Origin of the sequence: Micromonospora matsumotoense, from assembly GCF_900091525.1 — a bacterium.
GTDB lineage: Bacteria > Actinomycetota > Actinomycetes > Mycobacteriales > Micromonosporaceae > Micromonospora > Micromonospora matsumotoensis.
On the sequence record NZ_FMCU01000002.1, the window covers coordinates 570,099 to 626,596 of the forward strand.

At 73.0% G+C, this 56,498-nt stretch carries 51 protein-coding genes, 2 pseudogenes and 1 riboswitch (2 of these 54 cut by a window edge); of the genes and pseudogenes, 31 read left to right on the forward strand and 22 right to left on the reverse strand.

The window, feature by feature from the left end; all coding sequences use genetic code 11:
- A protein-coding gene (locus tag GA0070216_RS06160) for a molybdopterin-containing oxidoreductase family protein (protein WP_091240234.1) crosses the window boundary here: on the forward strand, window positions 1–1,371 show its 3' portion. It extends 759 nt beyond the left edge of the window; the window shows 1,371 of its 2,130 coding nt (coding positions 760–2,130); its start codon lies off the left edge, out of view; the stop codon is at window positions 1,369–1,371.
- On the opposite strand, the gene GA0070216_RS06165 is transcribed toward GA0070216_RS06160, so the two are convergent.
- Window positions 1,359–2,519: a hypothetical protein gene (locus GA0070216_RS06165; protein WP_091240239.1), complete on the reverse strand. Its 1,161-nt coding sequence runs from the start codon at window positions 2,517–2,519 to the stop codon at window positions 1,359–1,361. The genes GA0070216_RS06160 and GA0070216_RS06165 overlap by 13 nt on opposite strands.
- Before the next feature lie 12 nt (window positions 2,520–2,531).
- Entirely contained in the window at window positions 2,532–3,896 is a 1,365-nt protein-coding gene (locus GA0070216_RS06170; RefSeq protein ID WP_091240241.1) for an MFS transporter, read from the reverse strand.
- A gap of 58 nt (window positions 3,897–3,954) precedes the next feature.
- On the opposite strand from GA0070216_RS06170, the gene GA0070216_RS06175 reads away from it, so the two are divergent.
- Genes GA0070216_RS06175 through GA0070216_RS06190 form a run of 4 tightly spaced genes read left to right on the forward strand, consistent with a single transcriptional unit; the run spans window position 3,955 to window position 7,349 of the window.
- Window positions 3,955–4,605 (forward strand): TetR/AcrR family transcriptional regulator, encoded by a 651-nt coding sequence (locus tag GA0070216_RS06175; protein WP_176738852.1) that lies wholly within the window; start codon window positions 3,955–3,957, stop codon window positions 4,603–4,605.
- A 57-nt stretch (window positions 4,606–4,662) separates the two neighbouring features.
- On the forward strand, window positions 4,663–6,015 hold the full coding sequence (locus GA0070216_RS06180; RefSeq protein WP_091241003.1) for a flavin-containing monooxygenase: 1,353 nt from the start codon (window positions 4,663–4,665) through the stop codon (window positions 6,013–6,015).
- Window positions 6,012–6,830 (forward strand): SDR family NAD(P)-dependent oxidoreductase, encoded by an 819-nt coding sequence (locus GA0070216_RS06185; protein ID WP_091240244.1) that lies wholly within the window; start codon window positions 6,012–6,014, stop codon window positions 6,828–6,830. Before GA0070216_RS06180 ends, GA0070216_RS06185 begins: the two co-directional genes overlap by 4 nt.
- A 9-nt stretch (window positions 6,831–6,839) precedes the next feature.
- A complete protein-coding gene (locus tag GA0070216_RS06190; protein ID WP_091240248.1) occupies window positions 6,840–7,349 on the forward strand; it encodes an NUDIX hydrolase in 510 nt (169 codons plus the stop codon).
- Between the two features lie 176 nt (window positions 7,350–7,525).
- Here the strand turns inward: GA0070216_RS06190 and GA0070216_RS06195 are convergent, their stop codons facing one another.
- The 4 genes from GA0070216_RS06195 to GA0070216_RS06210 all read right to left on the reverse strand — a co-directional run bounded on the left by GA0070216_RS06195 (window position 7,526) and on the right by GA0070216_RS06210 (window position 15,054).
- Window positions 7,526–8,584, reverse strand: coding sequence for a LacI family DNA-binding transcriptional regulator (locus tag GA0070216_RS06195; protein ID WP_091240252.1), 1,059 nt, complete (start codon window positions 8,582–8,584; stop codon window positions 7,526–7,528).
- Entirely contained in the window at window positions 8,581–11,046 is a 2,466-nt protein-coding gene (locus tag GA0070216_RS06200; RefSeq protein ID WP_091240255.1) for a beta-glucosidase family protein, read from the reverse strand. Before GA0070216_RS06200 ends, GA0070216_RS06195 begins: the two co-directional genes overlap by 4 nt.
- 232 nt (window positions 11,047–11,278) lie before the next feature.
- Window positions 11,279–12,499 (reverse strand): ROK family transcriptional regulator, encoded by a 1,221-nt coding sequence (locus GA0070216_RS06205; RefSeq protein ID WP_091240257.1) that lies wholly within the window; start codon window positions 12,497–12,499, stop codon window positions 11,279–11,281.
- 218 nt (window positions 12,500–12,717) lie between these two features.
- Window positions 12,718–15,054, reverse strand: coding sequence for a TIM-barrel domain-containing protein (locus GA0070216_RS06210; RefSeq protein ID WP_091240260.1), 2,337 nt, complete (start codon window positions 15,052–15,054; stop codon window positions 12,718–12,720).
- Between the two features lie 155 nt (window positions 15,055–15,209).
- Between GA0070216_RS06210 and GA0070216_RS06215 the strand changes: the two genes are divergently transcribed.
- Together GA0070216_RS06215 and GA0070216_RS06220 are read left to right on the forward strand one after the other, a co-directional pair.
- The gene (locus tag GA0070216_RS06215) at window positions 15,210–17,258 is read left to right on the forward strand and encodes a beta-galactosidase (protein WP_091240263.1); all 2,049 of its coding nucleotides are present in this window, start codon (window positions 15,210–15,212) and stop codon (window positions 17,256–17,258) included.
- Between the two features lie 99 nt (window positions 17,259–17,357).
- Window positions 17,358–18,644 carry an O-antigen ligase family protein gene (locus GA0070216_RS06220; RefSeq protein WP_245722332.1) on the forward strand — a complete coding sequence of 429 codons (1,287 nt, stop codon included), beginning with the start codon at window positions 17,358–17,360 and terminating at the stop codon, window positions 18,642–18,644.
- A 5-nt stretch (window positions 18,645–18,649) separates the two neighbouring features.
- Here the strand turns inward: GA0070216_RS06220 and GA0070216_RS06225 are convergent, their stop codons facing one another.
- Window positions 18,650–19,300: a LysE family translocator gene (locus GA0070216_RS06225; protein WP_091240265.1), complete on the reverse strand. Its 651-nt coding sequence runs from the start codon at window positions 19,298–19,300 to the stop codon at window positions 18,650–18,652.
- A gap of 177 nt (window positions 19,301–19,477) precedes the next feature.
- On the opposite strand from GA0070216_RS06225, the gene GA0070216_RS06230 reads away from it, so the two are divergent.
- Entirely contained in the window at window positions 19,478–20,026 is a 549-nt protein-coding gene (locus GA0070216_RS06230) for a GNAT family N-acetyltransferase (protein ID WP_091240268.1), read from the forward strand.
- A 94-nt stretch (window positions 20,027–20,120) separates the two neighbouring features.
- Window positions 20,121–20,597: a DnaJ family domain-containing protein gene (locus GA0070216_RS36015; protein ID WP_091240271.1), complete on the forward strand. Its 477-nt coding sequence runs from the start codon at window positions 20,121–20,123 to the stop codon at window positions 20,595–20,597.
- Between the two features lie 61 nt (window positions 20,598–20,658).
- Here the strand turns inward: GA0070216_RS36015 and GA0070216_RS06240 are convergent, their stop codons facing one another.
- Window positions 20,659–21,243, reverse strand: coding sequence for a maleylpyruvate isomerase N-terminal domain-containing protein (locus GA0070216_RS06240; protein WP_091240274.1), 585 nt, complete (start codon window positions 21,241–21,243; stop codon window positions 20,659–20,661).
- Between the two features lie 69 nt (window positions 21,244–21,312).
- Window positions 21,313–22,185 carry an NAD(P)H-binding protein gene (locus GA0070216_RS06245; RefSeq protein ID WP_091240277.1) on the reverse strand — a complete coding sequence of 291 codons (873 nt, stop codon included), beginning with the start codon at window positions 22,183–22,185 and terminating at the stop codon, window positions 21,313–21,315.
- An 88-nt stretch (window positions 22,186–22,273) separates the two neighbouring features.
- Here GA0070216_RS06245 and GA0070216_RS06250 point away from each other — a divergent pair, with 88 nt between their 5' ends.
- The 3 genes from GA0070216_RS06250 to GA0070216_RS06260 are packed head-to-tail and all read left to right on the forward strand — an operon-like array spanning window position 22,274 to window position 24,154.
- Entirely contained in the window at window positions 22,274–22,993 is a 720-nt protein-coding gene (locus GA0070216_RS06250) for a TetR/AcrR family transcriptional regulator (RefSeq protein ID WP_091240280.1), read from the forward strand.
- Between the two features lie 46 nt (window positions 22,994–23,039).
- Complete coding sequence (locus tag GA0070216_RS06255) at window positions 23,040–23,369, forward strand: ArsR/SmtB family transcription factor (protein WP_091240283.1); 330 nt, start codon at window positions 23,040–23,042, stop codon at window positions 23,367–23,369.
- Complete coding sequence (locus GA0070216_RS06260; protein WP_091240286.1) at window positions 23,369–24,154, forward strand: cation efflux transmembrane domain-containing protein; 786 nt, start codon at window positions 23,369–23,371, stop codon at window positions 24,152–24,154. Before GA0070216_RS06255 ends, GA0070216_RS06260 begins: the two co-directional genes overlap by 1 nt.
- 95 nt (window positions 24,155–24,249) lie before the next feature.
- Here the strand turns inward: GA0070216_RS06260 and GA0070216_RS06265 are convergent, their stop codons facing one another.
- Complete coding sequence (locus GA0070216_RS06265) at window positions 24,250–24,822, reverse strand: DUF1062 domain-containing protein (protein ID WP_218108138.1); 573 nt, start codon at window positions 24,820–24,822, stop codon at window positions 24,250–24,252.
- Window positions 24,823–25,263: 441 nt separating this feature from the next.
- Between GA0070216_RS06265 and GA0070216_RS06270 the strand changes: the two genes are divergently transcribed.
- Entirely contained in the window at window positions 25,264–26,040 is a 777-nt protein-coding gene (locus tag GA0070216_RS06270; RefSeq protein WP_091240292.1) for a maleylpyruvate isomerase family mycothiol-dependent enzyme, read from the forward strand.
- A 15-nt stretch (window positions 26,041–26,055) separates the two neighbouring features.
- Here GA0070216_RS06270 and GA0070216_RS06275 read toward each other — a convergent pair whose 3' ends face one another.
- A complete protein-coding gene (locus GA0070216_RS06275; protein WP_218108139.1) occupies window positions 26,056–26,583 on the reverse strand; it encodes a TetR/AcrR family transcriptional regulator in 528 nt (175 codons plus the stop codon).
- Window positions 26,584–26,646: 63 nt separating this feature from the next.
- Between GA0070216_RS06275 and GA0070216_RS06280 the strand changes: the two genes are divergently transcribed.
- Window positions 26,647–27,627: a Vgb family protein gene (locus GA0070216_RS06280; RefSeq protein ID WP_245722333.1), complete on the forward strand. Its 981-nt coding sequence runs from the start codon at window positions 26,647–26,649 to the stop codon at window positions 27,625–27,627.
- Between the two features lie 544 nt (window positions 27,628–28,171).
- Here GA0070216_RS06280 and GA0070216_RS06285 read toward each other — a convergent pair.
- Entirely contained in the window at window positions 28,172–29,410 is a 1,239-nt protein-coding gene (locus GA0070216_RS06285) for an MFS transporter (RefSeq protein WP_091241009.1), read from the reverse strand.
- A gap of 712 nt (window positions 29,411–30,122) precedes the next feature.
- Here GA0070216_RS06285 and GA0070216_RS36360 point away from each other — a divergent pair.
- Window positions 30,123–30,945: pseudogene (locus GA0070216_RS36360) on the forward strand (DUF4158 domain-containing protein); the annotation flags it as partial.
- 226 nt (window positions 30,946–31,171) lie between these two features.
- Here GA0070216_RS36360 and GA0070216_RS06295 read toward each other — a convergent pair.
- A complete protein-coding gene (locus tag GA0070216_RS06295; RefSeq protein ID WP_091240302.1) occupies window positions 31,172–32,854 on the reverse strand; it encodes an ABC-F family ATP-binding cassette domain-containing protein in 1,683 nt (560 codons plus the stop codon).
- 376 nt (window positions 32,855–33,230) lie between these two features.
- On the opposite strand from GA0070216_RS06295, the gene GA0070216_RS34400 reads away from it, so the two are divergent.
- Window positions 33,231–33,695, forward strand: a complete 465-nt coding sequence (locus tag GA0070216_RS34400; RefSeq protein WP_176738853.1) for a hypothetical protein — start codon at window positions 33,231–33,233, stop codon at window positions 33,693–33,695.
- Window positions 33,650–33,994 (forward strand): hypothetical protein, encoded by a 345-nt coding sequence (locus GA0070216_RS06305; RefSeq protein ID WP_245722335.1) that lies wholly within the window; start codon window positions 33,650–33,652, stop codon window positions 33,992–33,994. Before GA0070216_RS34400 ends, GA0070216_RS06305 begins: the two co-directional genes overlap by 46 nt.
- Before the next feature lie 207 nt (window positions 33,995–34,201).
- On the opposite strand, the gene GA0070216_RS06310 is transcribed toward GA0070216_RS06305, so the two are convergent.
- On the reverse strand, window positions 34,202–34,600 hold the full coding sequence (locus GA0070216_RS06310) for a VOC family protein (RefSeq protein ID WP_091240308.1): 399 nt from the start codon (window positions 34,598–34,600) through the stop codon (window positions 34,202–34,204).
- 121 nt (window positions 34,601–34,721) lie between these two features.
- Between GA0070216_RS06310 and GA0070216_RS06315 the strand changes: the two genes are divergently transcribed.
- The 7 genes from GA0070216_RS06315 to GA0070216_RS06345 all read left to right on the forward strand — a co-directional run bounded on the left by GA0070216_RS06315 (window position 34,722) and on the right by GA0070216_RS06345 (window position 40,111).
- Window positions 34,722–35,675 (forward strand): helix-turn-helix transcriptional regulator, encoded by a 954-nt coding sequence (locus GA0070216_RS06315; protein WP_281190399.1) that lies wholly within the window; start codon window positions 34,722–34,724, stop codon window positions 35,673–35,675.
- 160 nt (window positions 35,676–35,835) lie between these two features.
- Window positions 35,836–36,663 carry a phosphotransferase family protein gene (locus GA0070216_RS06320; RefSeq protein ID WP_091241013.1) on the forward strand — a complete coding sequence of 276 codons (828 nt, stop codon included), beginning with the start codon at window positions 35,836–35,838 and terminating at the stop codon, window positions 36,661–36,663.
- Between the two features lie 161 nt (window positions 36,664–36,824).
- Window positions 36,825–37,310 (forward strand): GNAT family N-acetyltransferase, encoded by a 486-nt coding sequence (locus GA0070216_RS06325; RefSeq protein WP_091240316.1) that lies wholly within the window; start codon window positions 36,825–36,827, stop codon window positions 37,308–37,310.
- A gap of 43 nt (window positions 37,311–37,353) precedes the next feature.
- Window positions 37,354–37,743: a cupin domain-containing protein gene (locus GA0070216_RS06330; protein WP_091240320.1), complete on the forward strand. Its 390-nt coding sequence runs from the start codon at window positions 37,354–37,356 to the stop codon at window positions 37,741–37,743.
- 201 nt (window positions 37,744–37,944) lie between these two features.
- Entirely contained in the window at window positions 37,945–38,367 is a 423-nt protein-coding gene (locus GA0070216_RS06335; RefSeq protein ID WP_091240323.1) for an Hsp20/alpha crystallin family protein, read from the forward strand.
- 106 nt (window positions 38,368–38,473) lie between these two features.
- The gene (locus GA0070216_RS06340; RefSeq protein WP_091240326.1) at window positions 38,474–39,472 is read left to right on the forward strand and encodes a tyrosine-type recombinase/integrase; all 999 of its coding nucleotides are present in this window, start codon (window positions 38,474–38,476) and stop codon (window positions 39,470–39,472) included.
- Window positions 39,473–39,517: 45 nt separating this feature from the next.
- A complete protein-coding gene (locus GA0070216_RS06345; protein ID WP_218108140.1) occupies window positions 39,518–40,111 on the forward strand; it encodes a TetR/AcrR family transcriptional regulator in 594 nt (197 codons plus the stop codon).
- A gap of 33 nt (window positions 40,112–40,144) precedes the next feature.
- Here the strand turns inward: GA0070216_RS06345 and GA0070216_RS06350 are convergent, their stop codons facing one another.
- Window positions 40,145–41,851 (reverse strand): acyl-CoA dehydrogenase family protein, encoded by a 1,707-nt coding sequence (locus tag GA0070216_RS06350; protein ID WP_091240332.1) that lies wholly within the window; start codon window positions 41,849–41,851, stop codon window positions 40,145–40,147.
- A gap of 109 nt (window positions 41,852–41,960) precedes the next feature.
- Between GA0070216_RS06350 and GA0070216_RS06355 the strand changes: the two genes are divergently transcribed.
- A complete protein-coding gene (locus GA0070216_RS06355) occupies window positions 41,961–42,419 on the forward strand; it encodes an Rv0361 family membrane protein (protein ID WP_091240334.1) in 459 nt (152 codons plus the stop codon).
- A 33-nt stretch (window positions 42,420–42,452) separates the two neighbouring features.
- Here the strand turns inward: GA0070216_RS06355 and GA0070216_RS06360 are convergent, their stop codons facing one another.
- From GA0070216_RS06360 to GA0070216_RS06375, 4 genes are all read right to left on the reverse strand, one after another.
- Window positions 42,453–43,169: a thymidine kinase gene (locus GA0070216_RS06360; protein WP_091240337.1), complete on the reverse strand. Its 717-nt coding sequence runs from the start codon at window positions 43,167–43,169 to the stop codon at window positions 42,453–42,455.
- A gap of 45 nt (window positions 43,170–43,214) precedes the next feature.
- The gene (locus tag GA0070216_RS06365) at window positions 43,215–44,606 is read right to left on the reverse strand and encodes an MFS transporter (protein ID WP_091240340.1); all 1,392 of its coding nucleotides are present in this window, start codon (window positions 44,604–44,606) and stop codon (window positions 43,215–43,217) included.
- A 15-nt stretch (window positions 44,607–44,621) separates the two neighbouring features.
- Window positions 44,622–45,389 (reverse strand): glycerophosphodiester phosphodiesterase family protein, encoded by a 768-nt coding sequence (locus GA0070216_RS06370; protein WP_091240343.1) that lies wholly within the window; start codon window positions 45,387–45,389, stop codon window positions 44,622–44,624.
- Between the two features lie 67 nt (window positions 45,390–45,456).
- A complete protein-coding gene (locus tag GA0070216_RS06375; RefSeq protein ID WP_091240346.1) occupies window positions 45,457–46,233 on the reverse strand; it encodes a lysophospholipid acyltransferase family protein in 777 nt (258 codons plus the stop codon).
- Window positions 46,234–46,405: 172 nt separating this feature from the next.
- Between GA0070216_RS06375 and GA0070216_RS06380 the strand changes: the two genes are divergently transcribed.
- The 3 genes from GA0070216_RS06380 (at window position 46,406) to GA0070216_RS36025 (ending at window position 50,149) form a co-directional block, all read left to right on the forward strand.
- Window positions 46,406–47,812, forward strand: a complete 1,407-nt coding sequence (locus GA0070216_RS06380; protein WP_091240349.1) for a cytochrome ubiquinol oxidase subunit I — start codon at window positions 46,406–46,408, stop codon at window positions 47,810–47,812.
- Window positions 47,813–47,827: 15 nt separating this feature from the next.
- Window positions 47,828–48,826 (forward strand): cytochrome d ubiquinol oxidase subunit II, encoded by a 999-nt coding sequence (gene cydB, locus GA0070216_RS06385; RefSeq protein WP_091240353.1) that lies wholly within the window; start codon window positions 47,828–47,830, stop codon window positions 48,824–48,826.
- Window positions 48,827–48,943: 117 nt separating this feature from the next.
- Window positions 48,944–50,149: a GNAT family N-acetyltransferase gene (locus GA0070216_RS36025; RefSeq protein WP_091240357.1), complete on the forward strand. Its 1,206-nt coding sequence runs from the start codon at window positions 48,944–48,946 to the stop codon at window positions 50,147–50,149.
- A 143-nt stretch (window positions 50,150–50,292) separates the two neighbouring features.
- Here GA0070216_RS36025 and GA0070216_RS06395 read toward each other — a convergent pair whose 3' ends face one another.
- Both GA0070216_RS06395 and GA0070216_RS06400 read right to left on the reverse strand, forming a co-directional pair.
- Window positions 50,293–50,997: a hypothetical protein gene (locus GA0070216_RS06395; protein ID WP_091240360.1), complete on the reverse strand. Its 705-nt coding sequence runs from the start codon at window positions 50,995–50,997 to the stop codon at window positions 50,293–50,295.
- A 67-nt stretch (window positions 50,998–51,064) separates the two neighbouring features.
- A complete protein-coding gene (locus GA0070216_RS06400) occupies window positions 51,065–51,526 on the reverse strand; it encodes a peroxiredoxin (protein ID WP_091240364.1) in 462 nt (153 codons plus the stop codon).
- A 157-nt stretch (window positions 51,527–51,683) separates the two neighbouring features.
- On the opposite strand from GA0070216_RS06400, the gene GA0070216_RS06405 reads away from it, so the two are divergent.
- A complete protein-coding gene (locus GA0070216_RS06405) occupies window positions 51,684–52,412 on the forward strand; it encodes an SDR family NAD(P)-dependent oxidoreductase (protein WP_091240367.1) in 729 nt (242 codons plus the stop codon).
- On the opposite strand, the gene GA0070216_RS06410 is transcribed toward GA0070216_RS06405, so the two are convergent.
- Window positions 52,350–53,126 carry a MerR family transcriptional regulator gene (locus GA0070216_RS06410; RefSeq protein ID WP_091240370.1) on the reverse strand — a complete coding sequence of 259 codons (777 nt, stop codon included), beginning with the start codon at window positions 53,124–53,126 and terminating at the stop codon, window positions 52,350–52,352. The two genes, GA0070216_RS06405 and GA0070216_RS06410, sit on opposite strands and share 63 nt — an antisense overlap.
- A gap of 83 nt (window positions 53,127–53,209) precedes the next feature.
- On the opposite strand from GA0070216_RS06410, the pseudogene GA0070216_RS06415 reads away from it, so the two are divergent.
- Both GA0070216_RS06415 and GA0070216_RS06420 read left to right on the forward strand, forming a co-directional pair.
- Window positions 53,210–54,794: pseudogene (locus tag GA0070216_RS06415) on the forward strand (DUF6194 family protein).
- Between the two features lie 558 nt (window positions 54,795–55,352).
- Complete coding sequence (locus GA0070216_RS06420; RefSeq protein ID WP_091240372.1) at window positions 55,353–56,357, forward strand: tyrosine-type recombinase/integrase; 1,005 nt, start codon at window positions 55,353–55,355, stop codon at window positions 56,355–56,357.
- 77 nt (window positions 56,358–56,434) lie between these two features.
- Window positions 56,435–56,498: riboswitch (ZMP/ZTP riboswitch) on the forward strand; it runs 13 nt beyond the window's last position.

A 56,498-nucleotide genomic window follows, 5' to 3' on the forward strand; every position in this document is an offset into this window, starting at 1 on the left:
GAGCGGCTGGAGGCCCGCCTGGACGAGTGGCCGGTGGACCGCGCCGCCGCCGAGTGCGGCCTCGACGTCGACGTGGTACGCCGCCTCGGCGAGCGGATCGCCACCACCCGGCCCACCGCCATCCGGATCGGGCTCGGCCTGCAACGGCACGCCGGGGCCGGGCAGGCGGTCCGGGCCATCGCGTCGATCCCCCTGGTCACCGGCGATTTCCGGTATCCCGGTGGTGGGGCGTTGGCCACCACCAGCGGGCACCACCGCATCGACTCCGACCGGGTGGCCCGGCCCGCCGGGATGCCCGCCCCACCGGCCCGGTCGATCAACATGAGTCGGCTCGCCGCCGCGCTCACCGGGGAGGCGGACCCGCCGGTCACCGCGTTGGTGGTCTTCGACACCAACCCCGTCGCCACCGTGCCCGACCAGAACCGGCTGCGTCAGGGACTCACCCGCGCCGACCTGTTCACCGTGGTGCTGGAGCAACGCTGGACCGACACCTGCGACTTCGCCGACGTGGTGCTGCCGGCCACCATGCAGCCCGAACACCTCGACCTGCACACCTCCTACGGTCACCACTACACCACCCTGAATCTGCCGGTGCTCGACCCGCCGGGGCAGGCGCTGCCCAACACCGAGATCTTCCGGCGGATCGCCGCCGCCCTCGGGCTGGACCATCCCCGGCTACGCGACAGCGACGAGGAGTTGACCCGGCAACTGCTCGACGGCACCGGGATCAGCTACGAGGAGTTGACCCGTCGCACGTACGCGCGGGCCACCGGGGTGGCGGTGGGTTCCGCCCCGTACGCGCAGGGCGGGTTCCCCAGCCTCGACGGGCGGGCCCGGTTCCACGACCCGCGGCTGACCGCGCAGGGCGTCGACCCGTTGGTCGGCTACACCCCGCCGGTCGAGGTGGGGGACGCGACGTTGGCCCGCCGGTTCCCCCTGGCGTTGATCTCCCCGGCGGGCCGGTTCTTCCTCAACTCGACGTTCGCGTCGCTGCCCTGGCACCGGGGCCGCACCGGCCCGCCCCGCATCCACCTGCATCCCGTCGACGCCGCCGCCCGGGGCCTGGCCGACGGTGACCCGGCGCGGGTGCACAACGACCGGGGGGAGTTCCTGGCCGCCGTCGCCGTGGACGACGCCACCCGCCCCGGGCTGGCGTTCACCTACAAGGCGTACTGGGCGCGGTTGAGTCCCGGCGGCAGCACCGTCAACGCGGTCACCGGGGTCCGCGACACCGACCTCGGTGGTGGGCCGACGTTCCACGACACCCGGGTCGAGGTGCAGGCCGCCCCGGCGGACCTGCTGCCGGCGGACGACGCGGGGCGACCGGCGCCGACCCCCACCGCGCCGCCGGGGTCGCCTCAGCCCGGCTGACCGGTGCCACTGAGCCGGGCCAGCGCGGTGGCCAGGTCGCTGACCTGGTCGGCGAGCTGACCGGCCCGTCGGTGGGCGGCGTCGCGGTCGGCCTGCGCCGCCGGCAGCAGCTGGTCCAGTTCGGCCAGCCGGGCCCGGTCGGCGGCGGCCGCCCGGTGCGCCTGCGTCACCTCGTCCTGGGTGCGGGTCAGTTCGGCGGTCAGCGCGTCCACCCGGGCCAGGGCCGCGGCCACGTCCTCGGCGGCGCGGGCGGTCGACGCGGCGGTCTCCTGCCGGGCGGCATCGGCGGCGTCCCGCGCGGCGGCGGCATCCCGCTGGGCCGCCTCGGCGGTCGCCTCGGCCCGCCGGGCCTGCTGCGCGGCGCTGTCGGCCCCGGTGCGGGCGGCCGCCGCGTCGGCGCGGGCCTGTCGGGTCTCCTCCCGGGCGGCGGTGGCGTCGGCGGCGGCCCGCTGCGCGTCGGCCTGCTGCCGGGCGGCGTCGGCGCGGGCGGCGTCGCGTTCGGCGGTCAGGTCGGCGGCGCGCTGCCGCTCGGTGTCGCGTTCGCCGCGCAGGGTCCGCAGTTCGTGGCGGGCGGCGTCGCGGTCCCGTTCGGCCTGCACCCGTAGCGCCTGCGCGGCGCTGGCGTCGCGGCGGGCCGCGTCGGCGGCCGTGTCGGCCTGACCGGCCCGTTCCTGCGCGGCGGCGGCGTCGGCGTCGGCCTGCGCCGCGCGGGCCTGCGCCGCGTCGGCGGCGGCGGTCGCGGCCCGGGTCTCCTGCCGGGCCCGGGCGGTTTCGGCGGCGGCCGTCTCGGCGGCCTCGCGGGCCTCGTCGCGGGCGGTGTGGGCCTGGGCGATCTCGGTGGCGGCGTCGGCGCGGGCCTGGGCGAGCTGCCGTTCCACGCCGACCGGGGACAACTCGGCGTGCAGCGCCTCGGTGAGAGTCTCCACCACATGGTCGAGCCGGTCGACGGCCTCCCAGGTGCGGGCCACCTGGCCGGGCAGCCCGGGGGCGTTGCGGTGGCGCATCCGGGAGTTGCGCGACGCGCGCTGGCAGGCGCCGTCGTTGTCCCGGCAGTAGCGGAACGGGCGTCCCGCGCCGGCACGTTGCGGCACGTCACGTCCACAGTGCGCGCAGGGACGCAGGTCGGTGGGGGAGGGCTGCGGGTCCATCGACGGGGAAGTCTAGAGGCTGCCCGGATGTGCCGGCGGTCCGCCCACCCGGGCCACCCGGTCCAGGGTGTAGCGGCGTTGCCGCAGCAGCGCGCCGAGCATCAGCACCGCCGGCAGCAGACCGAAGCCGTACCGGACGGCGGCCAGTGCGCTGTCGGACTGGAGCACGGTCTGCCCGGCGGTGGAGGCGACGAACCCGCCGCCGGCCAGGCAGAGGGAGTAGGCCCACGGGCCGAGCGCCCCACCGAGGGCCTCGGTGGCCGTCCACACCCCGGTGTAGGTGCCGGCGGCGCCGGCACCGGCACGGATCACGTCGGGCAGCATCGCGAACGGCAGCAGTTGCATCCCGGCGAACGCCACCCCGAGCACCACCACCGCGGTCACCAGCACCGGCAGTCCGGCGGCCGCGCCGACGGCCAGGACCAGTGACCCGACGGCGAACGCGGCCTGCGCGGCCAGCAGCGCCCGCTGCTTGCCGATCCGGCGGGCCACCGCCGACCAGCCGGGGGTGACCAGCAGCGCCGGGGCGACGAACGCGGCCACCAGCACGGTGGTCAGCTGCGGGCGGCCCAGTTCGTACTCGGCGTAGTAGGGGGCCGCGGCCAGCACCAGGTGGGTGCTGGTGGACATGGCCAGGTAGGCGGTGACGAGCCGGCGGAACTGCGGGTCCCGCAGGGTGGCGACCAGGGCCCGTCGGCCACCTCCGGGCGCGACCGGGGGTGCGGCGGCCACCCGCCGCAGCCGGGTGATGCCGGTGACGCCGATCAGCAGGGCGGCGAACATTCCCACCGCCAGCAGCAGACCCATCCGGCGGTAGCCGCCCCGGGTGGCGTCGTCCCCGCCGGTCAGCAGTGGCGCGAGCAACCCGGAGGCGAGGATGCCGACGGTCAGCGCCACCATCCGGAAGGCCATCAGCCGGGTCCGCTCGTGGTAGCCGATCCGCAGGTCGGCGGGGGTGGCCAGGTAGGGAACCTGGTAGGTGGCGAAGAGCAGGTTCGCGGCGACGAACACCACCGCCACCCAGGCGGCGGCCGGCCCGCCGGTCCACCCGGCGGGCACCGCGAACAACGCGGCGAACCCGGCCGGCAGCGCGCAGCCGAGCAGCAGCAACCGACGGCGGTCGCCCCGGCGGGTCTGGGCCACGTCGCAGCGGTGCCCCACCCACGGGTGCAGCAGCACGTCGGCGACCTTCGGCAACAGCAGGGCCAGCCCGGCCAGCCACGGGGTGACGGCCAGGACGTCGGTGAGGAAGTAGAGCAGCAGCAGCCCGGGGACGGTCACCCAGACGCCCATGCCGACGGAGCCGGCCGCGAAGCCCAGCAGCGGCCCCCGGGGCAGTGCGGTGGTGTCGTCGGTCAGCGGGTCCGGCCCGTGCATCGCCGTCCCCTCCCTGCCAATCCCACAGTCGTCGGATTGTAGGGGCAGAATGGCGGCCATGACCATCGCCCGTCGCCGTCCGGGTCGGCCCCGGCGGGACCAGAGCCGGCCGACCCGTGAGGTGGTGCTCGCCGCCGCGACCGAGTTGTTCGCCCAGCGGGGCTTCGACGCCGTCGGGTTGCGGGAGGTCGCCGCCGCCGCCGGGGTCGACGTGGCCACGGTCGCCCACCACACCGGCACGAAGGCGCAGCTCTACGACGCCTGTTTCGCCCGGGTCTTCGCCGCCGAGCAGGAGGTGCTGCAGGCCGCCGCCGAGTCGGCCCGGTCGGCGTTGACCGCCGGGCCGCAGGCCGCCCGGCAGGCCCTGCACGACCTGGTGGACGTGTTCGTGGACTTCTCCGAGGACCGGCCGGAGACCACCGCGCTGTGGCTGCGGCGCTGGTTGGAGCCGCACCGGCACGCCGACCTCGACGCCCGCTACGCGGTGCCGCTGTACCGGTTGGTCACCGACCTGCTCGTCGCCGCCGCGCAGGTCGGGGCGCTGGTCGAGCCGATCCCGCACACGACGGTGCGCAGCCTGGTCTGGGCGGTGCACGGGCACGTGGTGGCGTTGGCGACCGCCGACGGGTCGCCGGCCCGGGAACGCCGGGAGTTCCGGGTGTTCGTGCACCGGTTCCTCGACGCCCTGTACGGCCCGGCCGGGTCTTGACGGGCCGTCCCGCCCCGGCCATTATCCGACAGTCGTTGGATTGAGGGGCGGGTGGTGATGGCGGAGCGACCCACGGTGGCGGTGATCGGGGCGGGTCCGGCCGGCCTGGCCACCCTCAAGGCGCTCGCCGACGCGCAGGTGCCGGCCGTCTGTTTCGACTCCGGCGACCGGGTCGGCGGCCTGTGGGTGTACGGGGCGCCCGGTTCGCCCGCGTACCGCACCTTGCACCTGAACACCAGTAAGGCGCGTACCCAGTTCGCGGACCACCCGATGCCCGCCGACTGGCCCGACTATCCCGACCACGGCCGCGTCGCCGGCTGGCTGGCCGACTACGCCGACCGGTTCGCCCTGACCCGGGCGGTGCGGCTGCGGCACACCGTCGACCGGGTGGTGCCCGAACGCGGCGACCGGTGGACCGTACACGCCGACGGTCCGGCCGGCCCGACCTCGGTCACCGTCGACGCGGTGGTCGTCGCGAACGGCCACAACCGGGTGCCCCGGGCGCCCGACCCGGTCGCCGGCACGAGCACCGCGAAGCAGATGCACAGCCACGCCTACCGCAGCCCGGAACAGCTCGCCGGGCGGCGGGTCCTCGTCGTCGGCGGCGGCAACTCGGCGATGGACATCGCCGTCGACGCCTCGTACGCCGCGGAACGGACCCTGTTGTCGCTGCGCCGGGGGGTCTGGGTGGTGCCCAAGCACCTGCTGGGACGCCCGTCGGACACCCTCAACGGGGCGCTGGCCCGGCGGTTGCCGTGGCGGCTGCGCCAGCGGATCAGCCAGGGCATGATCACCGCTGCCGTCGGCAGCCCCACCCGCTACGGGCTGCCCGCCCCCGCCCACGGGTTCCTCCAGGACCATCCCACCCTCTCCGACGGCCTGCTGTCCCGACTGTCGCACGGGGAGATCCACCCCCGCCCCGGGGTCGCGGCCCTCGACGGCGACCGGGTCACCTTCACCGACGGCCGCACCGACGAGGTCGACCTGATCATCTGGTGCACCGGCTACCGGGTGGAGATCCCGTTCCTCGACCCGGCGCTGCTCGGCGACGGCGCGGACGCCCTGCCGCTGTACCGGCACGTCTTCCACCCCGACGTGCCCGGCCTCACCTTCGTCGGGTTGGTGCAGTCCACCGGGGCGGCGTTCCCCCTGCTGGAGGCGCAGGCCCGACTGGTCGCCGCACACCTCGCCGGCCGGTACGCGCTGCCCGACCCGGCCCGGCAGCACGCCGACATCCGGGCCGAGTGGCGGGCCGCGGCCCAGCGGTGGGGGCAGCGGCGGCCCGCCATGCGGGTCGACTTCGACCTCTACCTGCGCCAGCTCGGCCGGGAGCTGACCGCCGGGTCCCGGCGCGCCGCCCGCGACGAGGGCCGGGGCGTCGCGGCGGCCCCCGCCGGGAGGGACGGGTGACCGGCCTGGCCGGACGGCGGGTGATCGTCACCGGCGCCCGGGGCACCTTCGGCCGGCAGCTCTGCGCCACCCTGCACGCCGCCGGGGCCCGGGTGGTGGGCCTGGACCGCTGTCCGGGCACCACCGCCGGGGTGGTGGTGCTGGGCTGTGACCTGACCGACGCCCCGGCGGTGCCGGTCGCGGTACGCGCCGCCGTGGACCGGCTCGGCGGGCTCGACCTGCTGATCAACAACGCCGGTGTCGGTGGTCCCGCTCCGGCCGAGTTGCCGCCCGACGACACCGTGCGCCAGCAACTGGAGGTGAACCTGCTCGCCGCGTGGCGGACCACCGCCGCCGCCCTGCCCGACCTGATCGCGGCCCGGGGGCGGGTGGTCTTCGTGGCCAGCCGGATGGCGGTGCTGCCACTGCCGTTGGCCGCCGCGTACGGGGTCAGCAAACGCGCCCTCGTCGGGTACGCCGACGCGCTGCGCCACGAGGTCGGCACCCACGTCGGTGTCAGTGTGATCTACCCCAGCATGGTGGCCTCGCCGATCCACGACAGCACCGCCGCCGCCGGCCTGTCGCTGCGCGGGGTGTCCCGGCCGGAGCCCGTGCGGGGCGTCGTCGCGGCCGTGCTGCGGGCCGCCACCGCCCGCCGGGCGCCCCGCGACGTCGCCACCACCCGCCGTGGCCGGCTGGAGTTGGCGCTGGCCCGACACGCCCCCGGCGTCGCCGACCGGCTGGTCCGGCGGGCCGTCGCCGCCCGGATCGCCGCCGGGGACCTCGACGCCGCCCCGCTGGCCGCCGGGATGGTCCACCGGCACCGCGACCGTTAACGTGGGCCGGTGGCCGTCTCCCCGTACATCGTCAAGCTCCGCGCCCACGTCGGGCACGACCTGTTGCTGCTGCCCGGGGTGACCGGGGTGGTCCGCGACGACGCCGGCCGGGTGCTGCTGGCCCGCCGGGGCGACAACGGCCGCTGGTCGCTGCCCGCCGGGGTGGTCGACCCGGGTGAGCAACCCGCCGAGGCCGTCGTGCGGGAGGTGTGGGAGGAGACCGGGGTACGGGTCGTCGTCGACCGGATCGCCGGTGTCGCCACCCACCCGGTGGTCTACCCCAACGGCGACGCCTGCGAGTACCTCAACGTGTGGTTCCGGTGCCGGCCGGTCGGCGGGCACCCCCGCGCCGACGGTGACGAGTCCACCGAGGTGGCCTGGTTCACCCCCGACGCGCTGCCGGAGCTGGACGAGTGGGCGCGGCTGCGGCTGGACACGGCCGCCGCCCCCGACGACACCCCCTGGTACGCCCGGCCCGGCGAGCACCACCCCGCCCTGTGCCGGCCCGACGCGCTGTGACCGGCCGGCCGGCCGGGCGCCGGTAGTCGCGCACCGGGGCGGGCGTGGCGTCGACCGTCAACGCCAACCCCGGGTGGTATGGCTGTGCCCACGCGAGCGGCCCGCCGCCCGGTGCGCAAGGCGTCCGGCCAGTCGACGGCGGGGGCGTCGTCGCGGAGCGGGTGCGCTGCCGCCGGTCACCGCCGGACCTGCACGGTCGGCGCGGCGGTGCTGTCCCGGATGGTCAGCCGGGGCGGTAGCAGGGTCACCTCCGGCACCGGCTCGTCGTGCAGCTTGCGCATCAGCAACGCCACCGCCTGCCGGCCGATCTCCTCGGCGGGCACCGGCACCGAGGTGAGCCGGGGTGCGGCCTGCTCGGCGAACTGGTCGGGACAGATCGCCACCACCGACATGTCCTGCGGCACCCGCCGGCCGAGGGTGGGCAGGCAGGCCAGCACCGGCCCGACGGCCGCCTCGTTCTGCACCACCAACGCGGACAGGTCGGGGTGCCGGTCGAGCAGGGCGGCGAGTTCCTGACGGATCGACGCGGGTCCCTCCTCGAAGGGTTGGGTGACGACGGTGACGCCGTGCCGGTCGGCGGCGGCGGCCACCCCGGCGCGGGTGCGGTGGGCGAAGCCGGTGCCCCGGTCGTAGACGGCGGCCGGGGCACCGAGCAGCGCCACCCGGCGGTGCCCCAACCGGGCCAGGTGTTCCACGCACACCTGGCCGGCGCGGTGGAAGTCCAGGTCCACACAGGTCAGCCCGGTCGGGTCGGCGGGGACACCGATCAGCACGCTGGGCCGGGTCAGGTCCCGCAGCAGCGGCACCCGGGAGTCGTCCAGCTCGACGTCCATCACCAGCATCCCGTCGACCATGGCGCTGCCGGCGATGCGGCGCAGCCCGGACGGTCCCTCGTCGGAGGTGACCAGCAGGACGTCGTGGTCGCACCGGCGGGCCGTGGTGACCACGGCGATGGCGAACTGCATCACCACCGGCACCTGCATGCCGGCGCGCAGCGGCAGCACCAGCGCGATGGTGTTGGCCCGTCGGCTGGCCAACGCCCGCGCCCCGGCGTTCGGGTGGTAGCCCAACTCGCGGATGCTGGCCAGCACCCGGGTACGGGTCACCTCGGAGATGGCCCGTTTCCCGCTGAGCACGTACGACACGGTGCTGACGGCCACCCCGGCGTGCCGGGCGACGTCGACGATGGTGACGTGGTCGGGCGACCTGCGGCTACGCCCGGGGGTGCCGGTCACCGGGCACCGCCGCCGGCCGGTACCGCCGTGCGGGGCTGCTGCGGGGCGGGGCGGGCGTGCACGGTCACCGCGCCGACGGCCCGGACGTCGCGGGCGGAGCGGCCGACGAGCAGGCTGTGCGTGGCGTCCTCCACCACGGGGCCGCCCAGGTGTGCGTCCCACCAGGACAGATCGGTGGTCCGCAGTCGCAGGGTGACCGTCTGCCGTTGGCCGGGGGCGAGGGTGACCCGGGCGAAGTCGCGGAGCTGCCGCAGGGGCTGCTTGACCCGGGAGCGCCGCTGCCGGGTGTAGAGCTGCACGATCTCCGTACCCTCCCGGTCGCCGGTGTTGGTCACCTCGACGCTCACCTCGACCTCGTCGCCGACGGACACCGTCGGTGCGCTCACCCGGAGGTCAGCGTAGTCGAACCGGGTGTAGCTGAGGCCGTGGCCGAACGGGTACAGCGGCTCGCCCCGGTAGTACAGGTAGGTGCTGTCCGCGCCGATCACGTCGTAGTCGAGCAGGTCGGGCAGGTCGGCGGCGTCGGCGTACCAGGTCTGGGTGAGCCGGCCGCTGGGGTCGGCGTCGCCGAGCAGCACCTGCGCCAGCGCGGTGCCGTGTTCCTGCCCGCCGTGCGCCGACCACAGCACCGCCGGGACGTGCTCCTGCGCCCAGCCCACCGCGTACGGGTAGCTGCTGGTGAGCACCAGCACCGTCCGTGGGTTCGCCGCGTGCACGGCGCGCAGCAGCCGCTCCTGTCCGGCGGGCAGGGCCAGGTCGACCCGGTCCTCGGTCTCCCGGCCGTTGACCATCGGGTGGTTGCCGAGGACGACGACCGCGACGTCGGCGGCGGCGGCCAACGCGGCGGCCTCGGCCGCGCCGTCGGCGACGAGTTCGACGGTGAAGGCGGTGGCGGTGTCCGGGTCGGTGGCGTCGGCGCGCAGCCGCCCGTCGTCGTCGACCCGCACGTACGCGCCGGTGGCGAGGTGGTGCAGCAGGGTCGTACCGTCGGGGCGGGGGTGCCACCGGAAGGTCTCCCGCACGATCCAGCCGCCCGGTCCGGGCCGGTCGTTGGCCAACGCCCCGTCGTCGTCGGCGCCGACGTGGCGGCCGTTGGCGACGGCGCGCAGCGCCACCACGTCCTGTCCCCAGTCGAACACGTCGAACCAGGTGCCGTCGCGGCCGTCGTCGGCGGTCAGCGGCCCGCCCTCGGACGAGCGGGGGCAGCGTACGTACCGGTCGCCGACGCGCAACGCGATCCGGTCGGCGCCGGGGTGGTGGGTGACCGTCGGTAGCAGGCGGGCCAGGCCCTCCCGGGCGGTGACCGCGTAGGGCAGGGTGCCGCTGTACCAGTCCTCGTAGACGGTGTCGGCGAGCGGGCCGAGCACCGCCACCCGGGTCGCCGGGTCGGTGGGCAGGGGCAGCAGCCCGTCGTTGCGCAGCAGCACGATCGACTGGCAGGCGGCTTCCCGGGCCAACTCCCGGTGGGCGGGGCTGTCGAGCACGTCGGGGGACACCCCGGCGAACGGGTCCTGCCCGGGTGGGTCCAGGTCGCCCAGGCGGACCCGGACGGTGAGGATGCGCCGCACCGCCCGGTCCACGTCGGATTCGTCGATCAGCCCCCGGTCGAGGGCCTCGGTGAGGCGTCGGACGGTCTGCCCGCTGTCGGTGTCGTCCTCGGTGAAGTTGTCGATGCCGGCGCGTAGGGCGGCGGCGAAGCCGGTGACGTGGTCGGGCAGGTGGCCCTGCACCCCGGCGATGTTGGTGGCCGCCCCGGCGTCGCCGACGACCATCAGCTCGTCGGAGGTCCACCGCCGCAGTTCGTCTTCCAGCAGCGGGCTCAGGTGCGCGGGCACCCCGTTGACCAGGTTGTACGAGGCCATCACGGCGACCGCCGCGCCGGCGGCGAGCGGGGCGCGGAAGGCGGGCAGTTCGTACTCGTGCAACACCCGGGGTGGCAGGTCGCTGGAGGTGGTGGCCCGGTCGGTCTCGTTGTTGTAGCCGAGGAAGTGCTTGACCGTCGGGGCGGTACGCAGCCGGTGGGGGTGGTCGCCGCGCAGCCCGGACGCGTAGGCGGTGGCGAGCCGGCCGGTCAGCCACGGGTCCTCCGACCAGCCCTCCTCGTTGCGGCCCCACCGGGGGTCGCGCAGCGGGTTGACCACCGGTGCCCACACGTTGAGCCCGACGGCGACCGGGTCGGCCTGGTGCTTGACCCGGACCTCGTCACCGACGGCGACGCCCACCGCCCGGATCAGCTCGGGGTTCCAGCTGCTGGCCAGCCCGACGGCCTGCGGGAAGACGGTGGCCGGGCCGAGCCAGGCGACCCCGTGCAGCGCCTCGGTGCCGGTGCGGAAGCCGGGCAGTCCCAGGCGCGGCACCGGGGCCTGCCACTGGTGCAGCAGGCCGATCTTCTCCGGCAGGGTGAGCCGGGCCAGCAGGTCGTCGGCGTGTGCTTCGGGGGACGGTCCGGTGGGGTCGTTCATCTGCGGTTACCTTCCGGTGGGCTCGCGGTGAGGCGCCGGCCGGCCGTCGAAGCGCTTCGACGGCCATGGTGACGTGCGGCATCGCGCGGTGGTGGTGGCGGTCGTCGGCCCGGAGCGGCGAAGCGCTTCGACGACCGCGGAGAACATGCCGCCCCGGATGCCCGAACGACGAGGCGGCGGTTCGAGGTTGGCACCTGCGCGTCGACCGGTCAAGGGGTGACCGGTACCCGGATCAGCCGGTGGGGAGTCGACCGGCCTCGATGGTGGCCAACGCGGCGGCGGCGCCGCCCAGCGCGGCGGCGGCCGAATCCAGCGTGGAGGCGGCGAGCCGGCAGCCGCCGGCCTGCGGGGCGAGGGTCCGGGCGGCCAGCTCCGTGTGGGCCGTCGGCAGCAGCCAGGGCGCCAGGGTGGCGAAGTGTCCACCCACCACGATCGCCTCGGGGTTGAGCAGGTTGGCCAGAATCGACGCCCCGTGCCCGAGGTGTCGGCCGATCTCGGCGAGCCCGGCCAGCACGGCCGGGTCATCCTGGCGGGCTGACGCCACGATCCGGTCGATCTCCGGCAGGTAGTCGGTGACCGGGCCGTCCTGCCCGGCGTCGGGGAGTAGCCGGTCGACCACGGCCGGTAGCGCGGTCAACGCGGCCAGGCAGCCGCGTCGCCCGCACGGGCACGGTGGCCCGGCCGGGTCGAGGCAGAGGTGGCCGAGCTCGCCCGCGTGGCCCCGGCTGCCGCGCAGCAGCCGGCCGCCGGCGAGCACCCCGGCGCTGACGGAGACCCCGCCGGTGAGGTGGACCAGGTCGGTGACGCCGGCGTACCCGCCGTGTCGTTGCTCGGCGAGGACGGCGAGGTTGGCGTCGGTGTCGACGGCCACGGTGAACCCGGTCTCCCGCAGCGCGGCCCGCAGGTCGGCGGCGAGCGGCACGTCCTGCCAGCCGAGGCCGCTGGCCAGGGGCACACCACCGGCGGTGTCGACCAGGCCGGGCACCCCGACGGTGAGGCCGAGCACGGTGCGCCCCTGCCCGGTGATCCGGCCGATCGCCCGCCGGGCCAGGGTGGCCAGGGCCCGGACGGTCTCGGCGGGGGAGGCGGTCGGGGTGGGGAACGCCCGTCGCCAGGTGAGCAGCCGGTTGCCGCCCAGGTCCACGGCGACCACCACCAGATCGTCCGCGCCGATCTGCAGGCCCAGCGCCGCGTACGGGGCGCCGTCGAGGACGAGCATGGTGGCCGGCCGGCCGACCCGGTTGCCGGTCAGCCCGGTCTCGCGGACCAGCCGCCGGTCGAGCAGTTCGGTCACCAGGCTGGACACGGTGGCCTTGTTGAGCCCGGTGGCGGCGGCGATGTCCGCCCGTGAGCAGGGGGCGTGCAGGCGGACGTGTCGCAGGACCACGGCCCGGTTGGCCACCCGGACGTCGCCCAGGTCGGTCGGCTGCGGTTCGTTGTGGATGCTGATCACGATCTGCCCGCTCCCTGCGCCCGACGGTGGGTGGTGCCGTGCCGGTGCATCATCGTCCACCGCCCACCCCGGGCGGGTACGCCGGGGCGGCGGTGGGCGACGCTGCCGGCGGACCGGTGCACCGTCGGGAAGTCTGTTCGGCTGGAAACTCAACTAACTCTAGCGGCCCCCCGGGTCCGGTGCCCCACCACGGCGGGGCGGGGCACCGGTGCGGCCGGTCAGCCGTCCGGGAACCACTGCGCGAACGGGGTCGGGGTGACCGGTTCGCCGTTGAGCAGCAGCCGCCGCGGGCTGCCCTCGCCGACCACACTGAGCCGCCGTACCCGCAGCGGCCCGTCGGTGCGCACCCGCAGGGTGTCACCGTCACGGACCGCCTCCACCACCGTGTCGCCGTCGACGTCGTGCAGCACCGTCCGGGCGTCCACCCCACCCCAGCTGACCAGGGTGACGTCGTCGAACGGGCCGTCGGCGACGGTGCCGGCCGCCGCGACGAGCGGGATCAGCGCGCCGTGGCGTACGAACAGCGGCAGCCGGTGCAGCGGCACGGTCACCCGCAGGTGCCGACCGCCGTCGTGCCGTTCGCCGGTGCCGACGTCGATCCAGTCGTCGCCGGTGGGCAGGTAGACGGCGCGCTGCCCGGACGGGTCGGTGACCGGGGCGACGAGCAGGTCGGTGCCGAGCCGGTACTGCAGGTCGCTGGTCCACGCGGTCGGGTCGTCGGGGGTGTCGACGAGCAGCGCCCGCATCATCGGCGCCCCGGTGCGCGCCGCCTCCACCGCCGCCGACCACAGGTACGGCATCAGCCGGTAGCGCAGCCGCAGCGCGGCCACCGCGTCGCGTTCGGTCTCGGCGGGGAAGTCCCAGGGCAGCCGGCTGGTGGTGCCGTGCAGCCGCACCAGCGGTGACAGTGCCCCGAACTGGGTCCACCGCACGTACAGCTCCGGGTCGGGGGTGCCGTGGAAGCCGCCGGTGTCGTGGCTCCAGAACGGCACCCCGGACAGCCCGTGCGACAACCCGCCGCGCATGGTGCTCGCCAGGCCGGGCCAGGTGGCGTTGACGTCGCCGCTCCACTGCGCGCTGTGCCGCTGCCCGCCCAGGTACGACGAGCGGGCCCACACCGTACGGTGCCCGGCCACCTCCTCGGTGAGGTCGGCGACGAGGTCGTTGAAGAGCAGGGTGTAGACGTTGTGCAGTTCGACGCCGGTCATCCCGTTGTGTGCCACCGCGTCGGCCGGCACCGCCTCGGCGAAGTCGGTCTTGAACACCGCCACCCCCTGCTCCAGCAGTGGCCGCAGCAGGCCCCGGAACCAGGCGACCGCGTCGGGGTTGGTGAAGTCGACGATGGCGCTGGCCGGGTAGCTGCCGTGCCACACGTCCGCGACGTACGTGCTGCCGTCGGGGCGGTGCAGGAAGTACCCGGCCCGGGCCGCGTCGGCGTAGAGCGGGCTGTCCGTCATCAGGTACGGGTTCATCCACAGGCAGACCCGGAAGCCCTGCCCGGTCAGCGTCGCCAGCATCCCGGTCGGGTCGGGGAACGCCTCGTCGTCCCAGCGCAGGTCCGACCAGCGGCCGGCGACCTGCCAGTAGCAGTCCAGGTGCAGCACGTCGCAGGGGATGTCCCGCTCGCGGATGCGGCGGGCCCGCTCCAGCACCCGCTGCTGGCTGTCGGGGAAGAACCCCGACGAGATCCAGGCCCCGAAGGCCCACTTCGGCGGCAGGTAGGGCCGGCTGGTCAACTCGTCGAAGCGGTCCAGCACCTCGGTGGGGGTGGGACCGGCGAGCACGTAGTAGTCGATCAGGTCGTCGGGGACGAGGATCTGCACGCTGCTGTGGGTGGACTGGCACATGTCGAACTCGACGGGCATGCCGCTGTCGACCAGCACCCCGTAGCCCCGGTCGGACAGGTAGAACGGCACGTTCTTGTGGGAGCGGTCGGACTCGCCGCCGAAGGCGTCGTAGTTCCACATCAGCGCCCGTTGGCCGCGCTTGTCCAGCGGGGTGAACTTCTCCCCGAAGCCGACGAACCGTTCGTCGCCGAACGCGACGAAGCTCTCGTGCCAGGCGACGGGTGCGCCGTCGGCGGTGGACCGGCCGAACGGCAGGGTGCGGCGTCGACCGCTGATGTCCCGGGTGCCCGGGTCCTGGTCGAGCAGCAGCCGGCCGTCGGGGGTGAGGAACCGCAGGTGCCACGGGTCGAGGCGGATCTCGGCGACGATCGCTCCGGCGTCGATGTGCACGTGGGTGTCGTCCACGGTGATCGCGGCGGGGTGGGCCCGGGGATGGACCAGGGCCAGGGCGCGGGCCGAGCGGGTGCGGGCCTGGGGGTCGTCGGCGAGGCGGACCCGGATCACGCCGTGACCGGCGACGTCGAGGCGCAGCACCAGGCTGCCGCCGTCGGACAGGGCGGCCTTGAACGTCACCCCGTGCGGGTCCGTGGCGACGACCTCGGCCCGGCCGACGGTGGCCACCCCGTCCTCGCCCGGCTGCCGTACGGGCAGGTCGGGCGGGTCGGCCACGAACGTCTCGTACGGGACCAACGGCGGTCGGTACGGCATCGGCGTCTCCTCGGGAACGTTTTCCAGCGGTACCGACAGTTTCTTTGCTTTCCCAACGAACTGTCAACGAGGGAGTTCGATTAGCCCACGATCCACCGATTGACATGGGTAAATCGTCTCCATAGTTTGGACACCTATCAAACAAAGTTGACGGGATGGTGGGTATGTGGGACGACGGGCGGCTCTTCCACGGCGGTGACTACAACCCCGAGCAGTGGCCCGCCGCCACCTGGCGCGAGGACGTCGCCCTGATGCGCCGGGCCCGGGTCAACCTGGTCACCGTCGGCGTCTTCGCCTGGTCCCGACTGGAGCCGGCCCCCGGCCGCTACGACTTCGGCTGGCTCGACGAGGTGCTGGACCTGCTGCACGACGGCGGCATCCGGGTCGCCCTCGCCACCCCCACCGCCTCCCCGCCGCCCTGGTTCTCCCTGGCGCACCCCGACGCGCTGCCGGTCACCGCCGACGGCGTACGGCTGCACCACGGCAGCCGCGACACCTACTGCGCCGCCGCCCCCTCCTACCGGGCCGCCGCCCGGGGCATCGCCGCCACCCTCGCCGCCCGCTACGCCCACCACCCGGCGCTGGCGATGTGGCACGTGCACAACGAGTACGGCACCACCTGCCACTGCCCGCACACCGAGGCCGCGTTCCGCCACTGGCTCATCGACCGGCACGGCGACCTGGACACCCTCAACGCCGCCTGGGCCACCAGCTTCTGGAGCCAGCACTACACCGACTGGGCCTACGTGAGCACCCCCCGGGCCACCCAGTACCTCGGCAACCCCGGCCACCTGCTGGACTTCCGGCGGTTCTGGTCCGACACCCTGCTCGCCGCGTACGTCGAACAACGCGACCTGCTGAAGGCGGCCAACCCGGCGCTCCCCGTCACCACCAACTACGTCCTCGGCGACTGGGTGCCCGTCGACCACGCCCGCTGGGCCCGCGAGGTGGACCTCGTCGCCATCGACCACTACCCGTCGGTGGTCGACGGCGGCGCCGAGGAACAGACCGCCCTCGCCGCCGACCTGGCGCGCGGCTGGGCCCGGCACGGACGCACCCGGGCCGGCACCCCGCGCGGCCCCGCCGGCCCGACGCGCGCCGACCCGCCCGCGACGTGGCTGCTGATGGAGAGCGCCGCCAGTCAGATCCACACCACCGGCCGGGCGCACACCAAGGAGCCCGGCCGGATGGCCCGGCACAGCCTCTCCCACGTCGCCCGCGGCTCCCGGGGGGCGATGTTCTTCCAGTGGCGGGCCCCGGCCGGCGGCGCGGAACGGTTCCACTCCGCCCTGGTGCCGCACACCGGAGCCGACAGCCGGGTGTTCCGGGAGTCGGTACGGCTCGGCGAGACCCTCGACCGGCTCGCCGAGATCACCGACGGTGAGACGACCGCGTCCGTCGCACTGGCCTGGGACGCCGCCAGCGGCTGGGCGCTGCGCCAGCCCGGAATGCCGTCGGCACTCCTCGACGGGCACGCCGAGTTGGCCGCCGCGCACCGGGCGCTGTGGCGGGCCGGATACGGCTGCGACGTGGTCGTCCCCGGTGACCCGCTCGACCGGTACCGGCTGCTCGTCCTGCCCGCCCTCTACCTGGCCGACGACGCCACCGCCGGCTGGGTCCACGACCACGTCGAGGCGGGCGGGCACCTGCTGGTCAGCTACCTCAGCGGGGTCGCCGACCAGCACGCCCGGGTCCACCTCGGCGGCTACCCCGGCGCCTACCGGGACCTGCTCGGCCTGCGGGTGGAGGAGTTCCATCCGCTCGCCGCCGACGAGCAGGTGCTGCTCTCCGGCGGCGGGACCGGCCGGATCTGGTCGGAGACCGTCCACCTGCGCGGCGCCGAACCGGTCGGCACGTACGTCGGCGGGGTGCTCGACGGCCGACCGGCGGTGACCCGGCACCGGGTCGGCACCGGCACCACCTGGTACCTGTCCACCCGGCCCGACGACGGCACCTACCGCCGCCTGGTCACCGAGGCGGCCCGGACCGCCGGTGCCGACCCGGTCTGCCCGGCCGCCCCACCCGGGGTGGAGGCGGTCCGTCGCGCCGCCCCCGGGACGAGCTGGCTGTTCCTGCTCAACCACACCGACCGGCCGCAGCGGGTGCCGGCCGACGGGCTGGACCTGCTGACCGGTGTCCCGGCCGACCGGGAGGTGACCCTGCCGGCCGGTGGCGCGGCGGTGCTCCGCGAGCACCCCCGGTGACCTCCGACCGGCCGGTCCCCGCGACGCCACCGCCGATGACGCCCGTCACAGCCACTCCGCCGATGACCGACCGGGCCGACCCCGCCTACCCTTTCCCCGGTGTGGACGAGAAACACGGCACCACAGCGGGCCCTGCCGCTCTGGCCGCTGTACGTGATGTTCGCGGCGATGCCGGTGTGGTGGCTGCTCGGCGGCCTCTACCTGGGCTGGACGCTGTTCGGGATGCTGCTGGCGGTGGTCCTGCTCACCCACGGCCGGGTGGCGTGGCCGCCCGGCTCGGCGTTGTGGTTCTTCCTCGTCGGGCTCATCCTGATCAGCGCCACCCGCCTGGAGAAGGCCAGCGGGCTGCTCGTCTACGGACTCCGACTCGGCTTCGTGCTGACCGCCTTCGTGGTCTACCTGTACGTCTACACCGCCGCACGGCAGGGGGCACGCTGGGAACGGCTGTTCCAGCCGGTGCTGTTCTTCTGGCTGGGGATGGTCGCGCTCGGCTGGCTCGGCGTGCTGGCCCCCCGCCTGGCGTTGACCACCCCGGTGGAGTCGCTGCTCCCCGATGGGCTGGCCGGGCAGCGGATGATCCGGGCGGTCACCCACGTGCACTCCACCGAGTTCAACCCCACCGGTCGTAACCCGTACTACCGCACGGCGGCCCCGTACCCGTACACCAACAACTGGGGGACCGGCTTCGCGCTGCTCGTGCCGTGCGTGCTGGCATACCTGTCGGCGGTGCGGACCGGCCCGCTGCGTCGGGTGCTGGTGGTGTCCCTGCCGCTGGCCCTGGTGCCGGCGTTCCTCACCCTCAACCGGGGGATGTTCATCGGCCTCGGGGTGGGGATGGCCTACCTGGGGCTGCGGGCGCTGCTGCGCGGCGACGTCCGGCTCATCGGCACGATCACCGCCGGCGTGGCGGTGGCCTGGGTGATCACCCTGGTCGTCCCCGTCGGCGACATGATCATGAATCGGGTGGAGAACACCGACTCGACCCGGGACCGCGCCGACCTCTACCGGCAGACCCTCGACGCGGTCCTGCGCTCACCGCTGCTCGGGTACGGCGCGCCGCGTAGCGCCGACACCACCACCGGCGCGGAACCGCTCGGCACCCAGGGGCAGGTCTGGCTGACCATGTACAGCCACGGCATCCCCGCCCTGCTGACCCTGCTGGCACTGCTCGTGGTGGTGGTGCGCAGCACGGCGATCGCGGTGTCCGCCGCCGGCCGCTGGTTGAGCGTGGTGCCGGTGGTCGCCCTCGCCCTCGCCCCGTTCTACGGGTTCACCGACATGAACCTGTCGGTGATGTTCTTCGCCATCGGGCTGGCGGTGGCCGCCGTGGACGGCCCCGTGAACCGGGAGCTACCGACGGGGGTGCCCCGACCGTCACCGGTCTGAGCGGTTCAGCCGGTGGCCACGGCGGCCCGGGACCGGTCCGCCGCGATCCGCACCGCCATCGCGGCGAGCACACTGCCGGTGACCCAGCGCTGGACCCGTGCCCAGCCCGGCCGGCGCACCAGGAACGCCGAGACCGACCCGGCGGTCAGCACGATGAGCGTGTTCACCGTCAGCGCCACGGTGATCTGGGTGCCGCCGAGCAGCAGGCTCTGCACCGCCACGTCACCCCGGGCGGGGTCGACGAACTGCGGCAGCAGCGACACGTACAGGATGGCGATCTTGGGGTTGAGCAGGTTGGTGAGCAGTCCCATGGCGAACAGCCGGCGCGGCCGGTCCACCGGCAGCGCCTGCGGCGTGAACGCCGACCGCCCACCCGGTCGCAACGTCCGCCACGCCAACCACAGCAGGTACGCCGCACCGGCCAGCTTCACCGCCGTGTACAACGGCGGCACCAGCACGAAGACCGTGGCGATGCCGGCGACGGCGGCGGCCAGGTAGACCCCGAACCCGGCGGCCACCCCGAGCAGGGAGACCAGCCCGGCGCGGCGGCCCTGGCTGACCGAGCGGGACACCAGGTAGACCATGTTCGGCCCGGGGGTGAGCACCAGACCGAGCGCCACCAGGGCGATTCCCAGCACCGCACCGACCGTGACCATTCGCCGCCCCCGCTCTGCCGTCCCTGACCGGCACCCTACGCCGCCCCGTGGCCCCGGGCCGTCCCGTCCGGGCGCGGCCGCAGGCGCGCGCATGCACCCCTGGCCTCCGGACCTGGCCCTGCGCTCCGCGCGACGGCAGGGGTTCCGGGCGGCGGTGACAGCCGCCACACTGCTCAGATGTCTGTGACCCTGCGGGCCGCCCCCACCGCCGTCGCCCCCGGACTGGTCCTGCGCTGCTGGCGCGTCGAGGACGTCGACGCGCTGGTCGAGGCGCACCGGGACCCGGAACTGCGGGCCCGGACCCGCAACCCGTTGGCCACCCCGGCGCAGGCGAGACGCTGGGTGGCCGGAAACCGGCAGGGCTGGGCGGCGGGTCGCCGGTTCAGCTTCGCCGTCTGCGAGCCGCTCCCCGACGGTGAACGGCTGGTCGCCTGCGTCCTGCTCAAGGACGTGGTGCCGGGGCGGGCCGACGCGGAGATCGGCTACTGGACGGCCGGGCCGGCACGCGGCCGGGGGGTCGCTCCCCGGGCGGTGGACGCGGTGAGCCGCTGGGCGTTCACCCGGTTCGCCGCGACCGGGCTGAGCCGGCTGGAACTGCTGCACCAGGTGGACAACCCGGCGTCCTGCCGGGTGGCGGAGAAGTCGGGGTTCCCCTTCGTCGAGGTGCTGCCCGCCCGGCCACCGTTCCCCCGCGACGGCCACCGCCACGTCCGGCACCGGGGCTGATCCGACCACCGCACAGCCGGGAATGCCACCCGCCCCGCCGGCGCTGCGCCGGTGACGGCCAGGGCGGATACGGTGGGCGGGGAGGTGTCCGGGGATGGTGGACGCGTGGCAGGCGGCGGTCGAGGCGCAGATCCGCAGCGCCCAGGAGCGGGGCGAGTTCGACGACCTGCCCGGCATGGGCAAGCCGATCCCGGGCCGTGACCTCCCCTACGACGAGTCCTGGTGGATCAAGAGTTTCCTGGAGCGGGAGGCGCTGCCCACCGATCTGCTGCTGCCCACCCCGTTGCAGTTGCGCCGCCGGGTCGAGCAGGTCCCCGACGAGGTCCGTGACCTGCCCACCGAGGAATCGGTCCGGGAGTTCGTCGGGGTGCTCAACCGGGAGATCGTCGCCTGGCTGCGGTTCCCCTCCGGTCCCCGGGTGGTGGTCCGCCCGGTCGACACCGAGGCGGTGCTGCGCCAGTGGCGGGCCCACCGGGCCACCCGGAACGCGGCCGTCGCGGCCGGGCCGGCAGCACCGGCACTCCCGCCGCGTCCCGGGCGACGGTGGCGCTGGCCGTGGCGACGGGCCTGACCGGCTGCTGCCGCCGACCCGGCGGAGGTGTCCCCGGGTAACTGCCCGGCTGATCGTCGGGTCAGCCGACGGCGGCCCGCCAGGTCCAGTCGGTGCGACGCGGCCGTCCCGCCAGTGCGGTCCGTCCGGTCATCCACAGCAGCACGGCGGCCGGATCACCGGCGGGCGCCTCCGGAAAGAGCCGCCGCAGCACCGCCACGCTGGGTGCCGCCGGCGGCTGCCACGTCACCGCCAGCCCCCGGGTGATGTCGTACGTGTGCAGCAGCGCCTCGGCGATGCCCATGGCGGCGAAGCCGGGCGGGTCGCAGGGCCCCCAGTGCCAGGCCCGGGTCGACGCGGGGACGGTGTCGATCGCGGCGGCGAGCAGCCCGCCGCAGGCGGCCACCACGACCAACACCTGCGCCGGGGTGGCGTCGGGGCGTACCCGCAGGTCGAGGGGGAGGTAGCCGGTGTCGGGCCGGCCGGTGAGCTGGGTGGCGTAGCCGAGCAGGTCGTGGGCGATGTGCGCGGCGGTCGTCCAGCACGACCAGTCCAGGTCGCCGGCAGGACCGGTCCAGTCCCGGTCGGTGTACGGGCCGAGCACCCGGGCCAGCTCACCGACCGTCTCCCGCACCCCGCCCCCGGACAGCCATTCCTCGATGGACATCAGGTGATCCTCGCACCACTGCGTCCCGCGCGCCCGGTGGAATTCGACTCCTCCGCGCCCGCCGGCCCGTCAGGTGCGGGTGGGGGCGGCGGCGATCGCCTCGATCACCGACCGGGCGGGCGTCGGACGCCGCCCGAGCAGGGCCCCCAGGGTCGGGTCCGTGACGGCGAACTCTCCCCGTCGTGCCGCCCGGTACATGCCGAGGGTGAAGTCGGCGGCCGCCTCGGGCATGCCCCGTCGTACGGCGGCTGATCTCCATTCGTCGTCTCCGACGACGATCCGGGAGATCGTCCGCCCGGTGTGGTCGGTGAGGACGCCGGCCACCGCGTCGAGGTCGAGCATCTCCGGGGCGGTCAGCGGGGGTGTGACCCCGTCGAGCGCCCCCTCCTCGGTCAGGGCGATGGCGGCGACCTCGGCCAGGTCGTCGTGTGCGGTCCAGGACACCGGCCCGTCCGCCGGTGCCACCAGGTGTCCGCTCTCCAGGGCGTCGCCGATCACGAACTGGAGGGCGCTGGCGTAGAAGCCGTTGCGCAGGGCGGTGAAGGCCACGCCGAGCCCGGCCAGGTGCTCCTCGGTCGCGGCGTGGGTGAGTTGGGCCGGGAAGAGTGAGTCCCGGGCGGCGGCCTGGTGACTGGTGTACAGGATGCGGCGGGCTCCCGCCGCATGGGCGGCGTCGGCGGCGGCGCGGTTCGCGACGACCGCGCCGCCGCCGCGGATGGCGGCGGAGACGATCAGCACCTGGTCGGCGTCCGCGAAGGCGTGCGCCAGCGTGGCGGGGTCGGTGAAGTCCCCCCGCCGGACCCGCACCCCACGGGCGGCCAGGTGCGCGGCCCGGTCGACGTCACGCACGCTCACCCCCACGGCGTCGGTGGGAACCCGGGTGAGCACCTGGTCGACGATCCGGGAGCCGAGCTGGCCGGTGGCACCGGTGATGACGAACACGATGGCGACTCCTTCGGCGATCCACTGTTACGTCGCCGACGTTATCACTGATAACTCAGCGCTAACATGCTGCTGTTAGCATTGGTTCATGACCGTGCCGCCGGACACCTCACCCCGTGACGACGTCCGATCCGACATCATCGAGGCCGCCACCCGGCTGCTGCGCGAGCGCGGCGCCCCCGCGGTGACCACCCGGGCCGTCGCCCAGGCGGCGGGCGTCCAGGCCCCCACCATCTACCGGCTCTTCGGCGACAAGAACGGCCTCGTCGACGCCGTCGCCGAACACGTGATGGCCGCCTACGTCGCCGCCAAGTCGGTCGCCGTGGCGGGTGACCCGGTGGCCGACCTGCGCGCCGGATGGCGGATCCACGTGGAGTTCGGCCTGGCCAACCCCGAGTTGTTCCGGCTGCTCGGCACGCGCGGGCCGGGCGACCCCTCGCCGGCGACCGTCGCGGGCATCGAGGTGCTGCGTTCCCGGGTGCGCCGGCTCGCCGTCGCCGGCCTGCTCCGCGTCGACGAACAGCGGGCCACCATGATGATCCACGCCGCCGGCACCGGTGTCGTGCTCGCCCTGCTGGAGACACCCCCGCCGCAGCGTGACCCCGGCCTGGCGGAGGCCATGTGCGACGCGGTGCTCGCCAGCATCCTCACCACCGCCCCGGTGACCCCCGACCCGACCCCGGGTGCCGTCGCGGTGACCTTCGCGGCGATGGCACCGGACCTGCCCGGCCTGACCGACGCCGAACGGGCGCTGCTGACCGAGTGGCTCCACCGGGCCCTGACCCCACTGCGCCACCCGCACGGGTGACGACTGCCATCTCCCTCAGTACAGCATCCGGTGTACCTTGAGGGCTGTGGAGACGTTGGCGTACGGGCAGGTCCTCGCCCGTTTCGGGCAGGCCCTGTCGGACCCGACCCGCGCGCGGTTGCTGCTGGCACTGCGCGACGGGCCCGGCTACCCCACGGAGTTGGCCGTCCTGCTGGGCACCACCCGGCAGAACCTGTCCAACCACCTCACCTGCCTGCGTGGCTGCGGACTGGTCGTCGCCGCCCCCGAGGGGCGGCGTACCCGTTACGAGTTGGCCGACCCGCGGCTGGCGCACGCGTTGGGCGACCTGCTCGGCCTGGTCCTCGCGGTCGACCCGGCCGGCTGCCCCGATGCCGACGCGCAGGGCTGCTGCTGATGAGCCTGCCGGCCCACGCCACGCCTCCCCTCTCGCCCGCCCGGCGCGCGGTGCTCACCCGCCGGGTCCGGTGGTTCGTCGCCGCCACCATCACCTACAACGTCGTCGAGGCGGTCGTGGCGATCACCGCCGGCACCCTGGCCTCCTCGACCGCGCTGATCGGCTTCGGCCTCGACTCGATCATCGAGGTGGCGTCCGCAGCGGCAGTGGCGTGGCAGTTCGCCGGCCACGACCCCGAAGCCCGGGAGAAGACGGCGCTGCGCATCATCGCGGTGTCGTTCTTCGCCCTCGCCGCCTACGTCACCGTCGAGTCGGTACGCGCCCTGCGCGGTGACGCCGACGCCGCGCACTCCGCCGTCGGCCTGGTCCTGGCAGGCCTGTCACTGCTGATCATGCCGGCCCTGTCGTACGCGCAGCGCCGCGCCGGCCGCGAAGTCGGCTCCCGCTCGGTGGTGGCCGACTCCCGGCAGACCCTGCTGTGCACCTACCTGTCCGCTGTCCTGCTCGTCGGTCTGGCGGTCAACAGCCTGTTCGGCTGGTCCTGGGCCGACCCGATCGCCGCCCTGGTGATCGCCGCCGTCGCGGTCAAGGAGGGCCGCGACGCGTGGCGGGGCGACACCTGCTGCGCCCCGAACACCGCCCTGCACGTGACCGTGGGAGTCCGCCCTGTTCCCACGGCCACCACCGGCGATGCGTCGCCCGAGGTGGCGAGGGCCGACACCGGCGCGAGGGACGCCTGCGGTTGCCTGATGTCCGGGCGGGCGAGGGCCGGCACAGGCCCGTGAGCCGCCGCAGCCGGGGCCGGCCCGTCGACCGGGACGGCCGGCCGGGTGGTACGGGCCGCCCCACGGCGCAGGTCATCGCGCCGTGGGGCGGCCCGTCATGTCCGCTCGGGTGACAGCGGTGGGGTGGTGACGACGAGGAAGGTGAAGTCCTCCCGGGCCTTGGCGTCGAGGGGCAGGGGCAGGCGGATGCGCCCGGAGCCGACCATGCCTCGTACGGCGGCACGACTCAGGCCGAACCCGGCGGTGAGCAGCTTCTCGACCCGGACGGGTGCCGGGAGTTCGAACCTGACGACGACCTTGAGTGGTGCGGCGTCCGCGCGCTGGAGATCGTAGAACGGTATGTCGGTGTCCAACTGCCAGGTGCCGGTCCAGTCGAGCCGGTACGCGGCCCGGTGGGCGAGCGTCGCGTCCATGGTCAGTTGGCGCACCATGGCCGGATCGTTGTTCTCGAACATCACCAGCCGCTCGTGGTCCAGCGCCCGCACGTTGATGCGCTCGTGGACGGGCACCTTCGACGTGCGGCCGCACAGGTCGCAGCAGATCAGCAACCACACGTCGAGCAGCTTGTGGTTCGCGTTGACCCGGATCTTCCCGGTGGGACGGTGACGGGTGGACCTGCACGACACGCAGGCTTTGACGATGGTCGGCAGTCCGAGCTCACTGACCACCCACAGTGCTTTGCGGTCGATGCCGGGTCCGCGACCGTCGGCCGGCACGCGGACATGGCGGAAACTGTTCATGGCTTCGGCGATTCCCAGGTCTAGGCAGGAGGCGCCCGGCAGCGCGATGGCGTGCCGGGGGATGCCTCCCGGATCCAGTGGCGGGCAGCCGGCGTCTCGGTGGGAGCACGCCGGCTGGCGCGACGTCGCAGCTCACGTCGCGTGAACGAAGCCCGCACCGGCGGAACCGGTGCGGGCTTCGGGTGGCACGGCGGACCGAGACGGGGAGGTGACTCGAACCCGTCTTCGCTACGCACGTGCGCCACTGGTCATCGATCCATGCGCGTCAGCATGGTCGACCCGTGGACCGCCGGGCAACGGATTTGCGCAGGGCCCCGGCACCGGGGGAATCCGCTGTCGGTTGCCGCAAGCAGGTGGTAGAAAGCCGCGGTGGAAGAGACCCTGGAGTTCGCCGATCTGTTGCGGCTGATGGACGAACGATCGACCGTTTTCCGGGCGGCGGTCGCCGCGGCGTCCAGCCTCGACGTGCGGGTGCCGACCTGCCCCGAGTGGACGTTGTTCGACCTGGTGCAGCACTTGGGCGAGGGACGCCGCAGGTGGGCCGCCATCGTGGCCGCCGGGCCCGCCGACGCTCCGCCGGTGGTGTCCGCCCCGGTGCCGCCCCGGGATCGGGAGGCGCTGCTGGCCTGGTTCGCCGCGTCGACAGAAGAACTGCTCGGTGCGCTGCGGGAGGCCGGCCCGGATCGTGGTTGCTGGACGTGGTGGGGTCCGTCGCAGTCGCCGCAGACGACCGGTGCCGTTGCCCGGCACCAGCTTCAGCAGGTCGCCGTGCACACCTACGACGCCCAGGTCGCCGTGGGCGCCCCGCGGCCGTTACCGGACGAGGTGGCCCTCGACGGTGTCGACGAGTTCCTCACCACCTGCGTGGCGACGACGGCCGCGTGGCCGCATCAGCCTGCGGTCGTCGACTACCACGCCACCGAGGGCCGCAGTTGGCGGCTGTGGTTCTCCGCCGACGGCGCCCGGACCGCCCGCGTCCCCGCGTCGGTCGCCGGCGAGGGGCCGGAGGTGGCCTATGTCTCCGCCCGGGGCACGGCCCATGAGCTGGTGATGTTCTGCTACGGCCGGATTTCGATGGACGCGCTGCAGATCGACGGCGACCGGCGCGTCTTCGACCAGCTGATCGCCTGGGAACCGGAGGTATAGGGCGCGACGACCGGGTCAGGAAGGGCCGGCCGCCACTGCGACACCTGCTCGGGCATAGCGTTCGGCGATGTCCTCCGGCATCGGGGATCTCATGAGTACGAGTTCGTAGAAGATCGGTGCGCTGGACGCGACCAGCACGGTCCGCGCGTCGACACCTTCGACGGCTTCACCACGGCGGGCTGCTCGTTCGACGGCGACGGCAGCGCTGGCATAGCGGTTCTCCCAGAATGACCGCAGCGCGTGGGCGGCGGCCGGTGAGCGGAACGACGCCGCGACGAGGGCCCGGGTGATCGATGGTTCTGCTGTCACGGCGGCGACGATCTGGCGGTTGATGGCGACCAGGTCGTCCAGTAGTGAGCCGGTGTCCGGTGGTTCCCAAGGTTGTTCGCGGGCGGCGTCGAGAGAGTCGGCGAGGAGGCCGCCGGGGTCGCGCCAGCGGCGGTAGACGGTGGTGCGATGGACTCCCGAACGCGCTGCGACGGCATCCATGGTCACGGCGTCGTAGCCGCCTTCCAGCAGCAGTGACGTGACGGCGTCGAGCACCCGTTCGCGCGTACGGGCGGTTCGGCCACCGGGCCGGGTTTCTCCGGGGAACGTGGAAGGGACTTGCGCAGCCGACGCCATGCACCTAATGCTACATCTGTAGTTTTTAGGGAGGGGGAGCTGATGCCACCGCTGGAGGCAGCACAGTGCCGTGAGGTGGTCCTGCCGTCGGGTTGGGCCCCGTACGCCGTGGCGGGGGACGCCGCCGGGAACCTGTGGATGACCCTCCTGACGCCGCCGGGACTCGCGCGGTTCACGCCTGCCGACACCTCTGCCGACGGCGAGACGGCCGCTGCGTTCCGGCACGAGCGCCTCCCTCGCGGCGACGGTCATCCGATGCTGCTGACCGTCGCCTCTGACGGCGCGCTCTGGTGCACCCGCACCGACGATCGACTGAGCCGCCGCGACGTCTCCGGCGACCACACGGCGATCGGCCTGGCACCCGGATCGGCGCCTTACGGCATCGCCGCCGCACCCGACGGTGGAGTCTGGTTCACCGCACCGGGGCTCAACCAGATCGGCCGGGTGGTCACCGCATCGGGTGGCATCACGATGTTCGACCTGCCGGTTCCCGACGCGCGGGCGGCGATGCTCACCGTCGATGTCGCCGGCCGGCCGTGGGTGGCGCTCAACGCCGCCGGCGCCCTCGCTCACGTGCACGACGGTGCGGTGCGGATCGTCGAACTACCCAGTGGTCGTGCGCCGGCCGCACCGGTCGGCATCGCCGCCTCCGCGGCGGGGATCTGGTACGCGGACATCGCTGGAGGCTGCGTCGGTCGTGTCGATCCGTCCGGCTCGGTGGAGAAGATCAGCTTCGCTGACCCGGCATGCCGGCCACACGCCGTCGCGGCCGACCCGGACGGCGGATGCTGGGTCACGCTGTGGGGCTCCGCCCAGCTGGCCCGGATCACCGCCGACGGTGACGTGACCCTTCACCAGCTGCCCGGTCGAGAGCCGCACGGGCTGTGGGTGGAGGACCGTCTGGTGTGGGTGGCGATGGAGACGGGCTCCGTGGTCGCGGTCGACAAAGGAGAAAGCGCGTGAGCGAAGAAGGAAGATGATCCTGCCTACCGGGGCCTTCTCGCGCGTCAGTCCGCAAGGCCCCGAGCCGGAGGCGTGGGACACCCCCGGGCATCGTGAAGTGTGCCGAGCCGTACCGACGACGTGCTTGCCCTTGGCGGTGGTGGTGTCGGCGATCCTGCTGGTTGGCGACTGACCCGGACTCCGCGGAGAACGATCCACCCACGCGACGATCCACCCACGCGACGTTCCGCCCAGCGCCTCCGTCCGCCCAGATTGTTGGATTGTATTTACCGACAATCCAACAATCTGGGCGGACGTATGGGGCATATCGTACGCACACCATAATGACTGTTCTGTTGTTTCCCTGCTCGGGCGCAGGGGTTGGCCGTCCGCTGCGGTTGTTGTCCTGCCCCAGCGGAGTTGACATGTCCCCGTGAGGATGGCGGTGTCGGCCCAGCTATCTGCGACCTGGCCCACTGAATCTGATCAGTGGCTGCCACACTGGCGGACCGGGTGGAGCGGATGTGGGGGCGAACGCCGTAACTGATCTGCCGGGTGTCTTCTTCTAGATCGACGGTCGGACGGGGGCGGAATCGGGCACGGGAGCGGCGGTGGGGGTGATGGTGGCCACGGCGGCGTCGGAGCCTCGGTGACGCAACTCGGTCGGCAGCACTGCCAGCGCGGTCAGCGCGCCGAGTAGGCCCGTCGCGGCGAAGCCCCAGGCCGGCGCGGAGGCGTCGATTACCGCGCCGGCCAGCGGGGCGCCGAGCGCCAGCCCTGTCACCATCGCCGAGGCGTGCAGGCCCATCGCCTCACCCCGTGCGCTCGCCGGCGCCAGCCGACTCACCGCGTCGGCGGTGGCGGCTACGGTGGGCGCGGTGAGGGCCCCGGATGGCAGCAGCATCAGGGCGAGCAGCCACCAGTCGTCGCTGCCCAGACCAATCGGAATGGTGACCAGACCGAGTAGCAGGGTAAGGGCCAGCGACGGCACGGGGCGGGACAGCGCGCCGTAGGTGAAGCCGCCAACCAGCGAGTACGAGGCCCAGAGCGCCAGCACCACACCGGTCCAGTTGACCTGCCCGGCGTCACGCAGGACCGCCACCAGTGTCACATCGACGCCGGCGATTGCCAGCGTGCTGGCTGCTCCACCGGCGAGCAGCCCGATCAACCGTGGGGTCAGCCACTGCCGGCGGGGCAGCGGCTGCGCGGGCGTCGTCTCCTCGTCCCGGGCCCGGGTCGGCGGGTTGAGCACCAACAGGGTGAGTCCGGCCAGCACGATGCCGCCGCCGACGGCGTACATGGTCAGAGTGGGTGAAACCCTGGTGGCCAGGGCCACCGCTCCCGCCGGCCCGATCATGAAGCTGAGTTCGACCGACATCGAGTCCAGGGCGTACGCCTGGCGGCGCTGGGCCGGCGGGACCAGCGCGGCGATCGACTGCCGGACCACGGAGAAGACCGGGAGGGTGAGCAGTCCGCCGACGAACGCTGCGCTGAGCAGCACCGGGTACGGCAGGATCGGCGCCGTGGCCCAGAACAGCGCCTCGATCACCGTGGTCAGCAGCAGCATGGGCCGTAGGCCGCGCCGGTCGACCAGCCGGCCGAGCAGTGGTGCGCCGAGCGCCGAACCGACCGTCAGCACGGCCCCGACCAGTCCGGCGGCGAAATAGCCGTGGCCCAGATCGAGGACGTGCAGCGTCATTACCACCGCGGTGGCCGCCACCGGCACCCGGGCCAGGATCGCGACCAGCAGTAGGGGTCGCAATCCTGGCAGCGCGAGCGCGTCCCGATAAGGCTTCAGATCCAACACGATCCGCACCTCCCGGGGGAGCCAAGGCCGAAGCTGTCCCCGTGCACACCGAGGCCCCAGTCGTCCTGGCGCTCAGAAGGAGCGGCATGCAAACCGCTGGTCGGCAGTATCGGTTCGGGCATGCGGCCGACCGTATTACCGGTCCCGCAGGTCAGACCAGCGATCCAATCGCAAGATCAACAACGCTCAGGGGTCGATTCCGCCATGACGACCGCCACCCCCCTAGGCGAAGTAGAGGGGGGCGCCATGCCGCGCTCCAGGGCCACACCAGGAACCTCAGCGAGAACTTTCAGCACGGGAAAGGCGGCAATCAGGCTCGGTTTCAGATCGGCCAATTGTGATGTGCACCACAACCTTCTCGGCCGAAAGGTCTTAGCCGCGATCCGTTTTCATCCGTCCGGTCACGTCCGCGATGCAGTGACCGAACGTAGTCACAAGTTGCCTCCGGACGATCGCGGGCGGAACAACCGGAACTACCTTGCGCGCTGCTGGTCACCATGGCCGTCATCCTTAACTGTCAACAGGACGCGACAGATGTCCCCACTGAGGTCGCGGGCTTACCCGATGAAGATGACACCACCCCAGGCCAAGGAGCGCCAAGCGCATCTCAACTTCGTTGGGCCAGGACAATTGTCCTGGCCCGACGTGGTCCGGCGTGAGCCGGCAGCCGAGGCCCGGAGCGGCGCCGCACTGCCCGGCGTTGGACAAAGACGAGGCGTTCGTGCGTCAGTTCCGTGCTGGCCGCAACGTGCTGGGCGTGGCGGTTCAGTTGTGCACGCTGCCGTGGCTCGGGTTCGTGCCCGATGAGGTGGCGTTGGCTCCGGACGCCGTGGTGGGCCGGTTGTCGCAGCGGCTGGGATCGTGTGGGTGAGCTGCGCGGGTACGGCGAGCGGGAGCAGACCCGGACGGGTCATCTGCGGGAGGTGGCCGGCTTCGCCGGCTGGCGGTCGATGGACACCGCGGAGTGGGAGGACCTCGACGAGTTTCTGTTCGCCCGGGCGATGGAGCATGACTCGCCGAAGTTGCTGTTCCGGCTGGCCTGCGAGTATCTGCTGTCGTCGGGTGCTCCGGCCCGGGGTGATTCTGTTTGCTGCGGCGGGTGGCCGCGGATCGGGCTCATGCGAGGACGGAGACGTGGTCGCGGGTGCGGCATCTGCTCTCCGAGCGGCGGTGTGCCGAGCTGGATCTGCTGCTGGCCCCGGACGCCTATCTCGGCCAGACCCCGCTGGCGTGGCTGGGTGTGGGGCCGACGTCGTCGAGCCCGGGCGCGGTGAAGGCGGAGTTGGAGAAGCTGGCCTACCTGCGGCGCCTCGACGCGCACACCGTAGACCTGTCGATGCTGCCGGCGGAGCGGCGCCGGCCGGCGGTTGACGGGGCAGGCGTTGCAGCGGCGCGAGCCGGAGCGTCGGTATCCGATCCTGCTGACGCTGCTGGCGCAGTCGGCGGTCGATGTGCTCGACGAGACGCTGCTGCTGTTCGACCAGGCGATCAGCGGCCGGGAATCGGCGGCGAAGCAGAAGGTCGCCGAGGCCCCTGGCCGAGCCCGGCCGCCGTCAGTAGAAGACAGCAACCTCGACCGCCGCGCGGCGAGGACAGCGAAGCCGACCTGAAAGCTGAACGCGGCGACCAACGCCGTAGCCGTACGTCGAACGCCTACGGGAAGGTGCCCTGCCGGATCGCGCTGGCGGTCACCGGCACGCCGCACGCGGTGGTCAGGTACCTGTGCGGCGCCGGGGCAGCCCGGCGCCGCACAGGTACTCAGCTTCCCTGCATCGTCGCTCCGCGCCGGCCTCCGATCTCCAGGCGCGGCCAGTCGGCAAGATCTCGTAACAGTTGCCGGTCGTGCGTAGCGACCACGACGGCGGCGCTTGTATGGCGGATGGCACTGGTCAGCTCGTCAACAAGGATCGACGACAGGTGGTTGGTCGGCTCGTCGAGCAGGATCATGCTGGGGCGCCCGGCCAGCGCGAGCGCCAGGTCCAGGCGCCGCTGCTGTCCCTGCGACATCCGTCCGACCGGGGTGGCCATGGCGTCGGAGTCCAGCAGCCCGAGCGCCCCAAGAGGGACAGCGTCAGCGTCGCGTAGCGCCCGGCAGGCCACGAGCCGCCCGACATGGCGGACGTACACGTCGCGGGCGGCCAGGCCGGGCTTGTGCTCAGCGGTTTCCTGCGTGATCAGGGCGACCCGCGCCTCCCTCGCCGTCCAGAGGTTTCCCTGTGTGGGCTGCAGCGCACCGGCCAGCACCGCGAGCAGCGTGGACTTGCCGGCGCCGTTGGCTCCGGTGATGAGCAGCCGGCCACCGCCGTCGAGGGTCAGATCGATGGGATCGACCAGGCGCCCCTCCACGGCGACGCCGTGTGCCCGCACCTGCGGCGCACCGGGCCGGATGTCCAGCTCGGGCCAGCGCAACATCGGCGGCGGCTCCGGCACGTCGATCCGGTGCTCCTTCAGGGCTTCCTGCTGACGGTTCAGTGCCTGAACGACGCCCGGCGCACGGGATTGGCGCTGATGCTTGCCGGTCCCTTTGTCCGGCCGCCAGCCGGTGGAGAGCCGGTCACGGGCCTTGGATACCGCGTCCTTCAGCCGCCGGTGCTCGGCCTGCTGATCTTCGTAGTCCTGCCGCCAGCGCTCACGGTCGCGACGCCGTGCGTCCTGCCAGGCGTCGTAGCCTGCGGCGTACAGGCGCGGTCTGCTGTCACGGCTGGGGTCGAGGTCGAGGAACCGATCGGCAACGTCGCGTAGCAGCGCCCGGTCGTGGCTGACGACAGCCAGGCCGCCCTGGTGCTCACGCAGCCGATGGGTCAGAAAATCCAACCCACCTGCGTCAAGGTGGTTGGTCGGCTCGTCGAGCAGCAATACGTCGTGGCGCGCGCCGAGCAGGCATGCCAGCCGCACCCGGTAGCGCTGTCCGACCGACAGCGTCGACAGGGGGCGGTGACGGTCCGTGCAAGCGCCGAGGGACTCAAGAGCGACGTCGACGCGGCGCTCCGCGTCCCAGGCGTCGAGCCTGACCGTAGCATCGAGCGCCGTGGCGTAGCGATCCTCGGCCGCCGGGTCATCGCCGGTGGCCAGGGCATCGGTCGCCTGCTCCAGCGCGGTGAGGGCCGCCAGTGACGGCGCGAGCACCTCGGACGTGAGAGTGCCGACGCTCTCCCCATCCCGCGCGGCCAGTTCCTGGCGGGCCAGGCCGATCGTGCCGGCCCGATGCACGGTGCCGTCGTCGGGCGAGATCAGGCCGGCGAGAACGTGCAGCAGCGTCGTCTTGCCGCGGCCGTTCTCGCCGACGACGGCGACTCGGGACCGGGCCGAGACAGTGACCGAAACATCGTTCAGGACGTGCCGCGACCCGCGGATGACGATGACGTTTTCGGCGCGGACGTGTGCGCTCTGGCCCGCCTCGACGGGCAGGGACATGGGTTCGAAGTTCGGGGTGAGGTTCAACGGTGCTCCGCAGCTCGCAGGGGAGCCGGGCAGCAACAAGCGGCCGCCCGGCGAGAACCGGGACGGCAAGCGCGGATTCAGCAAACAGGGACGCGCCGCCGTCAGCGGGCGGGGCGCACCTTCTGCGACCAGATACCTCGTGCCACGACGGGCACGTTAGCAGTCCTGGCGGTATCTCTCATTCGATATCTGTCCGGTCGGGCGAGCTGACCGCAGAGGTGAAGTGGCTCGATGCGAGGTTCTTCATGTGACACAGAGTTCCGTATTCTCTGTCACAGAGTCGATGATCCACCCGCTCCCACCTGCGGGGCGCCGTCACCGCGGTGACGGCGACTCGGCCACATTCTGTGTCACATCACCAGAAGGAGCCGCCGAGGTGTCCGTAATCCCGCTGCCGACCAGCCACCGCCCGGCGGCGCTCGTGGTCGCCGTCGACGCGTTCCTCGACCGGTACCGTGACGATCCCGGCACCCGCGCCACCTACACCGAGACCCTGCGCCGCCTGCGCGAGACCGCCGGGGACCAACTCCCGGTCGCCGCGCTCACCCCGGAGCTCTACGAGCAGACGATGGCCCGCTGGGACCAGGGGGCCGCGAACACCTGGAACAAGCACCTGTCCGCGCTCACCTCGTTCACCACCTACTGCCACCGTCAGGACTGGCTGACCACCGACCCGGGCCGGCGCCTGGAACGCCGCAAGGTCACCCGGACCCGCGACAAGGCCATCCCCCGCGCCCGGCTCGACCGGCTGTTCACGACGACCGCAACTCACTGCGCGAGCGGGTGCTGTGGCGGATGTTCCACGAGACCTGCGCCCGCGCCGAGGAGATCCTCAGCCTGAACGTGCCCGACCTCGACATGGAGTTCCGCCGCGCCCTGGTCACCGAGAAGGGCGGCGACCGCGCCTACGTGCACTGGGAAACCCCGACCGCCCGGCTGCTGGCCGGCCGGCGTTCCTCGCCGATCGGCGTGCTGCGGCAGCTGGGCGCCGTGCGCCGGCGTTGGGCGACATCTGTCCGGAGACCGGCCGGGGCCGGCTGTCCTATCCGCGTGCCGAGTACCTGTTCAAGCAGGCTTCCAGGCTCCACGATCCGTACGGCGCCGGGAACACGCTCCACCAGCTGCGCCACTCCGGGCTGACCCACCTCGCGGCCAAGGGCCGCAGCGCCGCCGAACTCCAAGCCAAGTCCCGCCACCGGCACCTGGCCACGCTCGGCATCTACGTCCGGATCGGCTCGCGACCGACACCGGCACCAGCCCGCCCTGCGGCGAGCCCGTTCCGAGATCAGGATTCCGGTCGCCGGTCTGGCCGGCCAGCACCGCAGCACCGCCGCTACGCCGGTCCGGTCAGCGGCGGAACCTCTCGATCGCCTCGGGGGTCACCGGGGTGAAGAAGTTGACCATGTTGCCGTCGGGGTCGCGGAAGAGCAGGGCGCGGTTACCCCACGGCATGGTCGTGGGTTCGTTCACGAAGTCCTCCACCGCGTTCTTCAGCTTCTCGTAGATCGTGTCCACGTCGTCCACGAGGAACTCGATGATCACGGTGTGGTTGTCGGCCGGGCGGGCCGAGCCCGGTGCGAACAGGGCGACCGTGCGGGTGCTGCCGATCGCCAGCGTGCCGTGGGTGGTGCGCAACTCGGCGAAGTCCTCGTTGCCCCAGGCCGCCTGCACGCCCGTGACGTTCTCATAGAAGCCGACGAGTCGGCGGATGTCGCCGGTGATGATGCGGATCGAGATGAAGTCCATGTCTTCTCCCTGCTCAGTACGGATCGCGTCGGAGGCGGGACCCACGCTAGAACAGATACTGGACAGATCTAGTCCAGTATCTGTTGTTAGAGTCCAGGCCGTGGCACGACCAACAGCTCAGGTGCTCACGCTGCTGGAACTCCTTCAGTCCGGTGGCGTCCGGACGATGGCCGAACTCGCCGAGCGCCTCGGTGTCGAACCGCGCACGGTGCGCCGCTATGTGGGTCATCTGGTCGACCTCGACGTGCCGGTCGAATCGGTGCGGGGTCGCTACGGCGGGTACCGGCTCGCCGCCGGATACCGGCTGCCGCCGCTGATGCTCAGTGACGACGAAGCCCTGGCCGTCCTGCTCGGCCTGGTTGCCGGCCGACGCGCCGGGTTGGCGACGGCAACGGGTACGGCGGGAGAGACGGCCGCCGCGAAGATCCGGCGCGTCCTGCCGCCGCGGATCGCGGACCGGCTGGACGCCGTACTCACCTCCCTCGCCTTCACCGCCGAACCCGGCGAATTCCCTGCACCGCAGACAGGTGTACTGCTCACCGTCGCCGACGCGGTCCGCCATCACCGGCCGATCTCGCTCCAGTACACCTCGCGTGACGGCCGGCGAAGCGCTCGCGTGCTGTATCCGTCCGGGCTGGTCAACCATGCCGGCCGGTGGTACGTCACCGGAGCCGATCCGGAGGTCGGCGAGGATCGGACCTTCCGGCTCGACCGCATCGCCGACGCGAGGACCCTTCCTGGCTCCTTCGCGCCGCCGCCCGCCGGAGACGATCCGGCAGGGCACCTTCTCACCTCGATGGCACAAGCGCCGCACCGGCATGCCGTGACGCTGCGGATGCAAGGAACACTCGCGCAGATCCGCACGAGGCTACCGGCCAGCATCGCCGAGGTGCGAGAGGAACATGATGACGAAGGCTGGCAGTCCGTGGAGATCCGGGCCGATAGTCTCGACTGGCTGCCCGCCGTGCTCGCCGCGCTCGACCTGCCGTTCGTCATCGAACGCCCGGACGAGCTGCGCGACCGTGTCATCGCGCTCGCCGACCGGCTGGCGACCTCGGGACGGACACTGTGGTAGCGATCCTGGAATACGGGGTCACCCGAGAGGCGGCCCTGCTTGACCCATCATGAAGCGTCGATAGACGTGGCCACCCCGCAGAGGCGGCTGCTGCTGCTCGGCGGGTTCGCAGTAGTCCACCGGGTTCGGGGAACTGGTGGCGACCCGGTCGGGCTGGCCGATGCAGGCGCATGAGACCCGGCGGGCGACGCGGGCAGCTCTGTCGAGCGCCTCACGGCTGGGCCTGACCGTCCACGACGCCGCCGTCCTGCACAACTCCAACAAGCTCACCCTGCGCCTGCGGCCCTGCGACGTGCTGGCCCGGGTGGCACCGGCGGCAGACCAGGGCGCCCAGCGTGAAGTGGATGTCGCTCAGCGGCTGGCCGAGGTCGGGAGCCCGGTGGCCGCGCTGGAATCGCCCGAGGTCTTCGTCCGGGACGACTACGTGGTCACCCTGTGGGCCTACTACGAGCCGGTGACCACTCGCGCGATCCCCCACGCGGAGTACGCCGACGCGCTCGAACGTCTGCACGCCGGGATGCGCAGGGTCGACCTGCCCACCCCGCACTACACGGATCGTGTTTCTGCGGCCCGGGCGCTCGTGGCCGACCAGGCCCGAACGCCGGAACTGGCCGACCCGGACCGGGTCTTCCTCGCCAACACGTTGGACCGCATGCGACGGGCGGTCAGCGAGAGCGGCCGGCCCGAGCAACTCCTGCACGGCGAACCCCATCCGGGCAATCTGCTCGTGACCCGGTCCGGCCCGCTTTTCATCGACTTCGAGACGTGCTGCCGGGGGCCGATCGAGTTCGACCTGGCCCACGCGCCCGACGAGGTTGGGGACCACTACCCGGGCGTCGATCACCAGCTGCTCCGAGATTGCCGGACCCTCGTACTGGCGATGATCACCGTGTGGCGCTGGGATCGCGACGACCAGTTCCCCGACGGCCACCGGCTCGGTGTCGAGTGGCTGAACGAACTCCGGCAGGCAACGGCTCAGCCCGGATAGGTACGCCGACTCACGTTGTCGGCAGGACAGCCGACCATTCCCGTTCCGGCCTTCTGTCGGATGGATGTCCCGATGGAACTGACCGCCCCCGGCTCACCGGGGCGGCGACATGTCATCTGGATCGGCCAGCCGCCTGGCCGTGGGGGCGGTAGCCTGCGCCGATGCCGGTCAGGGACTTTCACGAGGACGACTGGCCCGCGGTTCGGGCGATCGTCGAAGCCGTCGTCGCCGCGGGCGACACCTTTCCGTACGACCCCCGGTGGTCGCCCGCGGCGCTGCGCGACGTCTGGGTGGAGCGTCCGCCCGGTCGGACCACGGTCGCCGTGGTGGGGAACCGGGTGCTGGGCACCGCGAAGATGCGCCCGAACCGGCCGGGCCCCGGCCGGCACGTCGCCACCGCCAGTTTCATGGTGGCCCGCAACGCCCGGGGGCGGGGGGTCGGTCGCGCCTTGGCCGAGGAGGCTCTCGACTGGGCACGCGACCAGGGCTACGCGGCGATGCAGTTCAACGCGGTGGTCGAGGGAAACGAGGCCGCCGAGCGGCTGTACCGGCGGCTGGGGTTCACCGTGGTCGGCACCGTGCCGGCGGCCTTCGACCATCCGACCCGGGGGAGGGTCGGGCTGCACGTCATGCACCGCTTCCTCTGAACGGCGGTGCGGTGGCCCTCGGTCCGGGTGCCAGGATGGTGCGATGAGCGACGAGCCGATCGACCTGTTGACCGCGCTGGCCTCCTTCGACCAGTTGTGGAGTCCGCGCATCGTCACCCGGGTCAACGACTACGACGTGCGGGTGGCGAAGGTGGCCGGGGAGCACGTGTGGCATGCCCACGACCACACCGACGAGTTCTTCCTGGTGCTCGACGGTGAGCTGCGGATCGGGCTGCGTGACGGGGACGGCGCGCGGACGGTGGTGCTGCCCCGGGGCGGGGTGTACGTGGTGCCCCGCGGGATGGAGCACCGTCCGTCCGCTCCCGGTGGGGCGTCGATCCTGATGTTCGAGCCGTCGGGGACGTCCAGTGTGGGCGACCGGCACGACGAGGTGCCCGCACATGTGGACGCCACCACGGGTCACGCCCTCTGAGCCTGACGGCCCCACCCCGCCGGGCGGGGCGTCCTCCGGCGGGGTGGGGCCGCTGCCGGCGCAGACGATCCCGCCGCAGGATGGGGCCGGTCGCGTCGGGTTGACGCGCGCGCCGCGACGCGGTAAATACTGAAGTACGAGTTGAGCCGACCTGACTCAACTCAAGAACCTTCGGCCCGAGGAAACCGAGGAGGCACGATCATGCTGATGCGTACCGACCCCTTCCGTGAGATCGACCGGCTCGCCGAGCAGCTCTTCGGCACCACCAGCCGTCCCGCGGTGATGCACCTGGACGCCTGGCGCGACGGCGACCACTTCCACGCCGCGTTCGACCTGCCCGGTGTGGACCCCGACAGCATCGACTGCACCGTGGAGCGCAACGTGCTGACCGTCCGCGCGCAGCGCCGCCGCCCCACCACCGACACCGTCGAACTGGTCGCTGCCGAGCGGCCGATGGGCACCTTCTCCCGGCAGTTGTTCCTCGGCGACACCCTGGACACCGACCGCCTGGAGGCCGCCTACGAGCACGGGGTGTTGACGCTGCGCATCCCGATCGCGGAGCGGGCCAAGCCGCGCCGGGTTCCCGTCACCGCCGGTAACGGGCGCAGGCAGCTCACCGCCTGAGGGCCGCCGGCCCGGTGGAGGCCCGCGGGCCTCCACCGGGCCGGGCCCGTCGGGACACCGGCGCGCCTCACGGTGAATCCCCGCCGAGGCTGAGAGGCTTTTTCGCATGTTGCGCCCCGACGTCCCCGTCCTGCCCCGCGCCTCGGTCCGCCCGGCGCTCACCGGCACACCGGTCGACTTCACCGAGGCGTGGCTGCGTAACCGTCGGTTATCGGCGCACACCCGCGACGCGTACCGGCGCGACATCGCCGGCTGGCTCACCTGGTGCGCCGCCGGTGACCTGGACCCGCTGCGGGCCAACTTCCTCGACGTCAACGCCTACGCCCGGCAGTTGGAGGCCACCCCGTCGGCGCGCAGCGGGCGGCCGTTGACCCCGGCCACCGTCGCCCGGAAACTCTCCGCGCTGTCCAGCTGGTACGAATTCCTGGTCAAGCTGCGGGCGGTGGACGCCAACCCCGTCTCCGGTGCCGACCGTCCGCGCATCGACCGGGACCACTCGGCGACCGTCGGGCTCACCCCGCAGGAGGTCGACGCCCTGCTGGCCGCCGCCGACACCGACACCGGTCCGACGGCCGCCCGTAACCGGGCCGCCGTCGCCCTGCTCGCCGACCTCGGCCTGCGGGTCGGCGAACTGGTCTCGCTCGACCTGGCCGACCTCGGGGCCGAGCGGGGACACCGCAGCGTCCGGTTCGTCGGCAAGGGCGGCAAGCCGCGCCGTCGTGCGCTCACCCCCGGCACTGCGTACGCGGTGGACGCCTACCTGGCCGACCGGGCGGCGACGGCGGGAGTCAGCGTCGACGCGTTGACCGGCCCGCTGCTGGCCACCGCCACCGGTGGCCGCCTCGACCGGCACTCGGTGTTCCGGCTGGTCCGCCGGTTGGCCGAAGCCGCCGGCATCGCGGCGGCGGCGAAGCTCTCCCCGCACTCGCTGCGGCACGCCTTCGCCACCACCGCCCGCGAGGAGGGGGTCCCGTTGGAGGACGTCCAGGACGCGATGGGGCACGCCGACCCGCGGACCACCCGCCGCTACGACCGGGACCGGCACAACCTCGACCGCGACCCGGCGTACGTCATCTGGGCGGCCCGGGCACGGCGGCGCAGCTGAGAAAACCGATTGACGGAGTAAGCGCTCACTCCCGAGCCTGATGTCATGACGGCACCCGGGGGACGTCGGCGTCGCGCGCCGGCCATGAACGCCGACCGACGCCGCGCCATGATCGTGCAGACGGCCCTACCGTTGCTGACCCGCCGGGGCACCGCCCTGACCACCGCCGAGGTGGCGCGGGCCGCCGGGATCGGCGAGGCGACGGTGTTCCGCGCCTTCGCCGACAAACAGGCGCTGCTCGACGCCTGCGTGGCCGAGGTGCTGCGACCTGACGCGCTGCTCGACCGGTTGACCCGGATCGACCGGGAACAGGCCCTCACCGGCCGGCTCACCGAGGCCGCCACGGTGATCCACGCTCACCTGGCCCGACTGGGTGCGGTGCTGGGCGCCCTGCACGCCGCCGGCCGGTCCCGCCAGACCCCACCGCCGACCGGCGCGGCGGTGGGGGCGGTCCGGGCGGCGGTGGCCGCGCTGTTCACCCCCGACTCCGACCGGTTGCGCCTGCCGGCCGACCGGCTCGCCGACCTCTTCCTCGGCCTGCTGTCCCCACCCGGGCCGCTGGGCACCGCACCGCCGTCGACCACCGCACTGGTCGACCTGTTCCTGCACGGCACACTCACCCACCCCGACGGCCACTGACCCCCCGGCCGTCGGGGCGACGGGACCTTGTGGTCAGCAGAGCAGGTCGAGGTGGTGGTGGGCGTCGGCGGAAACGTCCTCGTGCCGCAGCCACCGCCGGGCCCACAACCGGGCGGCCACCTCGGCCTGCCCGTCACCCCACCCGGCGTGTTCGACCAGCAACGCCGTGGCCAGCGCGTACGCCATCCGCAGGGCGAGCCCCCGCGCGCCGGCCAGCACCGCCACCGCAGCCGGGTCGGCGGCGACCTCGTCGAGGATGACCCGCAGCTCCCCGGCCACCGTGGCGAGGGTGTCGGCCAGTGCCGGGGCCAACGGCCGGGCCAGGTCCACCGCCCCGGCCAACCGACGCAGCAGCGGTGCACCGGCGTCCTCCCGGGTGACCGCACGCAGCACGTCCAGGGCCAGCACGTTGGTGGTGCCCTCCCAGATCGGCAGCACCTGGGCGTCACGCAGCAGCCTCGGCACACCGGTGTCCTCGACGTAACCGGCCCCGCCGAACGCCTCCCCGTACTCGGCGGCGGCGGCCACCGCCAACCGGCCGGTGGCCAGTTTCGCCAACGGCGCCACCACCCGCAGTTCGGCGGCGGCCGCCGGGTCGGCGCCCACCTCCACCCGACCGAGCAACGCGAACGCGTGCCCCGCCAGGGCGAACGCCCCCGCCGCGTCGACCGCCAACGCGCCGAGGGTGGCCCGGTGCAGGGGGTTGTCCGCCAACGGCCCACCCGCGACGTGCCGGCTCCGCGCGTACGCCCGGGCGTAGGCCAGGCCCCGACGCATCCCGGACGCCGCCGCCGACGCGTTGTGCACCCGGGTCACCACCACCAGGGTCATCGCCCGCACCAGTCCCGGCACCGTCGGGTCACCCAACGGCAGCGCGTACGCGTCGCGCAGCCCGATCTCGGCGGTCGGCAACGCCCGGGTGCCCAGCTTGTCCTTGAGCCGGCGCACCACCACCCCGGGGGCGGGGCCGTGCGGCGCGGCGGTGGCCCCGGCCAGCGGCGAGTCGACGGCGTACCGGGGCACCAGGAACGGGGCGAGGACCCGGCTGCCCCGGCCGGCGCCCTCCGGCCGGGCCAACGCCACCGCCATCGCCGCGTCGGCGGCCGAGCAGAACCACTTCTCCCCGCTCAGCCGCCACGACCCGTCGGCGGCCGGCCGCCCGAGCGTGGTGGTGCGCGACAGGTCGGAGCCGCCCTGCGACTCGGTCATCCACTGCCCACTGACGATCGCCGTGTCCGGGTCGGTGGAGATCAGCCGGGGCAGCCAGGCGTCGCGTACCTGCGGGTCGACCTCCGGGGTGCTCAGCAGCGCGGCCGCGCCGTCGGCCATCGCCACCGGGCAGGAGAAAGTGGCCGACTCCGGCCCGTACAGGTGCAGCAGGGCGTGCTGGACGACGCGGGCGGCGGCCCCCCACGTGCCGCGCGCCGACTCCAGGTAGGGCAGGGCGACCACGGCGTGCCGGGCGGCGGCGGCCCGCTGCGCCCGCCAACCGGCGCTGGTGTCGATCCGGTCGACGCGGGCACCCCACGGGTCGTAGCGGACCAGCGTCGGCGGGTGGGCCTCGGCGTCGGCGTGCGCGACGCGCAGCGGCCCGACGACGTCGGCGGCCAGCGCGGTCAGCCGCCCCTGCGCGGCGGCGTGTCCGGCCTCACCGAGTTGCCGGGTCAGCCAGGACCGCAACAGCGGATCACCGGCGTACGGGTCGTCGATGTCCGGCACCGGCTGCACGTGGCGGCTCATCCGTCGCTCCTTCACCAGGGTGTCCGCCGACGGTAGACGATCGCACCGGCGGCGCGACAGGGGGCGAAGCGGCTGCGCGGGGCGGCCCCGGCGCATACCGTCGCAGGTGATGGGCGTGGAACAGGCGTGGACCCGGCCGGCGCGGCGGCACCGCCCGGTGCGCACCGGGCTGTTCCTGGGCGGCCTCGCCGTCGGCCTGTGCCTGGTCGGGGTGGCCGGGTTGGGCCTGTGGAACGTGCAGGTCGTGGTGGGCGCCACCGGCCCGGTGCGGGAGAGCGCCGACGGGTTCTTCCGGGAACTGTCCGCCGGGCAGGTGGACCAGGCCTACCGGCGGCTCTGCGCGCAGACCCGTGGCCGGTGGAGCGAGGTCGGCTTCGCCGGGTGGGTCCGCACCCCGCCGGTGGTCACCGGCTACGAGATCCTCGACGTGTCGGTGCGCACCAAGGGGGGCCGGCCGGCCGGTGAGGTGGCCGTGCGGGTCACCCGTGACGGCGGGGCCGCCGAAGAGCGTGGACTGCCGGTGGTGAAGGAGGACGGGAAGTGGCGGATCTGCGGCGACCCGTACTGACCGCGCGGCCGACTGGTCACGGGTCGTGGTGACTCAGGCGCGCGGGCCGAGATCACCCGAGCGGTAGTGCCGCCGGCACAGCACCTGGTAGCGCACGTCGGCGGTGTCGACGGTGTCACCGATGACGACCTGGGCGCCCTCGCGGACCACCCGGCCGGCGACGACCCGGGCGTTGAGCAGCCCCTCCCGGCCGCACCAGCACAGCACCTCCACCTGGATGCGGGCCACCTCGTCGGCCAGTTCGAACAGCCGCCGGGCGGCGGGGAACAGGCAGGACCGGAAGTCGGTGGCCAGGCCGAAGGCGTACACGTCGACGTCGTAGCCGTCGACCAGTTCGGCCATCTGCTCGACGTGCGCCACGTCGTAGAACGACGCCTCGTCGCAGATCAGGTAGTCGATGCGGACCCCCTCGGCCCAGGTGTCGCGGACCAGGGCACGCAGGTCCAACGTGTCGGTCACCTCGACCGCCGAGTGGGCCAGCCCGATGCGGGTGGTCACCTGCGGGCCCAACGACCGGTCGATGCGGGTGGTGACCAGACCCCGCCGCCCCTGCCGGGCGTGGTTGTAGTTCATCTGCAACGCCATCGTCGACTTGCCGCAGTCCATCGGACCCCAGAAGAACTTCAACGCGGCGGCGTGCAACGGGCGGCCGTCGACACCCCGCGCGGCGGCACAGCCGGTCCCCCCGTCGTCCGGGCCCGGGAGCGGGCGGGCCAGGCAGGTGGGGGTGGCAGCGGCGTCGTCGGTCACGTCGGGGCAGCCTAGCCCATCGGCACGGGTGGATCGGGCCGGTGGTCAGAGCACCCGGGGCGGGGTGTTGCCGGCGGCGAGGATGGCCCGGCGCATCGGCACGGCCGCCAACAACGCGAACCCGACCACGAAGAAGATCAGCAGCGAGACCAGACCCACCCGGTAGGAGGAGGTGAGCTGGAAGACCAACCCGAACGCCAGCGGGCCGAGCCAACTGGTGCCCTTGTCGCTGATCTCGTAGAACCCGTAGTACTCGCCCTCCTTGCCGGCGGGGATGAGCTGACTGAACAGCGACCGGCTCAACGCCTGGCTGCCGCCGAGGACCAGGCCGATCGCCGCACCGAGGATCATGAACGGCAGCGGCGCCTCGGCGGGCAACCGGAACGCGCCGAGGATCACCCCCGTCCACAGCACCAACGACAGCAGCACCGTCTTCCACGCGCCGATGCGCCGGGCCAACGCGCCCAACCCCAGCGCCCCGCCGAAGGCGAGGAACTGCACCAGCAGGATCGTCACGATCAGGGTGCTCTGCCCCAGCCGCAACTCCTCGGTGCCGTACTGGCTGGCCAGGGTGATCACCGTCTGGATGCCGTCGTTGTAGACCAGGAACGCCAGCAGGAAGTACAGCGTCAACGGATACGCCTTGATCTCCCGCAGGGTCCGACCCAGTTGCCGGAACCCGTCGGTGACCACGTTGCGGCCGCCACCACGCACCGCCTCGACGGTGGGATGCTCCCGCAGCCACCGCAACGGCACCAGGGTGAACACCGCCCACCACACCCCGGCCGACACGATCGACCAGCGGGCCAGGTCCAGGGTGCGCTGCGGATTGCCGTCCTCACTGAGCAGGGTGACGGCCACCAGGTTCAACGCCAGCAGCACACCGCCGCCGAGGTAGCCGATGGCCCAGCCGCGACTGGACACGGCGTCGCGTTCGTCGGGGCCGGCGAGCTGCGGCAGGAACGAGTTGTACACCACCACCGCCGCCCCGAAGGCGATGTTGGCGACCAGGAACAGCGCCCCACCGAGCAGGTACCGCTCGCCGGTGACCAACGCCATCGCGATGGTCGCCCCGGCCCCGGTGAACGCCGCGCCGGCCAACAGCCGCTTCTTGTGCATGGTCCGGTCGGCGATCGCCCCCACCACGGGCAGCACGAACACGGTCAGGAACACCGACAACGAGATCAGGTACGGGTAGTACGAGCCGGCGGCCACCCGGATGCCCAGCGGGTGCACGTACCCGTCGCAGCTGTCCGCGCCGAGTTCACAGCCGGCGGCCAACTCGGTGACGGTGGTGAGGAACGGGCCGAGGAAGACCGTGATGACGGTGGTCTGGAAGGCCGAGTTGGCCCAGTCGTACAGGTACCAGCCACGCCGTTCCCGGCGCAGGCCCGCCGGGGCGTCGACGACGGTGGGGGTGGTGACCGGGTCGGCCATCGCGGTCCTCGGGGCTCAGGCGGCCCAGAGGCCGCGGCTGCGGTAGACGTCGCGCAGCACGCCGACGTGATCGGTCATGATGCCATCCACACCACGATCAAGTAAGTCGTGCATCTGGACAGGTTCGTCGATCGTCCAGACGTGCACCTGCAACCCCAACCGGTGGCAGTAGGACAGGAACCGGCGGTCGACCACCGGCACCCGCCCGTACCGGGGCGGCACCTGCGCGGCCACCACCGACGGCGGCAACCGCACCGGCCGGCCGTGCCGCGACGCCCACCACAGCCGGGCCACCCCCCGCATGCCCAGCCCGGTGGCCACCCGCCCCGCGGTGGCCGCCCGCAACCGGGCCAGCCGGGCGTCGCTGAACGACGCCAGCAGCACCCGGTCGGCCGCGCCGACCCGGGTCACCGCCGCCACCGCCGGGGTGACCCCACCGTCGGCCTTCACGTCGATGTTGAACCGGACCTGCGGCCAACCGGCCAGCACCTCGTCGAGCCGGGGTACGACCGCCGCGCCGCCGACCCGCACCGACGCCAGGTCGGCCCAGCGCAGGTCGGCGAGGCGTCTCCGGTCCCCGGTGACCCGGTGCAGGGTGGCGTCGTGGAAGACCACGCACACCCCGTCGGCGGTGCCGTGCACGTCGGTCTCCACGTACCGGTAGCCCAGGTCGACGGCCCGGGTGAACGCGGCGACGGTGTTCTCGTCGCCGTCGGTGGCGCCACCGCGGTGGGCGAAGGCCAGCGGGGTGGGGGCGTCCAGGTAACCGGGACGGGTCAGCACGCAGCGCAGTATGCCCGCCCGGCGTGACCGCCGGGTGGCCGACCGGCGATCTTTCGTGGGCGGCGGGTCAACTGGCGGTGGGGCGGTGGTGGGTCCGGCTGCTGTCGACGGGGCGGCCCGGGTCGACGTGCCGGGGCCGGTCGGGTTCGTCGGCGCGCAGCGGGGCCAGGGTGTCGGTGATGGCGTCGATGATCCGGTCGGTGCCGCGACGCGCCGCGCCGGGCGCGGCGGGGGAGAGGTCCCGCAGGTCCAGTGGCGCCCCGAAGCTGACCCGGATCACCGGGCGGCGCACCAGCGCCCGCCCCAGCCCGCGCAGCATGCCCCGGGGCGCCTGGTAGGGCAGCACCTCGTGCGACCCCCACTGGGCGACGGGCACCACCGGGGCGCCGCAGGCCATGGCGAGCCGGGCGGTGCCGGTCTTGCCCCGTTCGGGCCACATGCCGGGGTCGAGGCCGATCCGCCCTTCCGGGTAGACCAGCACCACGGAACCGGCGGTGACCGCGGCGGCGGCGGCGTCGAGCGCCTGGCGTACGCCGGTGGTGCCCCGGTCGACGCGCAGGTGCCCGGCGTGGCGCATCAGCGCGCCGAGCCCGGGGGTCCGGAACAACCCGCCGGTGGCCATGAAGCGGGGCGCCATGCCCCGGGCCCGGCAGGCGGCGCCCAGCACGATGGGGTCGAAGGGGCTGATGTGGTTGGCGGCCAGGATCAGCGGTCCCCGGCGCAGGTGCGCGGGGACGTCCCCGCTGACCTCCAGCCGGGCCAGCGCGGCGACGACCAGCCGGGCGAACAGTTGGGCGGCACGCCAGAACAGTGGTGGCTGCCAGCCGGGGCGCGGGGTGTCCATCAGTCGCCGATGGTCGCACGGGCGTGGGGGAGGACCGGACCCGGGTCGGGCGGCCTGCGGTGATCAGGGTCATTGGTCCCGGGCCGGATCGGGACCCCTGGCCCTGCCACCCGCCCTACGACAGGCAGTAGTATTTACTACGTCTCGTAGTATTAACGGCAGGGGGATCTCGGTGGACGCGTTGGACGTCGCCCGCTGGCAGTTCGGTGTCACCACCGTCTACCACTTTCTCTTCGTACCACTCACCATCGGGCTGTCCGTCCTGGTCGCCATCCTCCAGACCCGATGGCACCGCACCGGCGACGAGAAATACCTCAAACTCACCAAGTTCTACGGCAAACTCTTCCTGATCAACTTCGCCATGGGAGTGGTCACCGGCATCGTGCAGGAATTCCAGTTCGGCATGAACTGGTCCGACTACTCCCGCTTCGTCGGCGACATCTTCGGCGCACCCCTGGCCATCGAAGCCCTGGTCGCCTTCTTCCTCGAATCCACCTTCATCGGCCTGTGGATCTTCGGCTGGGACCGGCTACCCCCACGCCTGCACCTGGCCAGCATCTGGGCCGCCGCCATCGGCACCAACCTGTCTGCCTACTTCATCCTCGCCGCCAACTCGTTCATGCAGAACCCCGTCGGCTACCGCTTCAACCCCGACACCGGACGCGCCGAACTCACCGACTTCGTCGCCGTCCTCACCAACAAGGTCGCCCTGATCACCTTCCCGCACACCCTCGCCGGCGCCTTCCTCGTCGCCGGCTCCCTCGTCACCACCGTCGGCCTCTGGCACCTCATGCGCCACCGCACCAGCCCCGACACCGACGCCTACCGGTACGCCACCCGCTTCGGCGCCTGGGTCGTGCTCATCTCCTCGACCCTGGTCCTGCTCACCGGCGACATCCAAGGCAAGATCATGACCCAGGTGCAGCCGATGAAGATGGCCGCCGCCGAAGGCCTCTACACCACCGAGAGCCCCGCCTCATTCTCCGTGCTCACCATCGGCAGCCTCGACGGCAGCCGCGAGGTCTTCGCCCTCAAGATCCCCTACCTGCTGTCCTACCTCGGCACCGGCGACCCCCACGGCACCGTCCACGGCATCAACGACCTCCAGGCCCAGTACGCCAGCCAGTACGGCCCCGGCAGCTACACCCCGATCATCCCGGTCACCTACTGGAGCTTCCGCTTCATGATCGGCTTCGGACTCGCCGCCGCCGCCATCGCCCTGCTCGTCCTCTGGACCCAACGCAAAGGCCGCACCCCCACCAACCGCTGGCTGCTGCGCGCCGGCCTGATCATGCCCGCCCTGCCGCTGCTCGCGAACTCCTTCGGCTGGATCTTCACCGAGATGGGCCGCCAACCCTGGATCGTCTTCGGCGAAATGCTCACCCGCGACGGCGTCTCCCGCAGCGTCTCCCTGACCGAGGTCCTCACCTCCTTCACCGCCTTCACCCTCATCTACGCCGTCCTCGCCGTCATCGAATTCAAACTCCTGCTCCGCTACGCCCGCGCCGGCGTACCCGACGTCACCCCCACCCCCGACGACACCGACGACGCCGAGCGCCCGCTCGCCTTCGCCTACTGATCCCCGGAGCCCCCCGTGGAACTGACCACCATCTGGTTTCTCCTCGTCGCCGTGCTCTTCACCGGCTACTTCATCCTCGAAGGCTTCGACTTCGGCGTCGGCATGCTCCTGCCCGTCCTCGGCCGCGACGACCGGCAACGCCGCGTCCTCATCAACACCATCGGCCCCGTCTGGGACGGCAACGAGGTCTGGCTCATCACCGCCGGCGGCGCCATGTTCGCCGCCTTCCCCGAGTGGTACGCCACCCTCTTCTCCGGCTTCTACCTGCCCCTACTACTCATCCTGCTCGCCCTCATCGCCCGCGGCGTCGCCTTCGAATACCGCCACAAGCGCCCCGAAGCCTCCTGGAAACGCCGCTGGGACCACGCCATCTTCTGGGGCTCCGCCATCCCCGCCCTACTCTGGGGCATCGCCTTCGCCAACATCTTCCGCGGCGTACCCCTGGACGCCGACCACGAATACGTCGGCGGCCTACTCCACCTGCTGCACCCCTACGCCCTGCTCGGCGGCCTGACCACCCTCGGCCTGTTCCTCACCCACGGCGCAGTGTTCCTCGCCCTCAAGACCACCGGCGACATCCGCCACCGCGCCGGCACCCTCGCCGTCCGACTCGGCCTCGGCACCGCCGTCGTCGCCGTCGCCTTCCTCACCTGGACCCTCACCATCCGCTCCAGCCCGGCCGCCGTCGTACTCGCCGCCAGCGTCGCCCTCGCCCTGCTCGGCGCCCTCGCCGCCGCCCGGGTACGCCGCGAAGGCTGGGCCTTCACCGGCACCGCCGTCGCCATCGCCCTCGCCGTGGCCACCCTGTTCGCCGCCCTGTTCCCCAACGTCATGCCCTCGACCCTGGACCCCGCCGGCACCCTCACCGCCACCAACGCCGCCTCCACCCCCTACACCCTCACAATCATGACCTGGGTGGCGGTGATCTTCACCCCGATCGTCCTCGCCTACCAAGGTTGGACCTACTGGGTGTTCCGCAAGCGAATCGGGGTACAGAACATCCCGCAACACTGAAAGACGCGCGAGGGGCGCGGGGACGCGGGGCCGGGGCGAGGGGGTCGCACCGGCCCCGCAACGCGCCCCACACACAAACCGATCGCCGCCCCACCCACCCACCGCTATCGTCGCCGCATGCGCCACACCCCCCACGTCCGGGAACTCACCGACGACGACGCCACCGCCGCCTGGCACCTCGGCCGCACCGCCTTCGGCTCCGACCCGCAACCACCACCACCGACCACCACCCCCACCCCCGGCACCACCCGCTACGGCGCGTTCGACCACACCGGCCGCCTCATCGGCAAAGCCGCCGACCTCCACCACGACCAGTGGTGGGACGGCCGCACCGTCGCCGCCGCCGACATCGCCAGCGTCGCCGTCACCCCCGAAGCCCGCGGCCGAGGCGTCGCCCGCGCCCTGCTCACCACCCTGCTGCGCGGCGCACACGACCGGGGCGCCGCCATCAGCGCGCTCTTCCCCACCGTCGCCGCCCCCTACCGGGCCTGCGGCTGGGAAACCGCGGGCACCCTACGCACCGTCGCCCTACCCACCGCCCTGCTCACCCGCCACCAACCCACCCCACACCTCACCGTCCGACCCGGCACCTCCGCCGACCTCACCGCCGTCGACGACCTACACACCCACACCACCCGCCACCGCCGCGGCCTACTCGCCCGCAGCGGACCCCTGCACGAACACCACCGCGCCCGCCACACCACCGACGCCACCCTGCCCTACGACGGCCTCACCCTCGTCGAACACCACGGCCACCTCGTCGGCTACGCCGGCTGGAACCGCCGCGACGGCTACGGCGACCACGGCACCCTCACCATCGAAGACCTCGCCGCCACCACCGCCGACGCCGCCCGCGAACTCGTCGGCATCCTCGCCAGCTGGCACAGCGTCGCCCCGACCCTGCGCCTGCCCCTGCTCCCCGGCGACCCCCTCACCCCCCACCTACCGGTGGAGAAGGCCCGCGAACACGAACAGGACACCTGGATGCACCGCCCCGTCGACGTCACCCGCGCCGTCCGCGACCGGGGCTGGCCGGCACACCTGCACGGCACCGCCACCTTCACCCTCGACGACCCCCTCGCCGACTGGAACACCGGCACCTGGCACCTGGAGATCACCAACGGCAGCGCCGACCTACGCCGCACCACCACCCCCGCCGACCTGCACCTCACCGTCCGCGGCTTCGCCCTGCTCTACACCGGCGCCGCCACCGCCCGCACCATCGCCCAGGCCGGCCTGCTGCACCACCCGACCGGCACCGACCCCGCCACCCTCGACCTGCTCGCCGCCGGCGGCCCGGCCCAACTCGGCGACTACTTCTGACCCACCACCCCGGCCCGGCGTGTCCCCACCCACCGCACCGACCGGCGTCACCGCCGCACCACACCCCCGACCGCCGCGGTGACGCCCCGACCGCCACCCGAACACGGGAAACCAGCCGTCGGGCCGCCCACCACGAACCGACCTCAGCGCGCCTCGCGCAACTCCGCCAACCGCGCCTCGATCTCCGCCAACTCGGCCCGCAGCTTCTCCGCCTGCTGCTCCGCCTCCGACCGCTCCGCCGACAGGATCTGCTCCACCGCCTCCTGCACCCCCGGCACGTCCACCAGCGCCACCATCCGCAACGCCTCCGCCGGCTTCACCACGTACGGCTTCGCCAACGCCTTCGCGCCCTGCTGCGCCGCCACCGTCCACTCACCGTCGGCATACGCCAACGTCACCGTCAGCCCCGCCGGCCCCTTCGGCTTCACCACCTTCGCCGGCCGACGCGCCACAGGCTTCTCCACCACCGGCACCGGCTCCACCCTCGACTCCTCCCGACGCGGCACCGGCACCGGCACCCGAGGCGTGTCCAGCACGAACTCCGGCTCCGGCTTCGATACCGACTCCACCTGCTCCACCACCGGCTCCGGCTTCGGCTCCGCCACCCGGCGACCCGCCCCGCGCGGCGCCACCGCCACATCAGCGGGGGAGAAGGGCAACTCGTCGCGGCCGAACCGCACCACCACGAACTCGTCGGACACCGCCGGATCGGTCAGCTCCACCACCTGACCCACCTGGCCGGCGATCTGCCCCGCCGACGCGGTGAACACCACCTTCGGTTTCCGCCCCGCCGTCAACGCCTCCCGGATGCCCCGCACCTCGTCATCGGACAAACCCTGGCCCACCATCACAGCCCTCTTTCGTACACGTGTGTCATTCCTGCCTTGATACCAGCCGACGGCGACAACCGGAAGATCAGCCCCCCAGAACCCGCAACGCCTCATCGGCATGCTCGTTCATCCCCAACTCACTGTGCACCACCGCCAGCACCCGCCGATCCACCCCGATCACGAACGTCATCCGCCGGGTACTCAACGGCCCCAACGGCAACCGCCGCCGCACCCCGAACGCCTGCGCCACCACACCCTCGACATCCGACAACAACGGATAGTCGAACCCGTGCAACCGGGAGAACTCCGCCTGCTTCGCCACCGGATCCCGACTGATCCCCACCCGCTGCGCCCCCACCGCCGCGAACTCCGCCGCCAGATCCCGGAAGTGACAACTCTCCGCCGTACACCCACGGGTCATCGCCGCCGGATAGAAGAACAACACCACCGGCCCCGACGCCAACAACTCCGACAACCGCCGCGGCGTACCCGTCTGATCCGGCAGGACGAAATCCTCCACCAGACCACCGACACTCACACCCACCACACACCTCCACCGATCCGTCCGAAACGCGGTGAGCGTAAGCGATCACCCCGCCCACCACCGCACCACCGCGCCACGTGACCGCCCACACCCCGCCCACCCCACCGGCCGGGCGGTACCGTCACACCACCGCACCACAGGCCGACAGGGGAGCAGGGCATTGACTCCGGTCACCGTCATCACCGGCGGCAGCCGAGGCATCGGCGCCGCCACCGCCCGACGACTCGCCGCCGAGGGCCACCACCTCGCCATCGGCTACCGCCGCGACCACGCCGCCGCAGCCACCGTCGTCGCCGACATCCACCGCCTCGGCCGCCGCGCCATCGCCGTACCCGCCGACACCACCGACCCGAACCACATCGACCGCCTCTTCACCGCCGCCACCGACCTCGGCCCCCTCACCGCCCTGGTCAACAACGCCGGCGTCACCAGCCCCATCGGCCCCTTCACCGACCTGCGCCCCGACGACCTACGCCGGGTCGTCGACGTCAACCTCATCGGCTACGTCCTCTGCGCCCAACAGGCCGCCCGCCGACTCACCCACGGCGGCGTCATCGTCAACATCTCCTCCGCCGCCGCCACCCTCGGCAGCCCGGGGGAGTACATCCACTACGCCGCCGTCAAAGCCGCCACCGACACCCTCACCATCGGCCTGGCCAAGGAACTCGCCCCCCGCGGCATCCGGGTCAACGCCGTCGCCCCCGGCATCATCCGCACCGACATCCACGCCGACTCCGGAGTGCCCGACCGCCCGGACACCGCCGCCGGCCGCATCCCACTCGGCCGCGCCGGTGAACCCGACGAGGTCGCCGGGGCCGTCGCCTGGCTACTCGGCCCCGACGCCACCTACACCACCGGCACCGTGCTGCGCGTCGCCGGCGGCCTGTAGACCGGCGGACGCGGGACCGGTAGTCCGGTCGAGAAACGACAGGTAGTCCGCGAGACGGGCGGCACCGGTCAGCATCGCCCGCCCGCAGCCCGTGATCCGCCCCCGCCACTGGTCGATCGAGGCCGCCAGCGGGCCGGGCCCACCCGCGGCGTGCACCTGCCCGATCACGGCAGCGATGCGATCCAGCGGGTAACCGCCGCGACGAAGCAGATGAGCGAGTTCGGCATCACGCACGTCATCGGGGGAGTAGGACCGCGCGGTCCCCGACCGGGCCGGAGCCAGGACGCCGGCACGTTCCCACTTGCGCAGCGTGGCCGGGGTGACACCGAGCCGGCGGGCAAGGACACCGACCGGGACGGGCCCGCCCGGACCCGGAGCGGCAGGCACACCGGAGGCAAGCACGACAGCCGTCGAGGCGACCCCGTCCAGGATCTCCCGGTCACGTTGAAGCTGCACATGGGCGGTGTCGAGCACGGCCAGGGCCGTCGGAAGATCGCCGCAGAGCACCGACCGCATGACCTCACCGGCCCTGCGGTAGCCGTACCCCGGAACAAGCGCGACGTAGGCGTCCAACGCGCCCGCATGGTCGTCGGTGTAGACCCGGTAACCACTCTCCGTCCGCGCGGCGGGAGGGATCACCCCGGCCTGCTCGTAGTTGCGAACCGCCTGCGCAGACAGCCCGTGCGCCCGCGCCAGATCCACCGGCCGATACACCGCCTTTTTAGACTTCAACCAGTTCCCCCCAGGTCAGTCCAGGAAAAAGTCTCCACCGCAGGTTCAACGATACGGTTGAGGTCATGGCTTTCGACACCGAGCTGCAGTCCCTGATCACCGCCCACCGGCCGCACCTACTCGCGATCGGTGAGCCCTACCACGGCGAGCCGGCATTCCCGCACCTGCGGAACCGGATTCTCGAAACACTCGCCGAGCACGGTTTCCGGTCGATCGCCATCGAGTCGGACCGGGCCGCCGCCCTCGCCGTCGACGACTACGTACAGGGCCGGCGCGACGACGTGGACCTGGCCACCGGCATCAGCCACGGCTGGGGCGCCCACCCCGCCAGCCGTGAACTGGTCGACTGGCTGCGCGCCCACAACGACATGCTGCCGGCCGGCGACCGCATCGCCTTCCACGGCTTCGACGCTCCCACCGAGATCACCGGCGCGCCCAGCCCCGGGCCACTTCTCCGCGAGCTGCGCGACTACCTCGGGGTGCCAGCGCCAGACCTGGACCGCATGCTCGGCGACGAGGGACGCTGGACCGCGCAGGAGATCATGTTCGACGCGACGCGATCTCCCGGCCGGTCACCGGAGGCAACCGCGCTGCGCGGTCTCGCCGAGGATCTCCGAGCCCAGCTGTACGCCGACGCGCCCCAGCTGATCAGGGACACCTCCACGGCACTCTGGAACCGCGCCAGGGTGCTCGCCAGCACGGTCATCGGCCTGCTCACCTACCATGCGGCGATGGCCGAACCGGGCACCCCGTCGCAGCGGGTCGGCCGGCTGCTCGCGGTGCGCGACGCCCTGATGGCGCAGAACCTGCTCGACATCCACGCGCACGAACGGGACCGTGGGCCGACCCTGGTGTCCGCGAACAACGCCCACCTGCAACGGCACCCGAGCCGGTGGGCCACCCACTGGGACGGCATCGACCTGGCAACACAGTGGAACGGGGCCGGCTCGATCGTGTCGCCGCTGCTCGGGGACAGGTACGTGTACGTGGCCGGCAGCCTCGGGGCGAGCGGCCCGGTCGGCCTCGGGCAGCCGGAGCCCGGAACCTACGAGGAACGGCTCGGCCCAGAGACCGGGATCTTCCCACCGCCGGCCGGTAGCGATCTGCGCGCACGTGTGGTGGACCTGCTCGGGCACTTCCCGCTGGACGCGGGCACGATCGAGACCTGCGACGCGATCCTGCACATCGGCTCCGCGCCGGGGGCGGCCGACGCGGCCCGGATCGTCGGCCTTCCCGGGGTGACCGAGACCCGGATTCCGCCGGGCTCCGAGATGCCGCCCTACACCTGGGGCGACCGGTTCTTCTTCGCCGGCGAGGACCGAACGCGGCCGTTCGCCACGATCGTCCTGCACGACGTCCCGACCTTCGACGAGCGGTCGCGCCTGTCCGAGCCCGGACGGTACCGGCTCAACATCGAGGTGGGGCGTGCCGAGTTCCGGAACCTGTTCGGCTACGGCCCGGAGGAGTTCGCCGCACGCAGCGGCGGGGTCGACTTCGCGGAGCCGGACCGCTTGATGCCACATCCGATGTACGCCGTGCAGGGCTGGGCGAGTGTGGTCAACCCCGGGCCCGGCCACCGCCGACGAGGTGGCGCGGCTGGTGGCGCAGGCACGCTCCCGCAGCGCGGAGCGTGCGCGACGCAGGAGCTGACCGCAGGTCCAGCGGCGGACGCGACGCGCGGCCGGGCGTGGCCACGACGCATCCGTCCGCACCTCGGCCACCTGCAGGACATGGATTCGATAATGTACATTATGTAAAGTAGAACGCCCGGCGGTCTCCTCCGGGCAGCGGGCGCCTCAGCGCGCCACCCACCGACGAGGGCGGCCCGACGCCGGGAACCGCGCCGCCCTCGCCCCGAGGTGACGCCGGCCGTCAGGATCAACCAGGCGCGGCTCGGGTACGGCGGCGGCGGGTCGGCGGCGATCCAGCGCCAGGACCTCCGGCAGGATCCGGGCGAAGACGGTGCCCGCACCGACCCTCGGGCGGTGGGCCGATCATGGCAACCGGCACCGGGATGTCGTTCCGGGCACCGCTGGCGGACGGGATGATCAGGCAGGTGGGTGCCGACGGGCAGGCACGTCGCTCCCGCCACGCCTGCCCGGGGCCGCGCATGCGGGAGCATTCGGCGGTGGGGCGCCGACGCACATCGTGTGCGCCCCTCCCCTTCCCCGGTGGCCAGGAACCCGAGAAAGCTGCATAATATCCCTTATGCATGATAGACGGGACGAATCGGTTGGACGGCTCATCGAGGAGTTCCTGACGGCACGGGCCACCCGCAAGCCCTCCCCGCACACCCAGGAGGCCTACCGGCGGGACCTGCGCGCCGTCGCGACACTGGCCGGTGCGGAGCACACCCCTCCCCTGTCCCCGGACGCCCTGATGATCTCCACCCTCTCCCCCAGGGTGATGCGGGCGGCGTTCGCCCGGTTCGCCACTCCCCGGGCGGCCTCGTCGGTGCACCGGGCCTGGTCGAGCTGGAACGGGTTCTTCTCGTTCCTGGTTGCCGAACAGGTGGTGGCGGGCAATCCGATGCCGGCGGTGGGGCGACCCCGTACCCCGCTCCCCCAGCCCAAGCCGTTGCGGGGTGAGGACACCCCGGAGGTGCTCCTGGCGTCGGTGTCGCGGGAGGACGCACGGCAGCGCGATCCGTGGCCGGAGCGGGACGTCGCGGTGCTGGCGTTGGCGTTGTGCGCGGGGCTGCGCCTGGCGGAGCTGTTGGCGTTGCGGGTGTCGTCGGTGTCGGGGCGGGCCGGTGAGCGGCGGGTGGCGGTGGACGGCAAGGGCGGCCGGCCGAGGGTGGTGCCGGTGGAGCCGGAGTTGGACGAGGTGGTGTCGGCCTACCTGGACAGCCGGCGGCGGCGGTTCGGGGCGCGCAGCGTGCGGCCGGACGAGGTGTTGTTGGTGGATCGGCGGGGTGAACCGCTGCGTCGGGGTGGGTTGCAGTATCTGGTGGATTCCTGTTACCGGCGGGCGGGGATCACCGATCGGGTGCCGGCGGGGGCCCGGTTGCACGCGTTGCGGCACACGTTCGCCACCCGGTTGGCCGAGGACGGGGCGGGGGCGGCGGAGATCATGCGATTGCTGGGGCATGCGTCGTTGGCGTCGTCGCAGACGTACATCGAGGTGACGGCGGGTCAGCAACGGGCGGCGGTGCGGTCGAACCGGACGAACCGGGTGTTGGTGGGGTTGATGTCGGGTGGTGGGCGCGACTGAGGGGGTGGCGTCACCGGTGCGCGCCGCGCGGGCGGACGGTGTCGGCCGGGTGGGTGCGGTTGTGGCATGGTGGGGGGTGGATGCGACTGGCGGCACGGGGATGGGTCAACCATCGGGGAGCTCGTCGCGGGGGTCGACCGC

Excerpts from the sequence above, each read along its gene's own strand:
- GA0070216_RS06165 (WP_091240239.1), bottom strand. The coding sequence starts at position 2,519 with ATGGACCCGCAGCCCTCCCCCACCGACCTGCGTCCCTGCGCGCACTGT.
- GA0070216_RS06170 (WP_091240241.1), bottom strand. The coding sequence starts at position 3,896 with ATGCACGGGCCGGACCCGCTGACCGACGACACCACCGCACTGCCCCGG.
- GA0070216_RS06175 (WP_176738852.1), top strand. The coding sequence starts at position 3,955 with ATGACCATCGCCCGTCGCCGTCCGGGTCGGCCCCGGCGGGACCAGAGC.
- GA0070216_RS06180 (WP_091241003.1), top strand. The coding sequence starts at position 4,663 with ATGGCGGAGCGACCCACGGTGGCGGTGATCGGGGCGGGTCCGGCCGGC.
- GA0070216_RS06200 (WP_091240255.1), bottom strand. The coding sequence starts at position 11,046 with ATGAACGACCCCACCGGACCGTCCCCCGAAGCACACGCCGACGACCTG.
- GA0070216_RS06210 (WP_091240260.1), bottom strand. The coding sequence starts at position 15,054 with ATGCCGTACCGACCGCCGTTGGTCCCGTACGAGACGTTCGTGGCCGAC.
- GA0070216_RS06215 (WP_091240263.1), top strand. The coding sequence starts at position 15,210 with ATGGTGGGTATGTGGGACGACGGGCGGCTCTTCCACGGCGGTGACTAC.
- GA0070216_RS06225 (WP_091240265.1), bottom strand. The coding sequence starts at position 19,300 with ATGGTCACGGTCGGTGCGGTGCTGGGAATCGCCCTGGTGGCGCTCGGT.
- GA0070216_RS06230 (WP_091240268.1), top strand. The coding sequence starts at position 19,478 with ATGTCTGTGACCCTGCGGGCCGCCCCCACCGCCGTCGCCCCCGGACTG.
- GA0070216_RS36015 (WP_091240271.1), top strand. The coding sequence starts at position 20,121 with ATGGTGGACGCGTGGCAGGCGGCGGTCGAGGCGCAGATCCGCAGCGCC.
- GA0070216_RS06240 (WP_091240274.1), bottom strand. The coding sequence starts at position 21,243 with ATGTCCATCGAGGAATGGCTGTCCGGGGGCGGGGTGCGGGAGACGGTC.
- GA0070216_RS06250 (WP_091240280.1), top strand. The coding sequence starts at position 22,274 with ATGACCGTGCCGCCGGACACCTCACCCCGTGACGACGTCCGATCCGAC.
- GA0070216_RS06260 (WP_091240286.1), top strand. The coding sequence starts at position 23,369 with ATGAGCCTGCCGGCCCACGCCACGCCTCCCCTCTCGCCCGCCCGGCGC.
- GA0070216_RS06305 (WP_245722335.1), top strand. The coding sequence starts at position 33,650 with ATGTTCCACGAGACCTGCGCCCGCGCCGAGGAGATCCTCAGCCTGAAC.
- GA0070216_RS06310 (WP_091240308.1), bottom strand. The coding sequence starts at position 34,600 with ATGGACTTCATCTCGATCCGCATCATCACCGGCGACATCCGCCGACTC.
- GA0070216_RS06320 (WP_091241013.1), top strand. The coding sequence starts at position 35,836 with ATGCAGGCGCATGAGACCCGGCGGGCGACGCGGGCAGCTCTGTCGAGC.
- GA0070216_RS06325 (WP_091240316.1), top strand. The coding sequence starts at position 36,825 with ATGCCGGTCAGGGACTTTCACGAGGACGACTGGCCCGCGGTTCGGGCG.
- GA0070216_RS06330 (WP_091240320.1), top strand. The coding sequence starts at position 37,354 with ATGAGCGACGAGCCGATCGACCTGTTGACCGCGCTGGCCTCCTTCGAC.
- GA0070216_RS06335 (WP_091240323.1), top strand. The coding sequence starts at position 37,945 with ATGCTGATGCGTACCGACCCCTTCCGTGAGATCGACCGGCTCGCCGAG.
- GA0070216_RS06340 (WP_091240326.1), top strand. The coding sequence starts at position 38,474 with ATGTTGCGCCCCGACGTCCCCGTCCTGCCCCGCGCCTCGGTCCGCCCG.
- GA0070216_RS06345 (WP_218108140.1), top strand. The coding sequence starts at position 39,518 with ATGACGGCACCCGGGGGACGTCGGCGTCGCGCGCCGGCCATGAACGCC.
- GA0070216_RS06350 (WP_091240332.1), bottom strand. The coding sequence starts at position 41,851 with ATGAGCCGCCACGTGCAGCCGGTGCCGGACATCGACGACCCGTACGCC.
- GA0070216_RS06355 (WP_091240334.1), top strand. The coding sequence starts at position 41,961 with ATGGGCGTGGAACAGGCGTGGACCCGGCCGGCGCGGCGGCACCGCCCG.
- GA0070216_RS06365 (WP_091240340.1), bottom strand. The coding sequence starts at position 44,606 with ATGGCCGACCCGGTCACCACCCCCACCGTCGTCGACGCCCCGGCGGGC.
- GA0070216_RS06375 (WP_091240346.1), bottom strand. The coding sequence starts at position 46,233 with ATGGACACCCCGCGCCCCGGCTGGCAGCCACCACTGTTCTGGCGTGCC.
- GA0070216_RS36025 (WP_091240357.1), top strand. The coding sequence starts at position 48,944 with ATGCGCCACACCCCCCACGTCCGGGAACTCACCGACGACGACGCCACC.
- GA0070216_RS06395 (WP_091240360.1), bottom strand. The coding sequence starts at position 50,997 with ATGGTGGGCCAGGGTTTGTCCGATGACGAGGTGCGGGGCATCCGGGAG.
- GA0070216_RS06420 (WP_091240372.1), top strand. The coding sequence starts at position 55,353 with ATGCATGATAGACGGGACGAATCGGTTGGACGGCTCATCGAGGAGTTC.